The 56,758-nt window shown below is 73.5% G+C and carries 50 protein-coding genes, 1 rRNA gene and 2 pseudogenes (1 of these 53 cut by a window edge); 30 read left to right on the top strand and 23 right to left on the bottom strand.

The features are described 5' to 3' along the window. Positions 1-979 carry the 3' portion of an acyclic terpene utilization AtuA family protein gene (locus BM339_RS18590; protein ID WP_033331182.1) on the top strand. 389 nt of this gene lie to the left of the window's left edge, so the window shows 979 of its 1,368 coding nt (coding positions 390-1,368); its start codon lies off the left edge, out of view; the stop codon is at positions 977-979. After that, a complete protein-coding gene (locus BM339_RS18585; RefSeq protein WP_021598347.1) occupies positions 942-1,307 on the top strand; it encodes an AtuA-related protein in 366 nt (121 codons plus the stop codon). Before BM339_RS18590 ends, BM339_RS18585 begins: the two co-directional genes overlap by 38 nt. Here BM339_RS18585 and BM339_RS18580 read toward each other — a convergent pair. From BM339_RS18580 to BM339_RS18570, 3 genes are read right to left on the bottom strand one after another with little or no spacing between them, the layout of a single operon-like run. Then, positions 1,282-2,109, bottom strand: a complete 828-nt coding sequence (locus BM339_RS18580) for a carbohydrate ABC transporter permease (RefSeq protein WP_021598346.1) — start codon at positions 2,107-2,109, stop codon at positions 1,282-1,284. The genes BM339_RS18585 and BM339_RS18580 overlap by 26 nt on opposite strands. Next, a complete protein-coding gene (locus tag BM339_RS18575) occupies positions 2,106-3,098 on the bottom strand; it encodes a carbohydrate ABC transporter permease (RefSeq protein WP_021598345.1) in 993 nt (330 codons plus the stop codon). The genes BM339_RS18580 and BM339_RS18575 overlap by 4 nt, the downstream gene beginning before the upstream one ends. Continuing rightward, on the bottom strand, positions 3,095-4,387 hold the full coding sequence (locus BM339_RS18570) for an ABC transporter substrate-binding protein (RefSeq protein ID WP_021598344.1): 1,293 nt from the start codon (positions 4,385-4,387) through the stop codon (positions 3,095-3,097). Before BM339_RS18570 ends, BM339_RS18575 begins: the two co-directional genes overlap by 4 nt. A 269-nt stretch (positions 4,388-4,656) precedes the next feature. On the opposite strand from BM339_RS18570, the gene BM339_RS18565 reads away from it, so the two are divergent. Genes BM339_RS18565 through BM339_RS18555 form a run of 3 tightly spaced genes read left to right on the top strand, consistent with a single transcriptional unit; the run spans position 4,657 to position 9,571 of the window. After that, positions 4,657-5,691 carry a LacI family DNA-binding transcriptional regulator gene (locus tag BM339_RS18565; RefSeq protein WP_024934929.1) on the top strand — a complete coding sequence of 345 codons (1,035 nt, stop codon included), beginning with the start codon at positions 4,657-4,659 and terminating at the stop codon, positions 5,689-5,691. After that, positions 5,688-8,051 (top strand): glycoside hydrolase family 3 N-terminal domain-containing protein, encoded by a 2,364-nt coding sequence (locus BM339_RS18560; protein ID WP_337959920.1) that lies wholly within the window; start codon positions 5,688-5,690, stop codon positions 8,049-8,051. The genes BM339_RS18565 and BM339_RS18560 overlap by 4 nt, the downstream gene beginning before the upstream one ends. After that, entirely contained in the window at positions 8,048-9,571 is a 1,524-nt protein-coding gene (locus tag BM339_RS18555) for a glycoside hydrolase family 43 protein (protein WP_075021672.1), read from the top strand. The genes BM339_RS18560 and BM339_RS18555 overlap by 4 nt, the downstream gene beginning before the upstream one ends. Here BM339_RS18555 and BM339_RS18550 read toward each other — a convergent pair. Beyond that, complete coding sequence (locus BM339_RS18550; protein ID WP_033331136.1) at positions 9,568-10,773, bottom strand: ROK family transcriptional regulator; 1,206 nt, start codon at positions 10,771-10,773, stop codon at positions 9,568-9,570. The genes BM339_RS18555 and BM339_RS18550 overlap by 4 nt on opposite strands. A gap of 90 nt (positions 10,774-10,863) precedes the next feature. On the opposite strand from BM339_RS18550, the gene xylB reads away from it, so the two are divergent. Next, positions 10,864-12,246: a xylulokinase gene (gene xylB / locus BM339_RS18545; RefSeq protein ID WP_033331138.1), complete on the top strand. Its 1,383-nt coding sequence runs from the start codon at positions 10,864-10,866 to the stop codon at positions 12,244-12,246. A gap of 10 nt (positions 12,247-12,256) precedes the next feature. Then, a complete protein-coding gene (gene xylA / locus BM339_RS18540; protein ID WP_021597353.1) occupies positions 12,257-13,414 on the top strand; it encodes a xylose isomerase in 1,158 nt (385 codons plus the stop codon). A gap of 64 nt (positions 13,415-13,478) precedes the next feature. Here the strand turns inward: xylA and BM339_RS18535 are convergent, their stop codons facing one another. The 4 genes from BM339_RS18535 to BM339_RS18520 are packed head-to-tail and all read right to left on the bottom strand — an operon-like array spanning position 13,479 to position 16,964. Further along, a complete protein-coding gene (locus BM339_RS18535; RefSeq protein WP_021597352.1) occupies positions 13,479-14,687 on the bottom strand; it encodes an ABC transporter permease in 1,209 nt (402 codons plus the stop codon). Continuing rightward, positions 14,684-15,370, bottom strand: coding sequence for an ABC transporter ATP-binding protein (locus tag BM339_RS18530; protein ID WP_021597351.1), 687 nt, complete (start codon positions 15,368-15,370; stop codon positions 14,684-14,686). The genes BM339_RS18535 and BM339_RS18530 overlap by 4 nt, the downstream gene beginning before the upstream one ends. Beyond that, complete coding sequence (locus BM339_RS18525; RefSeq protein ID WP_021597350.1) at positions 15,367-16,407, bottom strand: peptidoglycan-binding protein; 1,041 nt, start codon at positions 16,405-16,407, stop codon at positions 15,367-15,369. The genes BM339_RS18530 and BM339_RS18525 overlap by 4 nt, the downstream gene beginning before the upstream one ends. Continuing rightward, the gene (locus BM339_RS18520; protein WP_021597349.1) at positions 16,407-16,964 is read right to left on the bottom strand and encodes a hypothetical protein; all 558 of its coding nucleotides are present in this window, start codon (positions 16,962-16,964) and stop codon (positions 16,407-16,409) included. The genes BM339_RS18525 and BM339_RS18520 overlap by 1 nt, the downstream gene beginning before the upstream one ends. 176 nt (positions 16,965-17,140) lie before the next feature. On the opposite strand from BM339_RS18520, the pseudogene BM339_RS18515 reads away from it, so the two are divergent. From BM339_RS18515 to BM339_RS18505, 3 genes and pseudogenes are all read left to right on the top strand, one after another. Next, a pseudogene (locus tag BM339_RS18515) lies at positions 17,141-17,798 on the top strand (response regulator transcription factor). Then, complete coding sequence (locus tag BM339_RS18510; RefSeq protein WP_075021671.1) at positions 17,795-19,027, top strand: sensor histidine kinase; 1,233 nt, start codon at positions 17,795-17,797, stop codon at positions 19,025-19,027. The pseudogene BM339_RS18515 and the gene BM339_RS18510 overlap by 4 nt, the downstream one beginning before the upstream one ends. Beyond that, positions 19,024-19,533, top strand: coding sequence for a mycothiol transferase (locus BM339_RS18505; RefSeq protein ID WP_021597346.1), 510 nt, complete (start codon positions 19,024-19,026; stop codon positions 19,531-19,533). The genes BM339_RS18510 and BM339_RS18505 overlap by 4 nt, the downstream gene beginning before the upstream one ends. Here BM339_RS18505 and BM339_RS18500 read toward each other — a convergent pair. The 5 genes from BM339_RS18500 to BM339_RS18480 all read right to left on the bottom strand — a co-directional run bounded on the left by BM339_RS18500 (position 19,520) and on the right by BM339_RS18480 (position 25,489). Continuing rightward, complete coding sequence (locus BM339_RS18500; RefSeq protein ID WP_021597345.1) at positions 19,520-20,824, bottom strand: glycosyltransferase family 4 protein; 1,305 nt, start codon at positions 20,822-20,824, stop codon at positions 19,520-19,522. The two genes, BM339_RS18505 and BM339_RS18500, sit on opposite strands and share 14 nt — an antisense overlap. Positions 20,825-20,885: 61 nt before the next feature. Next, positions 20,886-22,079 carry a L,D-transpeptidase gene (locus BM339_RS18495; protein ID WP_021597344.1) on the bottom strand — a complete coding sequence of 398 codons (1,194 nt, stop codon included), beginning with the start codon at positions 22,077-22,079 and terminating at the stop codon, positions 20,886-20,888. A 205-nt stretch (positions 22,080-22,284) separates the two neighbouring features. Then, complete coding sequence (locus tag BM339_RS18490; RefSeq protein WP_235206376.1) at positions 22,285-23,421, bottom strand: L,D-transpeptidase; 1,137 nt, start codon at positions 23,419-23,421, stop codon at positions 22,285-22,287. 159 nt (positions 23,422-23,580) lie between these two features. Next, positions 23,581-24,360, bottom strand: coding sequence for a VC0807 family protein (locus BM339_RS18485; protein ID WP_235206377.1), 780 nt, complete (start codon positions 24,358-24,360; stop codon positions 23,581-23,583). Positions 24,361-24,562: 202 nt separating this feature from the next. Next, positions 24,563-25,489, bottom strand: coding sequence for a LysR family transcriptional regulator (locus BM339_RS18480; protein WP_021597341.1), 927 nt, complete (start codon positions 25,487-25,489; stop codon positions 24,563-24,565). A 144-nt stretch (positions 25,490-25,633) separates the two neighbouring features. On the opposite strand from BM339_RS18480, the gene BM339_RS18475 reads away from it, so the two are divergent. From BM339_RS18475 to BM339_RS18465, 3 genes are all read left to right on the top strand, one after another. Next, on the top strand, positions 25,634-26,971 hold the full coding sequence (locus tag BM339_RS18475) for a pyridoxal phosphate-dependent aminotransferase (RefSeq protein ID WP_081842500.1): 1,338 nt from the start codon (positions 25,634-25,636) through the stop codon (positions 26,969-26,971). Between the two features lie 296 nt (positions 26,972-27,267). After that, positions 27,268-27,840, top strand: coding sequence for a hypothetical protein (locus BM339_RS18470; RefSeq protein WP_024934936.1), 573 nt, complete (start codon positions 27,268-27,270; stop codon positions 27,838-27,840). A 218-nt stretch (positions 27,841-28,058) separates the two neighbouring features. Continuing rightward, positions 28,059-28,616, top strand: coding sequence for a CGNR zinc finger domain-containing protein (locus tag BM339_RS18465; protein ID WP_021600258.1), 558 nt, complete (start codon positions 28,059-28,061; stop codon positions 28,614-28,616). A gap of 27 nt (positions 28,617-28,643) precedes the next feature. On the opposite strand, the gene folP is transcribed toward BM339_RS18465, so the two are convergent. Then, positions 28,644-29,489, bottom strand: coding sequence for a dihydropteroate synthase (gene folP, locus BM339_RS18460; RefSeq protein ID WP_033331140.1), 846 nt, complete (start codon positions 29,487-29,489; stop codon positions 28,644-28,646). A 178-nt stretch (positions 29,490-29,667) separates the two neighbouring features. On the opposite strand from folP, the gene BM339_RS18455 reads away from it, so the two are divergent. From BM339_RS18455 to BM339_RS18435, 5 genes are all read left to right on the top strand, one after another. Further along, the gene (locus BM339_RS18455) at positions 29,668-30,702 is read left to right on the top strand and encodes a GDP-mannose 4,6-dehydratase (RefSeq protein ID WP_024934938.1); all 1,035 of its coding nucleotides are present in this window, start codon (positions 29,668-29,670) and stop codon (positions 30,700-30,702) included. A gap of 32 nt (positions 30,703-30,734) precedes the next feature. Continuing rightward, entirely contained in the window at positions 30,735-30,998 is a 264-nt protein-coding gene (locus BM339_RS18450) for a ubiquitin carboxyl-terminal hydrolase 14 (RefSeq protein WP_024934939.1), read from the top strand. Continuing rightward, on the top strand, positions 30,998-32,566 hold the full coding sequence (locus BM339_RS18445) for an MFS transporter (RefSeq protein WP_075021670.1): 1,569 nt from the start codon (positions 30,998-31,000) through the stop codon (positions 32,564-32,566). Before BM339_RS18450 ends, BM339_RS18445 begins: the two co-directional genes overlap by 1 nt. Positions 32,567-32,648: 82 nt before the next feature. Further along, positions 32,649-33,527, top strand: a complete 879-nt coding sequence (locus BM339_RS18440) for a LysR family transcriptional regulator (protein WP_021599871.1) — start codon at positions 32,649-32,651, stop codon at positions 33,525-33,527. A 51-nt stretch (positions 33,528-33,578) separates the two neighbouring features. Continuing rightward, the gene (locus BM339_RS18435; protein WP_021599872.1) at positions 33,579-35,171 is read left to right on the top strand and encodes a Na+/H+ antiporter; all 1,593 of its coding nucleotides are present in this window, start codon (positions 33,579-33,581) and stop codon (positions 35,169-35,171) included. 64 nt (positions 35,172-35,235) lie between these two features. Here the strand turns inward: BM339_RS18435 and BM339_RS18430 are convergent, their stop codons facing one another. Further along, the gene (locus BM339_RS18430; RefSeq protein ID WP_021599873.1) at positions 35,236-36,150 is read right to left on the bottom strand and encodes an Lrp/AsnC family transcriptional regulator; all 915 of its coding nucleotides are present in this window, start codon (positions 36,148-36,150) and stop codon (positions 35,236-35,238) included. A 709-nt stretch (positions 36,151-36,859) separates the two neighbouring features. Between BM339_RS18430 and BM339_RS18425 the strand changes: the two genes are divergently transcribed. The 6 genes from BM339_RS18425 (at position 36,860) to BM339_RS18400 (ending at position 42,776) form a co-directional block, all read left to right on the top strand. Continuing rightward, entirely contained in the window at positions 36,860-38,296 is a 1,437-nt protein-coding gene (locus BM339_RS18425; RefSeq protein WP_021600430.1) for a GuaB1 family IMP dehydrogenase-related protein, read from the top strand. A gap of 135 nt (positions 38,297-38,431) precedes the next feature. Next, complete coding sequence (locus BM339_RS18420; RefSeq protein ID WP_024934941.1) at positions 38,432-39,043, top strand: hypothetical protein; 612 nt, start codon at positions 38,432-38,434, stop codon at positions 39,041-39,043. Between the two features lie 45 nt (positions 39,044-39,088). Next, positions 39,089-40,567 (top strand): LCP family protein, encoded by a 1,479-nt coding sequence (locus BM339_RS18415; protein ID WP_021599896.1) that lies wholly within the window; start codon positions 39,089-39,091, stop codon positions 40,565-40,567. A 74-nt stretch (positions 40,568-40,641) separates the two neighbouring features. Continuing rightward, positions 40,642-41,076 carry a hypothetical protein gene (locus BM339_RS18410; RefSeq protein WP_024934942.1) on the top strand — a complete coding sequence of 145 codons (435 nt, stop codon included), beginning with the start codon at positions 40,642-40,644 and terminating at the stop codon, positions 41,074-41,076. Between the two features lie 75 nt (positions 41,077-41,151). Further along, entirely contained in the window at positions 41,152-42,213 is a 1,062-nt protein-coding gene (locus BM339_RS51465) for an enolase C-terminal domain-like protein (RefSeq protein WP_075021669.1), read from the top strand. Continuing rightward, positions 42,210-42,776, top strand: coding sequence for a P-loop nucleotide/nucleoside kinase family protein (locus BM339_RS18400; RefSeq protein WP_075021668.1), 567 nt, complete (start codon positions 42,210-42,212; stop codon positions 42,774-42,776). The genes BM339_RS51465 and BM339_RS18400 overlap by 4 nt, the downstream gene beginning before the upstream one ends. 6 nt (positions 42,777-42,782) lie before the next feature. Here the strand turns inward: BM339_RS18400 and BM339_RS18395 are convergent, their stop codons facing one another. The 5 genes from BM339_RS18395 to BM339_RS18375 form a co-directional block, all read right to left on the bottom strand. Continuing rightward, entirely contained in the window at positions 42,783-44,195 is a 1,413-nt protein-coding gene (locus BM339_RS18395) for an RDD family protein (RefSeq protein WP_075021667.1), read from the bottom strand. Between the two features lie 88 nt (positions 44,196-44,283). Next, positions 44,284-45,438 (bottom strand): acyl-CoA dehydrogenase family protein, encoded by a 1,155-nt coding sequence (locus BM339_RS18390; protein WP_021600301.1) that lies wholly within the window; start codon positions 45,436-45,438, stop codon positions 44,284-44,286. Continuing rightward, complete coding sequence (locus tag BM339_RS18385; protein WP_075021666.1) at positions 45,435-47,396, bottom strand: ATP-binding protein; 1,962 nt, start codon at positions 47,394-47,396, stop codon at positions 45,435-45,437. The genes BM339_RS18390 and BM339_RS18385 overlap by 4 nt, the downstream gene beginning before the upstream one ends. An 8-nt stretch (positions 47,397-47,404) precedes the next feature. Next, a complete protein-coding gene (locus BM339_RS18380) occupies positions 47,405-48,997 on the bottom strand; it encodes an acyl-CoA carboxylase subunit beta (protein WP_177287727.1) in 1,593 nt (530 codons plus the stop codon). Continuing rightward, entirely contained in the window at positions 48,994-50,919 is a 1,926-nt protein-coding gene (locus BM339_RS18375; RefSeq protein ID WP_075021665.1) for an acyclic terpene utilization AtuA family protein, read from the bottom strand. The genes BM339_RS18380 and BM339_RS18375 overlap by 4 nt, the downstream gene beginning before the upstream one ends. A 100-nt stretch (positions 50,920-51,019) precedes the next feature. Between BM339_RS18375 and BM339_RS18370 the strand changes: the two genes are divergently transcribed. Next, a complete protein-coding gene (locus BM339_RS18370; RefSeq protein WP_021598136.1) occupies positions 51,020-51,628 on the top strand; it encodes a TetR/AcrR family transcriptional regulator in 609 nt (202 codons plus the stop codon). A 15-nt stretch (positions 51,629-51,643) separates the two neighbouring features. Here BM339_RS18370 and BM339_RS18365 read toward each other — a convergent pair whose 3' ends face one another. Then, positions 51,644-52,066: an SAM-dependent methyltransferase gene (locus BM339_RS18365; protein ID WP_075021664.1), complete on the bottom strand. Its 423-nt coding sequence runs from the start codon at positions 52,064-52,066 to the stop codon at positions 51,644-51,646. Positions 52,067-52,226: 160 nt separating this feature from the next. On the opposite strand from BM339_RS18365, the gene BM339_RS18360 reads away from it, so the two are divergent. From BM339_RS18360 to BM339_RS18345, 4 genes and pseudogenes are all read left to right on the top strand, one after another. Further along, a complete protein-coding gene (locus BM339_RS18360; protein WP_075021663.1) occupies positions 52,227-52,520 on the top strand; it encodes a YciI family protein in 294 nt (97 codons plus the stop codon). A gap of 388 nt (positions 52,521-52,908) precedes the next feature. Further along, a pseudogene (locus BM339_RS51460) lies at positions 52,909-53,166 on the top strand (NAD(P)-binding protein); the annotation flags it as partial. Between the two features lie 361 nt (positions 53,167-53,527). After that, positions 53,528-54,457 (top strand): phytoene desaturase family protein, encoded by a 930-nt coding sequence (locus BM339_RS50705; RefSeq protein WP_218163686.1) that lies wholly within the window; start codon positions 53,528-53,530, stop codon positions 54,455-54,457. Continuing rightward, entirely contained in the window at positions 54,454-55,233 is a 780-nt protein-coding gene (locus tag BM339_RS18345) for a fatty acid desaturase family protein (protein ID WP_021598140.1), read from the top strand. Before BM339_RS50705 ends, BM339_RS18345 begins: the two co-directional genes overlap by 4 nt. 41 nt (positions 55,234-55,274) lie before the next feature. Here the strand turns inward: BM339_RS18345 and BM339_RS52850 are convergent, their stop codons facing one another. Beyond that, positions 55,275-55,595, bottom strand: a complete 321-nt coding sequence (locus tag BM339_RS52850; protein WP_412517551.1) for a zinc ribbon domain-containing protein — start codon at positions 55,593-55,595, stop codon at positions 55,275-55,277. Between the two features lie 217 nt (positions 55,596-55,812). On the opposite strand from BM339_RS52850, the gene BM339_RS18335 reads away from it, so the two are divergent. Further along, entirely contained in the window at positions 55,813-56,427 is a 615-nt protein-coding gene (locus BM339_RS18335) for a TetR/AcrR family transcriptional regulator (protein ID WP_075021661.1), read from the top strand. A 42-nt stretch (positions 56,428-56,469) separates the two neighbouring features. Here the strand turns inward: BM339_RS18335 and rrf are convergent. Beyond that, positions 56,470-56,586, bottom strand: a 5S ribosomal RNA gene (gene rrf / locus BM339_RS18330). Between the last annotated feature and the right edge of the window lie 172 nt (positions 56,587-56,758).

Below are 56,758 nucleotides of genomic sequence, written 5' to 3'. Positions count from 1 at the left end.
CGCGCCCGCGCTGGAGGACGGCCGGCCGCTCGGCGAGCACGGCCCGGTCATCTCGGCCAACGCCTACCTCGGCGCCGACGCCCTGCTGCCCGCCCTCGACGCGGGCGCGGACCTGGTGATCACGGGCCGGGTCGCCGACCCCTCGCTGTTCCTCGCGCCGATCGCGCACCGGCTCGGCTGGGAGGCCGCGGACTGGCCGCGGATCGCCGCCGGGACGCTGGTCGGCCACCTGCTGGAGTGCGCGGGGCAGATCACCGGCGGGTACTTCGCCGACCCCGGGTACAAGGACGTCCCGGGCCTGGCCGACCTCGGCTTCCCGTTCGCCGACGTCCGCGCCGACGGGTCCGCGACGATCGGCAAGCTGCCCGGCACCGGCGGCGTCGTCTCCCGCGCGACCGTCCGGGAGCAGCTCCTGTACGAGATCACGGACCCGGCCGCCTACCGGACCCCGGACGTCCTGCTGGACGTGCGGGGCGTCACCGTCGAGGAGACCGGCCCCGACCGCGTCCTCGTGCGGGGCGCCGCGGGGCGTCCGCGCCCGGAGGCGCTGAAGGTCAGCGTCGGCTACCACGCCGGCCACCGCGCCGAGGCCGAGATCTCCTACGTGGGGCCGAACGCCCGGCGCCGGGCGGAGCTGGCCGCGCGGATCGTCGAGGAGAGGCTCGCCCGCGCGGGCGTCCGGCCGCGGCTGGACCTGATCGGGACCCTGCCCGCGGAGCCGCGGGACGGCCGGGCGGGCGAGTGCCGGCTGCGGGTCGCCGCGCTGGCCCCCGACCCGGGCCGCGCCGGCGACGTGTGCCACGAGGTCGAGGCCCTCTACACCAACGGCCCGGCGGGCGGCGGCGGCGTCCGCACGCGGGTCGACGACGTCATCGGCATCGTGTCGGCGCTGCTGCCCCGCGAGGCCGTCGCCCCCGCCACCGAGATCCTGGAGGTCCCCGTTGCGCGTCCCGGCGAACCGGCGCACCCCACTGCATGAGATCGCGCACGCCCGCGCCGGCGACAAGGGCGACACCTCGACGCTGTCGGTGTTCCCGTACCGCGACGAGCACTATCCGGACCTCGTCCGGGAGCTGACCGCCGGCGCGGTGCGGCGGCACCTCGGGGACCGCGTGCGCGGCGAGGTCGTCCGCCACGAGCTGCCGAACCTGTGCGCGCTGCTGTTCGTCTGCCGCCAGTCGCTGGACGGCGGCGTCACCACGTCGCTGGCCCTGGACGCGCACGGCAAGGGCCTCAGCTCGATCCTGCTGTCCCTGGAGATCGAGGTCGGGGAGATCGAGGTCAGCCCTTCGTCGCCCCCGCGGTGAGCCCTCCGATCAGCTGCCGCTCGGCCAGCGCGTAGAAGGCGATGGCGGGCACCATGGCGAGCACGATGTAGGCGATGACGAGCGCGTAGTCCGTCGAGTACTGCCCCTGGAACTGCTGGATGCCGACGGGGATCGTCTGCCATTTCGGGTCGGCCAGCACCAGCAGCGGCAGGAAGAAGTTGTTCCAGCTCGTCACGATGGCGAGGACGGACACGGTGCCGAGGGCGGGTCTCGCCATCGGCAGCAGGATGCGCCAGAAGAAGCCGAGCCGGGTGCAGCCGTCCATGATGGCGGCCTCCTCCAGCTCCCCGGGGATCGTCCGGAAGAAGGACCTCAGGATGATGATCGTGATGGGGAGCGCGAACGCGGCCTGCGGCAGGATGATGCCGAGCGGGTTGTCCAGCAGCCCGAACGAGCGCAGCAGGACGAACAGCGGCAGCACCGCCACCGCGGGCGGGAACATCAGCCCCGCCGCGAACAGCGTGAAGAACAGCTCGCGGCCCCGGAAGGCGTAGCGGGCGAACGCGAACGCCGCGAGCGCCGACGCCGCGACGGTGATCAGCGTGGTGGCCACGGCGACCAGGACGCTGTTGCCGATCTGCCGCCAGAAGTCGCCGGACGACAGGATGCCGGTGTAGTTCGACACCTTCCACGGATCCGGCAGCCCGAACGGGTCCGAGGTGAGGTCGCCGGTGGTCTTGAAGCCGGAGACCACCGCGTACAGCAGGGGCACGACGACGAAGGAGCCGAGCACCCACACCAGCGTGTGCCGGGACAGGCTCCGTGCGAGGCTCGCCCTCATCGGCGGCCTCCCGCGGAGGTGACCGCGCCCTGCAGGTCGCGGCGCAGCGCGTAGCGCTGGTACAGCAGGGAGAAGGCCATGCAGATGAGGAACATGGCGACGCTGATCGCGCCCGCGTAGCCCATCTGGTAGCGCTTGAAGCCGAACTGGAACATGGTGACGGCCATCGTCTCCGTGGAGTGCGTCGGCCCGCCCGTCGTGGTGACCCACACGAGGTCGAACAACTGGATGGAGCCGATGACGGACAGGAACACGCTGATGCGCAGCGTCGGGGCGAGCAGCGGAAGCGTGACGCTGCGGAACCGCCGCCACGGGCTGGCCCCGTCGATCGAGGCCGCCTCCAGCACCTCCGACGGGATGCCCTGCAGGCCCGCGAGGTAGATCATCATGTGGAAGCCGAAGTACTTCCACGTCATGACGGCGAAGAGGGTGGGCAGCGCGGTGTCGGGGTCGGCGAACCACTTGCCGGCGAGGCCGCCGAGCAGCGGCAGGTCCTCGACGATCTTGTCGGCCAGCCCGTCGCCCGGCAGGAAGATGATGCCGAACAGGACGCCTGCGATCACCTCGGACAGGATGTAGGGCGCGAAGAAGACGGCCCGGTAGATGGCCCGGCCGCGCATCCGCTGGTTGAGCAGGACGGCCGTGCCGAGCGCGATCGGCAGCTGGACGGCCACCGAGAACACGATGATCAGCAGGCCGCGCCACAGGTCGCCGCGGAAGACGGGGTCGTCGGCGAGCTTGCGGTAGTTGCCGAGCCCGACGAAGTCCTCGGGCCAGCCGAAGCCGCCCCAGCGGAAGAAGCTCGTGTAGAACGCGACGAAGATCGGGATCAGGACGAAGAAGAAGAACAGCAGCAGCGCGGGCAGCAGGAACCAGGTGGTCGAGGTCCAGGCGCGCAGCCGCTGCCCCACCGACGCCTTGGGGCCCCGCCTGCGCGGGGCCCGGGCGGCGTGCCGCGGCCGGTCGTCGGTCGTGGCGGACAGGGTCATTGGCTCTTGGCCACCTTGGTGACCGACTCCGTGACCTGCTGGGGCGTCTTCTTGCCGGCGATGAGCGCCGCGACGCTGTCGTTGACCTCCTGGCCGACGGCGGGCGGGAAGGCCTGGTCGAGGTAGAGCTGGAAGCCGGTGGAGGCGTTCAGCGCGTCGGCGACCAGCTTGCGGTTCTTGTCGAGCTCGCTCTCGGCGCCCTTCACGACCGGCATGAAGGCGCCCGAGGACACGAGCTTCTTCTCGTTCTCCTGGTTCATCAGGAAGGCCAGGAAGTCGATGGCCTCCTTGGGCGCGTCCTTGCTGAGCGCGTGCCCGTTGCCGCCGCCGAACACCTCGGTCGCCTGGCCCTGGCCGCCCTCCACGGTCGGGAACGGGAACCAGCCGAGGTCGTCGCCGAGGTCCTTGCCGGAGGCGTCCTTCTGCACCGCGGGCGCCCACTGGCCCATCAGCTCCATGGCGGCCTTGCCGGCGCCCATGGTCGCGGCCTGCCCGCCGGGGGTGTCGTAGCCGGCGTTCTGGAAGCCCTTCTGGAAGGGCTGCAGGTCGGCGAGCTCCTTGACCTTCTGGCCCGCGGTGACGAAGCCGGCGCCGCCGAAGTCGTTGGCCTTCTCGGCCTGCTGCAGCGCGGGCAGGCCGCCGATGCGCATCGCGAGGTAGGCCCAGTAGTACATCTCCGGCCACTTGTCCTTGCCCGCGATCGCGATGGGGGTGACCCCCGCGGACTTGAGCTTGCGGACGGCGTCCAGGTACTCCGACCAGGTCTTGGGGGTGCCCTCGATCCCGGCCTTCTTGAAGAGGGCCTTGTTGTACCAGAAGCCCACACCGCCCATGTCGTAGGGGATGGCGTAGGTCTTGCCGTCGAACTGGTACGGCTTCTGCGACACCGGCGTCATGGTGTTCAGGATGGCCTTGCCGTCCGAGGTGACGTCCTTCACCAGGCCGGCGTCGATCTGCTGCTTGAGGACGCCGCCGCCCCAGGTGACGAAGATGTCCGGCAGCTTCCCGGAGGCGGTGAGCGCCGTCATCTTCGACTTGAACGCCTCGTTCTCCAGGTTGGTCAGCTTGATCTTGACGTTCGGGTGCGAGGCCTCGTAGGCCTTGGCGATCTGCGGATAGAGCGTCTGGGACGGCTCGGTGGTCGCGATGTCCATCCACTCGATGGTGACCGTGCCGCCCTCCGAGTCGCCGTCGCCGCAGGCGGCGAGGAGGGGCGCGGCGGTGGCCACCACCGCGCCCGCGGAGATCGCGGTCAGGAAGGAACGGCGCGACAGGTGAGGGATGCCCATGGTGGCCTCCTGGATCGGGGGGTGGGCTTGGCCTGAGCGGCGGGACGGGGACACCGTCCCGCTTCGAAAAATTTCGAAAGTCTTCGAGAGTGCCGTTGCCGTGGAACTCTAAGAAAGGGGCACCCCAGGGTCAAGGCTTCGCCCTGCGTTGACCGAAATGAAACCTGAAGAACGCGGCACTCGGGGGCTAGGAGAGAGCGAAACATTGCGATACTGTTCGCAATCGTTTCCTCGGGGAGGAGTGAAGCGTGCCCGTGCGCACCGACGAGATGCCGGACCCGCCGTCCCGGCCGACGCTGGCCCTGATCGCGTCCGAGGCGGGGGTCTCCCCCGCCACCGTCTCCAAGGTCCTCAACGGACGGACCGACGTGGCCGCCGCGACCCGCGAGCGGGTGGAGGCGCTGCTGCGCACCCACAACTACCCGGGCCCGGGCGGTGCGCGCCGCGCCCGCAGGTCCGGCCTGATCGACCTGGTCCTGGCCGGCCTCGACAGCCCGTGGGCGGTGGAGATCCTGCGCGGCGTGGAGGCCGAGTGCGCCGAGCACGGCACCGGCGTCGTCGTGTCGCTCGTCCGCGAGGACGACGCGCGCCCGCCGAGCTGGCAGAACCTGCCCGCGCTGCACCACAGCGACGGCGTCATCCTGGTGACGTCCCGGATGACGCGCCGCCAGCGCGACCAGCTCGAACGGGCGGGGGTCGGGCTCGTCCTGGTCGACCCGGTGAACCTGCCCGACACCGAGATCGCCAGCGTCGGCGCGACGAACTGGGCGGGCGGGCTGGCCGCCACCGAGCACCTGATCGGGCTCGGCCACCGCCGCGTCGGGATGATCGGCGGCCCCGCCGACATGCTCTGCACGCAGGCCCGCGTGGACGGCTACCGCACGGCGCTGGAGCGCGCCGGGATCGAGGTCGACAAGGACCTCGTCCGGTACGGCGACTTCCACCACCGGGGCGGCTTCGCCCGCACCCGCGAGCTGCTGGCGCTGCCCGACCCGCCGACCGCGATCTTCGCGGGCAGCGACGAGCAGGCCATGGGCGCCTACCAGGCGGCCCGGCTCGCCGGCCTGCGCATCCCCGAGGATCTGAGCGTCGTCGGCTTCGACGACCTGCCGACCTGCGAGTGGCTGTCGCCACCGCTGACGACCGTGCGCCAGCCGCTGGAGGAGATGGGCCGCGTCGCGGCCCGCACGCTGCTCCAGCTTCTGGACGGGCGGCCGCCGCTGACGCCCCGGGTGGAGCTGGCCACCGACCTGCGTGTCCGCGCCTCCACCGCCCCGCCGCCCCCTTCGGAGGATGCCAAGTGAGCGAAGCGATCCGGGGGGTCGTCCCCGCGCCCGCGACACAGACCGGAGCCGACCCCGCCGCGCCCGCGGCCCGCGAGCCCTGGCGGGACCGCGGGCTGCCGGTCGCCGAGCGGGTCGCCGACCTGCTGGCCCGGATGACGCCGGAGGAGAAGGCGGGCCAGCTCGCCGGCTTCTGGGCGATGCCCGCCGAGGCGGGCGCGCCCGTGGCGCCGATGGAGGACGACTCGCACGAGCCCGCCCCGCCCCTGGAGGAGGTGCTGGACCGCGGCCTCGGCCAGCTCACCCGCGTGTTCGGCACCCTGCCCGTCGCGGCCGCGGACGGCGCCGCCCGGCTCCGCGAGCTGCAGGGCCGCGTCGCCGCCGGGAACCGGTTCGGCATCCCGGCGATCGCGCACGAGGAGTGCCTCAACGGCTTCATGACGTGGGGCGCCACCGTGTTCCCCAGCCCGCCCGCGTGGGGCGCCACCTTCGACGCGGAGCTGGTCGCCGAGATCGCCGCGGCGATCGGCGCGAGCATGCGGGCGGCCGGCGTCCACCAGGGCCTCGCCCCCGTGCTGGACGTCGTCCGCGACGCCCGCTGGGGCCGCACGGAGGAGTGCATCGGCGAGGACCCGTACCTGGTCGGGGTCCTCGGCACCGCCTACGTCGAGGCCCTGGAACGGTCGGGCATCGTCACGACCCTCAAGCACTTCGCCGGCTACTCCGCCTCCCGCGCCGGACGGAACATGGCCCCGACGCCGATCGGGCCGCGCGAGTTCGCCGACGTCGTCCTGGAGCCGTTCGTGATGGCGCTGCGCGAGGGCGGCGCCCGCTCGGTGATGCACTCCTACACCGACGTGGACGGGATGCCCGCCGCCGCCGACGAGCGGCTGCTGACCACCCTGCTGCGCGAGGAGCTGGGCTTCGAGGGCGTCGTCGTCGCCGACTACTTCGGCATCTCGTTCCTGGAGAGCCGGCACCGGGTGGCCGGGTCGCGGGGCGAGGCCGCCGCGCTCGCGCTGCGCGCCGGCATCGACATGGAGCTGCCGACCGTCCGCTGCTACGGCACGCCGCTGATCGAGAAGATCCGGGAGGGCGAGGTCCCCGCGGACCTGCTCGACCGCGCCGCCGCCCGCGTCCTCACCCTGAAGGCCGAGCTCGGCCTGCTGGACGAGGTCCCCGCGGACGGCGACGGGGCGGCCCTGGACTTCGACCCTCCCGAGCACCGCGCGCTGGCGCGGCGGGCGGCCGAGGAGTCGGTCGTCCTGCTGTCCAACGACGGCGTGCTGCCGCTGCGCTCCGGCTCCGGGGTCGTCCTGGCCGGGCCGCTCGCGGACGACCCGTTCGGGATGCTGGGCTGCTACACCTTCCCCAGCCATGTCGGCCGCGAGCATCCGGAGCTCGGGCTCGGCGTCGACATCCCGACGCTGGCGGACGCCCTGCGGGCGGAGCTGCCCGGCGTCCGCGTGGCCGCCTCCGACGACGTGTTCGTCGCCGACGACGCCGACATCGACAAGGCCGTCGCGGCGGCGCGGGACGCCGAGGTGTGCGTGCTCGCGCTCGGCGACCGGGCGGGGCTGTTCGGCCGCGGCACGTCCGGGGAGGGCTGCGACACCGAGACGCTCGCGCTCCCGGGGCGGCAGGCGGAGCTGGCAGCGGCCGTCCTGGACACCGGCACCCCCACGGTCATCGTGATGCTCACCGGGCGCCCGTACGCGATCGAGTCGATCGCCGACCGGGCCGCCGCCGTCGTGCAGGCGTTCTTCCCCGGCGAGGAGGGCGGCCGGGCCGTCGCCGGGCTCCTCGCGGGACGCGTGGAGCCGTCCGGGCGGATGCCGATCAGCGTGCCGCGCCGCGCGTCCGGCCCGCCCGTCACCTACCTGCGGTCGCTGATGGACGGCGGGCACGACTGGAGCGTGGTCGACCCCGTCCCGCTGTACCCGTTCGGCCACGGCCTGACCTGGACGTCCTTCGAGTACGAGGAGCTGAGGACGGGCGAGCGGGCGGCGACCGACGGGACGGTCTCGGTCGGCGCCGTCGTCCGCAACACCGGGGACCGCGCGGGCACGGAGGTCGTCCAGCTGTACCTGTCGGACCCGGTCGCGTCGGTGGTGCGGCCGGCGCGCTGGCTCGCCGGGTGGGCCCGGATCCGGCTGGAGCCGGGCGAGGCCGCCCGGATCGAGTTCGAGGTGCACGCCGACCGGACCTCCTTCACCGGCCCGGACCTGCGGCGCATCGTCGAGCCCGGCGTGGTCGAGGTGGCGGTCGGCCGGTCGAGCGCCGACCTGCCGCTGCGGGGCTCGTTCACGCTGGAGGGACCGATCCGGGAACTCGGCACCGACCGCGTCCTCACCGTCCCCGTGAAGGTCACACCGCTATGACCCGGTTCGCCAACCCGGTGCTGCCCGGATGCCATCCGGACCCGTCGATCTGCCGCGTCGGCGACGACTTCTACCTGGTGACGTCGACGTTCGAATGGTTCCCGGGACTGCCGGTGTTCCACAGCCGCGACCTGGTGCACTGGCGGCAGGCCGGGCACGCGCTGCACCGGCCCGACCAGCTTCCGCTCGACGGCGTGCCCGCGTCCGGCGGCCTGTACGCGCCGACGCTCCGCCACCACGACGGCACGTTCTACCTGGTCTGCACCCTGGTGGACGGGACGGAGTGGTCGGGGCACTTCGTGCTGACCGCGACCGACCCCGCCGGGCCCTGGTCGGACGCGCACCGGCTGGAGGGCGCGGGCATCGACCCGTCCCTGTTCTTCGACGACGACGGCCGCGCCTGGTGCACCGGCACGCGGCTCACCGGGCGCTACGAGGGCCACACGGAGATCTGGCTGCGCGAGTTCGACCCGTCCGCCCTGGAACTGACCGGGGAGGAGCACGTCATCTGGGACGGGGCGGTGAAGGGCGCGATCTGGTCCGAGGGCTCGCACCTTTACAAGATCGACGGGCGGTACCTGCTGCTCACCGCCGAGGGAGGCACGGCTCTCGACCACGCGGTGATGGTCGCGCGGGCCGACGCCGTCACGGGACCTTACGAGGGGAACCCGCGCAACCCGGTGCTGACCCACCGCGACCTCGCCGCCGGTCATCCGGTCGTCGGGACCGGGCACGCGGACCTCGTGGAGACTCCGGACGGCGAGTGGTGGATGGTGCTCCTCGCGATGCGCCCGCACCACGGCGACCGGTGCGCCCTCGGCCGGGAGACGTTCCTGACCCGGGTCACCTGGGAGGACGGGTGGCCGGTCACCGGCGGCCGGATCGAGCCGGCCCCCGCGGCCCCGTCGCTGCCGCCGCGTCCGTGGCCGGCCGTCCCGGCGTGCGACCACTTCGACGGGCCCGAACTGGACCCCGCGTGGAACATGCTGCGCCCTCCGCGCGAGCGGTGGTGGAGCCTGGCCGAGCGTCCCGGGCACCTGCGGCTGCGCGTCCGCCCGGAGACCCTCGCCGACACCGCCAACCCGTCGTTCGTCGGGCGGCGGCAGCGGCACCACGACTTCGCCGCCTTCACCGCCCTCGACTTCGCGCCCGCCGACGACGAGTGGGCGGGGCTCGCGCTCGTCCAGAACAACGACTTCCACGTGCTGCTGGTCTCGACGGGCCAGGGGCTCCGCCTCGTCAAGCGGGAGCAGGGCGTCGAGACGGTGCTCGCCAAGGGGCCCGCCGCCCACGGGGCCGTCCGGCTCGGGTTCGAGGCCCACGGCCGCTGGTACCGGGCGTCATACGCCGTGGAGGCGGGGGCCTGGACGCCCTTCGGCGAACCCCTGGACGGCGACATCCTGACCAGCCAGGTCGCGGGCGGTTTCACCGGCGCCTACATCGGCCTGTACGCCACCTCGCACGGCCGGGCGAGCACGAACCACGCCGACTTCGCCTGGTTCGAGTACGTCCCGCTCTAGAGGAGCAGCGCCGGGTCGGCGATCACCCGTTCCACGACGAGCCCGGCGGCGCCGAGGACGGCGGCGCCCTCGGCGAGGCCGGACACCTCGATCGGCGGCGCGCCCCGCCGCAGCGACCCGGAGCCCTCCGCGAGGACGGCCCGCAGCGGCGGCCGGACCCACGCGGCGAGCGGGGAGAAGACCCCGCCGAGCACGATGGCGTCGGGGTCGAGGAGGTTGACGACCGAGGCGAGCGCGGCGCCGAGCGCCCGGCCCGCCCCGGTCACGGCGGCCAGCGCGGCCTCGTCCCCCGCGTCGAGGCGGGCGACGAGGCGGCCCACCGAGCCCCCGGGACCCGCGGCCGGCCGCGTGACCGGCAGGCCCGCCGCGCGCAGCAGCGCCTCCTGGCCCGCGATCTGCTCCAGGCATCCGCGCCCGCCGCAGGAGCAGGCGGGGCCGGACGGGTCGGCCACGAGGTGCCCGAGCTCGCCGGCGAAGCCGTGGGCGCCGCGGAACACCCGGCCGTCCACGACGATGCCCGCGCCGATCCCGATCTCGCCGGAGACGTGCACGAAGTCGCCGAGGCGGGCGCCGCCGCCGAACCACAGCTCGCCGAGGGCCGCGAGGTTGGCCTCGTTGTCGTACTCGGCGGGAAGGGCCGTGGCCAGGCCGGGGGCGCCCGCGACGGGGACGTCCGCCCAGCCGAGGTTCGGGGCGTGCCGCACCACCCCGTTCTCGCGGTCGAGCATGCCGGGCAGGGCGACCGCCGCGCCGGCGACGGCCAGCCCCTGCCCCGCGGCGGCGGCGACCGCCTCGTCGGCGAGCGCGGACAGGGCGGCGAGGACGGCGGCGGGCTCGCGGCCGCGGTTGTCGGCGCTGACCACGTGCCGGTAGCGGACCTGCTTGGCCAGGTCGAGGACGCAGGCCGCGAGGTAGTCGACGTTGACCTCCAGGCCGAGCCCGGCGGCGCCGCCGCCGTGGACGGACACGCCCACGCCGGGGCGGCCGCGCTCCCCCTCGTGGACGGGCGCCCCGTCCCGGACCAGCCCCGCGCCCTCCAGCAGGGCGACCAGATTGGACACGGTCGTCTTGGTGAAGCCCGTGAGCTCGGCGAGGCGGGCCCGCGTGACGGGCTGGTGCCGCGCCACGTGCTCCAGGACGACGGCGAGGTTCCGCTCCCGCATCGTCGCGTGCCTGACCGGGCCTTTCGGGGACTTCGTCATGGATGAACCCTAAATGAATCGCATGTATAGGCAGGGTGGAGGCCCTCTGCTACGTTAATTAGTCCAAGCTCTTTACGAAAGGGGGGCGGGATGACCGGGAGCCTGGTCGCGGGCGTCGACTCCTCGACGCAGTCGACGAAGGTCGTCCTGTGCCGCGCCGAGGACGGCACCGTCGTGGCGGAGGCGTCCGCCCCGCACCCGGACGGCACCGAGTGCCACCCCGACCACTGGTGGGCGGCCCTGTCCCAGGTCCGGGAGCTGCTCGAACGGGCCGACGCGGTCGCGGTCGCCGCGCAGCAGCACGGCATGGTCGCGCTGGACGGCGCGGGCGACGTCGTCCGGCCGGCCCTGCTCTGGAACGACACGCGCTCGGCGCCCCAGGCCCGCGCCCTCGTCGCCGAGCTCGGCGGGCCGAAGTCGTGGGCGGAGCGGACCGGCAGCGTGCCGCTGGCGTCGTTCACCGTGACCAAGCTGCGCTGGATGGCCGAGCACGAGCCCGGCAACGCGCGCCGCACCGAGCGGGTGATGCTCCCGCACGACTGGCTGACGCTGAGGCTCGGCGCCCGCGAGCCGGTCACCGACCGGGGCGACGCGTCCGGCACCGGCTACTGGTCCCCCGCGACCGGCGCCTACCTGCCCGAGCTGCTGCGCGCGGCGCTCGGCCACGACGCGGAGCCCCCGCGCGTCGCCGCCCCGGGCGAGCGGGTCGGCGAGACGGCCTGGGGCGCCGCGCTCGGGCCGGGCACCGGCGACAACATGGGCGCCGCCCTCGGCCTCGGCCTGCGTCCCGGCGACGTCGTGGTGTCGATCGGCACGTCCGGGACGGCGTTCGCGGTCGCCGCCGATCCCGCCGCCGACCCGTCCGGCCTCGTCGCGGGCTTCGCCGACGCCACCGGCCGGTTCCTGCCCCTCGTCTGCACCCTGAACGCCGCGCGGATCCTGTCGGCCGCCGCCGCGATGACCGGGGCCTCGCTGGACGAGCTGTCCGCGCTGGCCCTCGCCGCCGGACCCGGCGCCGGCGGGGTGACGCTGCTGCCCTACCTCGACGGCGAGCGCACCCCCGACCGCCCGGACGCGACCGGCGTCCTCGCCGGGCTGACCACGGCCAACGCCACCCGGGAGAACCTGGCGCGGGCGGCGGTGGAGGCGCTGCTGTGCTCGCTCGCCGACGCCGTCGACCACCTCGCCGCGCAGGGCGTCCGGCCGCGCCGCACGCTGCTGATCGGCGGCGGCGCCCGCTCCGCGGCCGTGCGCGCCCTCGCCCCGGCGATCCTCGGGACCCCGGTGACCGTCCCCGAGCCGGCCGAGTACGTCGCGCTCGGCGCCGCCCGCCAGGCCGCCTGGGTCCTCGCCGGGACGCCCGAGCCGCCCGCCTGGCCCGCACCGCCCGCCACCGAGCACACCAGCGAGCACTCCGGGGCGGAGGTCCGCGAGCGCTACGCCGCGCTGCGCGACTCCGCGCCGCAGATCTGAGGAGGACCCGATGACCGACTACACACCCGCACCCGAGGACCGGTTCTCGTTCGGCATCTGGACGGTCGGCTGGCAGGGCGTCGACGTGTTCGGCCCCGGCACCCGCCCGCCGATGCCCGCCGACCGGGCCGTCCGCAAGCTGGCCGAGATCGGCGCCTACGGCGTGAACTTCCACGACAACGACGTCTTCGATTTCGACGCCTCCCCCGCCGAGCGGCAGGGCGCCGTCGACGCGTTCCGCAAGGCGCTGGACGAGACCGGCCTCGTCGTCACCACCGCCACCACCAACCTGTTCGGCCACCCGATCTTCAAGGACGGCGCGTTCACCGCGAACGACCGCGACGTCCGGCGTTTCGCGCTCCGCAAGGTCATGGACAACCTGGACCTCGCCGCCGAGCTGGGCGCCAGGACGTACGTGTGCTGGGGCGGGCGGGAAGGCGCCGAGTCCGGCGCCGCGAAGGACGTCCGGGCGGCGCTGGACCGCTACAAGGAGGCGTTCGACGTCCTCGGCGCCTACGTCGCCGACCAGGGCTACGACCTGCGGTTCGCGATCGAGCCGAAGCCGAACGAGCCCCGCGGCGACATCCTCCTCCCGACGATCGGGCACGCGCTCGCGTTCATCCAGACGCTGGAGCGCCCCGACGGCGTCGGCCTGAACCCCGAGGTCGGGCACGAGGAGATGGCCGGGCTCAACTACGCGCACGGCCTCGCCCAGGCCCTCTGGCAGGGCAAGCTGTTCCACATCGACCTCAACGGGCAGCACGGCCCCCGCTACGACCAGGACCTGCGCTTCGGCGCCGGCAACGCGCGCGGCGCGTTCTGGGTCGTCGACCTGATCGACCAGAGCGAGTACGACGGCCCGATCCACTTCGACTTCAAGCCGCCGCGCACCGAGGACGACGAGGGCGTGTGGGAGTCGGCGACGGCGTGCATGCGCAACTGGCTGATCCTGCGGGAGAAGGTCCGCGCCTTCCGCGCCGACCCCGAGGTCCAGGACGCCCTGCGCCAGGCCAAGCTGGACGAGCTCGCCCGCCCCACGCTGGCCGACGGGGAGGACTGGCGCTCCGTCCGCGGCGCCACCGCCGACGCCGAGGCCCTCGGCGCCCGCCGCACCGCCTTCGAGCACCTCGACCAGCTGGCGCTCGAACACCTCTACGGCGTGCGATGACCCGGTCGGGGGCCGGGGGGCCTCCGGGCGTCGGACGCCCCCGGCTGCCCGGCCCCCGACCGGGTCACGGTGCCGCCAGGGCCTCGGTCGGGGACAGCCGGGCGGCGCGCAGGGCCGGGTAGAGGCCGGCGACGCCTCCGATGAGGAGGGTCGCGAGGATCCCGCCGGCCATGGCCCAGAGCGGGACGACGGTCGGCCAGCCCTGCGTCACCGCGAAGACCGCGGTGACCACGATGCCGATGGCGACGCCTCCCGCCCCGCCGAGCGCGGCGAGGAGCTGCGACTCGGTGAGGAACTGCATCCGGATCTGGCCGCGGGTCGCGCCGAGGGAGCGGCGCAGGCCGATCTCGGCGCGGCGCTCCAGGACGGAGATCACCATCGTGTTGGCGACGCCGACGCCGCCCACCAGCAGCGCGACGCCGCCGAGGCCGAGGAGCAGCCCGGTGAACGCCCGGTCGGTGGCGTTCTCCGCGGCCAGCGCGTCCGAGGGGCGGCTGACCTCGACCTCGTTCGGCGCCTGCGGGTTGGCGGTGGCGGCGAGCAGCTCCCGCACCTGCGCCACCGCGTCCTTGCGGGCGCGGGTGTAGACGGTGGTGGGGTGGCCGTCGAAGCCGAGGTGCGCGGCGGCGGCGTCCCAGCCGACGAGCGCCGCCGAGTCCAGGTCCGGTGCGAGCTGGTTCGGTTCCAGGATGCCGACGACCGTGAACCACCGCGATCCGAGCCACACCTGCATGTTCGGCGCCGACACGCCGAGGCGGTCGGCCGACTCGGCGCCCAGCACCACGGCCGGGTACTTCGCCGTGCCCGCGTTCAGCCACGTGCCGGCGGCCATCGTGAGGCCCACGGTCTTCGGGAGGTCGAGGCGCGCCGCGAGGACGCCGATCCCGCCGCTCTCCCCCTCCGGGATGTGGTCGTTGCGGTAGACGTTGGTGTCGTCCAGCTTGGCCGTCGCCGACGCGGACTCCACGTCCGGCATCCGGCCCACCATGCCGATCGACTCCTTCGGCAGCTTGGCGTCCTCGCCGAAGAGGTCCCGGCCGGGCCCCACGGTGAGCAGGTTGGTGCCGAGCCGGTCGAGGGTGGCCTGGAGCTGGGCGCGGCTGGACGTCGAGATGCCGACGACGCCGATCATCGCGGCGATGCCGATCGCGATGCCGAGGGCCGACAGGAACACCCGCATCGGGCGGGACCGCAGGCCGGCGGCGCCGACGCGCAGCACGTCCCCCGGCCCGAGCCGCGCGGGCGCCTCCCGCGGCGGGATCTTCTCGGTCACGGCGCCTCCACCAGTGCGTCGTCGTGGACGACCCGGCCGTCGCGCATCCGCACCTGGCGGGGCAGGAGCGCGGCGATGTCCCGGTCGTGCGTGATGAGGACGACGGTCGTCCCCGCGGCGGACAGCTCGCCGAGCAGTTCCAGGACGCCCGCGCCGGACGCGGAGTCCAGCGCACCGGTCGGCTCGTCCGCGAGCAGCAGCGCGGGGTCCCCGACCACGGCGCGGGCGATCGCGACGCGCTGCCTTTCGCCGCCGGACAGCTGGTGCGGCCGGTGGCCGAGGCGGTGCCCGAGCCCGACGCGCTCCAGGGCGATGCGGGCCCGGCGGCGCCGCTCCGCCAGCGGCACGCCGCCGTACAGCAGCCCGTCCGCGACGTTGTCGAGGGCGCTCACGCCACCGGCGAGATGGAACTGCTGGAAGACGAAGCCGATCCGGCGGGCGCGCAGCGCCGACAGGCGCCGGTCCGGCAGCCGCGACACGTCGGTCCCCTCGACCAGGACGGTGCCGGCGCTCGGCCGGTCCAAGGTCCCGAGCAGATGCAGCATCGTCGACTTCCCGGACCCGGACGGCCCCACGATCGCCACCAGCTCGCGCTCCTCGACCTTGAGCGACACGGTGTCCAGGGCGGTGACCCCGCCCGGGTAGGTCTTGGTGACCTCGCGCAACTCGACGACGGTGCTCATGAGGGGACCCCGACCTTCATGCCCTCGGACAGGCCCGAGCCCGAGACCTCGACCATGCCCTCGGTGAACACGCCGGTCTCCACCGGCACCGTGCGGACCCGCCCGCCCTCCACGACCTGGACGGCGTAGCCGCCGTCGCCCTGGGCGAGCAGCGCGCCGATCGGCACGGCGAGGACGTCGGCGTGCCGGCTCGCGGTGAGGTGCACCACCACGGGCGCCTTGTCGTAGGAGCCGAGCTCCTTGCTCCCGGCGACCGCGATCTCGACCTCCACCGTCGCGGGCCTGTCGTTGCCGCCCGCCTCGGCGACCTTCCCGACCGAGCTGATCCTGCCCTTCACGGTGTCGCCGGACGGCAGCTCGACCTCCACCGCCGCGCCCTTCCTGGCGAGCCGCTGGTGCTCGACGTCCAGGTCGACGGTCACGACCCGGGTGGTCCCGGTGTAGGTGAGCACCGGCCCGCCGACCTTGTCGCCGACGGCGGCCTTGCGCGCGGCCACCCGGATCCGGCCGGGCGCGACGACGGCCTCGCCGGGCCGGACGGTGCCGGTCTCGGTCACGCCCAGGTCCTCCTGCCACCGCTTCACGGCCGCGGTGGTGGCGGAGCCGAACGTCTTGTCGACGGTGAACCCGGTGTAGCCGAGGGCGCTGAGGTTCCGTTCGAGCTGCAGGACGTCGGCGCCCTCGGTCCCTTCCGCGAGCGCCCGGTACAGCGGCAGCCTTCCGTACAGGAGCGGAACCGGAGTGTCGTCCACCCGGTACACCGACCGGCCCCTGGAGACCACCGAGCCCGGACCGGCCAGCCAGGTGACGGTCCCCCGGCCGGTGCCGGCGATGGTGCGGGTGCCGCCGTAGCCGAGCGTCCCGTCGACGTCCTGCGTCTCGACCAGCGTCGTCCGCTCGACCGGGGCCGTCGCGGGCGGCAGCGAGCTGTGCGCGGCGGTCGGCTCGCCGCCGCCGAGGCCGGCGGTGGCGAGGCCCGCGCCACCGGCCACGACCATCCCGGCCGCACCGAGCGCGATGGTGCGCGTCCTGGCCACTACTTCCGACCCGTGCTCAGCATGGGGCCCCTGCCACCGTTCGGCGAGTGCTTCGAACACGCCTTCTGGGCCTTCTGGTACTTCTGGCTCTCCGGGTTCAGCCCGGTGCCCTTCCCCGCCTCGATCCTCATGCCGCCGTCGGGCTGCGGGTCGGGGAACTCGCTGATGCCGTTGTCGCGCATGCACTTGGAGAAGGCGCGCATCTTCGCCAGCTCCTCCGGCTTGGGCTTGGGCGGCTTGCCGCCGTTCGGCATCAGGTGCCGGCACTTCTTGTGCGCCGCCTCGACCTTGCCGTCCACCTTCTTGGTCTGGCCGGGGCCGCCGCTCTGGCCGGGTGCTGCGGACGCCCGGATCTCCACCCGGCCGTCCCCCGTCGGGTCCTTCATGTCGACCCCGTTGTCGCGCATGCACTGCGCGAACTTCCGCATCTTGTCCTGGTCGCTGGCGGCCTTGGCGGTACCGCTCGCATCCGCGCTCCCGCCCAGGGTCCCGCAGCCCTGCGCGCCGAGGGCGAGGGCCGGGAGCAGCGCCAGGGCCGCGAGCGTCTGTCGTCGCATCGGTCGGTCTCCTTGTCGTGTCCGCCGGGCGGAGCGCCGGCGGTGACCGCAAGTCCAGCGGCGCGCGGGTAACCCCGGCGTAACCGGATCGCGTTATGCCCGCGTTACGCCCCCTCCCCGAAGCTGGGTCGGCAGGACGCGCCGGGCGGCGCGCCGCGGAGACGAGGACGGGACGCGTGCGGATACTGGTCGCCGAGGACGAGCGGATGCTCGCCGATTCGATCGCCGAGGGGCTGCGGGCCGAGGCCCTGGCCGTGGACGTGGTCTACGACGGGGACGCCGCGCTCGAACGGCTCGCGGTGCACGACTACGACGTGCTCGTCCTCGACCGCGACCTGCCGGTCGTGCACGGCGACGAGGTGTGCCGCTCGGTCGTGGGGTCGGGCGGGCTCGTCCGGGTGCTGATGCTCACCGCCTCGGTCACGGTCCCGGCCCGGGTCGACGGGCTGCGGATCGGCGCGGACGACTACCTGACCAAGCCGTTCGCGTTCGAGGAGCTGGTCGCGCGGATCCAGGCCCTCGGCCGGGCGGGCCCGCCCGGCTGCGCCGCCGGCGCTGGAGCGCGCCGGGATCAGGCTCGACCCGGCCCGCCGGGAGGTGTTCCGCGACGGCCGGTACGTGCACCTGGCGCGCAAGGAGTTCGGGCTGCTCGCCGAGCTGCTGCGCGCCGACGGGACGATCGTGTCCGCCGAGCGGCTGCTGGAGAAGGTGTGGGACGAGCACACCGACCCGTTCACCAACACCGTCCGGGTGACGCTGATGAAGCTGCGCCGCAAGCTCGGCGATCCCCCGGTCATCGAGACCGTCCCGGGAGTGGGGTACCGGATTCCATGACGACGTTCACCGACCGGCTGCGGCCGACCATCCGGATGCGGCTGACGCTGCTCTACACCGGCCTCTTCGTCTGTGCCGGCATCGTGCTCCTGGGCCTGACCTACCTGCTCGTCCAGAACAATCTGCAGCCGGCCGGCGACGCCAAGCCGCTGAACAGCGCTTTCAAGGCCGTGGGGCCCGCGGGCGCGGCCGCCCCGGCGCCCGACGACACCGTCATGGTCACCGCCGCGAAGGTCGAGGGGGTCCTGGTCAAGGGCCGCGAGGACTACGAGCGGGAGACGCTCAACGCCCTGCTCACCCAGGGCGGCGTCGCGCTCGGGCTGGTCGCCGCGGCGGGGCTCGGCTTCGGCTGGCTGCTCGCCGACCGGGCGCTGCGCCCCGTCCACGCGATCACCGACACGGCGCGGCGGGTGGCGCGCAGCCACGACCTCACCGAGCGGATCGCCTACGAGGGGCCGCGCGACGACGTCAAGGAGCTGGCCGACACCTTCGACACGATGCTCGGCCGGCTGGCGCGGGCGTTCGACGGGCAGCGCCGGTTCGTCGCGAACGCCTCGCACGAGCTGCGCACCCCGCTCGCGATCAACCGGACGCTGGTCGACGTGGCGGTGCGCCGCCCGGACGCGACCGACGACGTCAAGCGGCTGGGCGAGTCGCTCCTGGTCGTCAACGGGCGGCACGAGCGGCTCATCGACGGGCTGCTCACCCTCGCCGGCACCGAGAACGTCGTGATGGACACCGGGCCGCTGGACCTGGCCGACGTGGCGGGGCACGTCCTCCAGCAGGCCGCCGCGGAGGCCAGGGCCCGCGACGTGACCGTCGACCGGCGGCTCGGCCCGGCCCCCACGGCGGGCGACCCGGTGCTCGTCGAGCGGCTCGTGCAGAACCTCGTCGAGAACGCGGTCCGGCACAACCACGAGGGCGGCGAGGTCCACGTCGCCACCCGGGGACGGGACGGGTGGGCCGAGGTCGTCGTCACCAACACCGGCCCGGCCGTCCCCGCCTACGAGGTGGAGACGATCTTCGAGCCGTTCCGCCGGCTCGGCAACGACCGGGTCCGCTCCGACCGCGGCTCCGGGCTCGGCCTGTCGATCGTGCGCGCCACCGCGACCGCCCACGGCGGCACGGTGACCGCGGCGCCGCGCGAGGGCGGCGGCCTCGTGGTGACCGCCCGCCTGCCGAGCCGGGTGCGCGAGCCGGTGGCGATCAAGGTAGCGTCGGGGCAATGACCAGTGCACAACTGCTCACCGACGCGTTCGACCGGATCCAGCAGGTCGTCCACGGGGCGGCCCGGGGCCTCACCGCGGACCAGCTCGCCCACCGGCCCGCCGGCGGCGCCAACTCGATCGCGTGGCTGGTGTGGCATCTCACTCGTATCCAGGACGATCACGTCGCCGACGCCGCCGGCACCGCGCAGGTGTGGACCGGCGGCGGCTGGGCCGACCGGTTCGGCCTGCCGCTCGGCACGTCCGACACCGGATACGGGCACACTCCGGACGAGGTCGCCGCGGTCCGGGTCGAGTCGGCCGACCTGCTGACGGGCTACCACGACGCCGTCCACGACAGGACCGTCGAGTACGTGGCCGCGCTGACCGACGGCGACCTGGAGCGGATCGTCGACCGGTCGTGGGACCCGCCGGTCACGCTGGCCGTGCGGCTGATCAGCGTGATCTCCGACGACCTCCAGCACGCGGGCCAGGCGGCCTACGTCCGGGGGCTGCTCAGCGCCGGCTGACCGCGGGCCGCCGGCGGCCGCCGTCCCGGCAGGACGCGGAGATGAGCGTGGACCACCGGGGGCCGATGCGGTCCAGGTGGTGGGCGCGCGCGGACCGCAGCGCCTCCTCGCCCAGCCGGTCCCGCAGGCCGGGGTCCTCGATCAGCGTGCGGAGGGCCGCCGCGAAGGCGTCCACGTCGCCCGGCGGAACCAGCAGCCCGTCGCGGCCCGGGGTGATCAGTTCGCCGGGGCCGAACGGGCAGTCGAACGACACCACCGGCAGGCCCATCCCCATGGCCTCGATGACCACCATCGGCATGCCCTCCCGGCGGGACGACAGCGCATAGACGGAGGCCCGCTCCATCTCGCCGTGCAGGTCGCGGGTACGGGGGAGCAGCTCGACCCGGCCGGTGAGGCCGAGCTCCCCGATCAGGGCGAGCAGCTTGTCCCGCCGGGGGCCTCCGCCGAAAACGCGCAGCGTCCAGTCCGGGTGGTCGGCGGCGACCGGCGCGAAGGCGCGGATGAGCAGGTCGAAGCCCTTGGTGTGCACGAGCCGCCCGGCGGCCAGGACGACCTTGTGCTCGCGCCGGGACGGGCGGGACGGCAGGCGCGGGGCGGCGTTCGGGATCTGCACCACCCGCACGCCGGAGCCGGCGAGGGCGGCCCGGTAGCCGGCGCCGGCGGCCTCCGTGAGCGTGGTGACGACGGTGAGGCGCCGGTAGCGGCGGAGGATCTCCCGGCGCAGCCAGGGCTGGTAGGACTCCAGGCTCATGTGGTCCTGCCCGATCGTCACGGCGCCGCGCGGGCCGAGCTCGGCGACCAGCAGGTTGAGGGACGGCCGGGTCGGCATGAGGACGTCGGCGGGGCTGCCGTACACGGCGCGCAGCAGGCACAGGTCCGACCAGAGGTTCATCAGGCGGAACGACGCCTCGTCCACCGGCGTCAGGACGCTCGGGAGCCGGGAGAGCAGGCGCGCCGCCCTGCCCTTGGGGGCGAACCCGTCGTCCGCGTAGGTCACCCTCACCCCGGCGGGGATGGGGAAGAACGGCTTCCTGCTCCGCTTCAGGACGCTGACGATCTCGACGTCGTGGTCGCGGGCCAGGTGCCCGGACAGGTTCAGCACCGTGCGGATCGTCCCGCCCGTGCCGTGCGCGTTCTGCAGGAGGATCCGGACGCGGAGCCGCTCACCGCGCGGCGGGACGGGCCGCAGCCGCAGCGGGCGCAGCGCCCAGAGCGCCGAACGGCGCAGGACACGGTGTGCCCTGCGCCGGACGCGGCGCTTCAGTCGCAGCGGTCGCGCTGACTTCTCCACCGGACCCTCCGGTCGCAGACGGCCTTTGTCCGGCTCGTACCCGCGACGGGTCCGGTCATCGTCACCCGGTGGTCACGGTTCGGTCGAGCGCCCCGCCCTTGACCCAGCGGCTCCACGACATCTGGTAGTAGCTCCAGCCGTTCAGCGGGTCCAGCTTCCGCTTGCTGCCGGTGATGATCACCGGGTCGCCGCGGTAGGACCAGCTGTAGTACCAGCGGGCGTCCTTGGGCGGCGAGTTGACGCAGCCGTGGCTGACGTTCTGCCGGCCCTGCGCCCAGACGGTGGCGGCCATGGAGTGGATGTACTCGCCGCTGTTGGAGATCCGCACCGCGTGCGGGATGACCTCGCGGTAGCCGCCGTTCTTCTTGTCCTTCGGATCGACGCCCATCCACTCCGACGTCATGATCGCCGGATTCTCCTTGCCCATGGTCAGGTGGATGCCGCTGGTGGTGAGGTAGGTGTCGACGCCGTTGACGACGCGGCCGCCCTTGCCCGCGCTGATCGGCCAGCTGCGGACCTTCTTGCCGTTCTTGGTGACGACCGCCTTCTTCTTCTTGGTGCTGATGTTGACCATGTGGGCGTCGCCGATGCGGAAGCCGCGGGTGAAGTCCGACACGCCGTAGGTCCTCTTGCCCGACTTGACACCGGACAGCTTCGCCGTGAGCGTCACCTTCTGGTTGGGCGCCCACCAGGTGCCGTTCTTGGTGCGGAAGATCACCGTGGTGTCGTTCATCCAGTACCACGCGCCGGTGGCGGGCTTGGCCGACTTGACCTCCAGCGCCTTCTCGACGGCCTTCTTGTCGCCGACGGCGCGGTTGAAGGTCACCTGGATCGGCATGCCGATGCCGACCTTCTCGTTCTTGCTCGGGGTGACGTCCACGATGTCCAGCTCGTTCGCCGCCTTCAGCGTGGCGAACGAGGCGTTGACCGTGGTCGACTTGCCCTTGGGGCTCTTGGCGACGGCGGTGACCTGGTACTTGGTGCCGGGGCGCAGCGTGCGCGACTTCCAGCTGGTCTTGTCGGCGGCCATCGCGCCGTCCACCGGCTTGCCCCTCAGGGTGACGGTCACCTGCTCGAGCGTGCCGCCCGCGGCGGTGACGACGACGCCGTCCTCGGGCTTGGCCTTGGTGTTGCCGTTGCCCGGGTTGATCGTCACCTGCGGGGCATTGGCGTCGCCCTTCTCCCCGACCGTGACGCCGGAGTCCTTCTCTCCCCCACTGCAGGCCGTCGTCAAGAGCAGCACGGCCCCTGCCATGCCCGCGCCTGCGCGAACCCCTGCGGAAACCCTCCGCTGCACCACAACCTCCAGAAACCCCGCCGTCTATCACAAAGACATTAGCGACAAAAGTCGACGATCATGCCACGACCCGGGGTTTTGGCGGGCGTCCGAGATCAAAGCGTTGCATGAGCGCGGATCGCCGGCCCCCCGGGCCGTGGCCGAACGCGGTTCGGGACGCGGTTCAGCGGAGCGCGCTGCCCTCCTGCCACTTGCCGAAGGAGAGCTGCCAGAAGCCCCAGCCGTTGTCGTGCTCGACCTCGCGGTCCGTGCCGGTCAGCTTGATGACGTCGCCGCGCTGCATGATGTCGTAGTACCACTTGGCGTTGGCCGGGCTGACGTTCAGGCAGCCGTGGCTGACGTTCGCGGAGCCCTGCGAGCCGACGGACCACGGCGCCGAGTGCACGTACTCGCCGCTGTTGGAGAAGCGGACCGCGTAGTTGACGACCTGCTTGTAGTACCCGGGGTCGCCCTCCTTGCGGCCCGGCGACGTCATCGTGACCGGGTTGCCCTTCTCCATCAGCAGGTGGACGCCGCTGGTGGTGGTGTACTCCCGCGTCTGGCCGTTGCCGGCGCTGAACGGGACCGTCCGCAGCTTCTTGCCGTCCCGGGTGACGGTCATGTGGTGGCCGCCGATGTCGCCGGTGGTGATCTGGGCGGCGCCGATGGTGAGGGTCGCCTTCGCGTCCTTGGCCCCGTAGACGCCGCCGCCCGCGTTCACCCCCGCGAGGTTCGCCTGGAAGCGGACCGTCTGGTGGGGCTGCCAGTACGTCTTCGTCCGGTAGATCACCTGGTCGTTGCCGACCCACCGCCACGCGCCCTCGACCGGCTTGTCCGGCGTGACGCGCAGCGCCCGCTCCACGGCGGCCCTGTCGGTCACCGGGCGGTCGAACCGGACGATGATCGGCATGCCGACGCCGACCTTCTCCCCCGTGACGTTCGGGGTGATGTCCGAGATCGACAGCGTCTGCGACGGCTTCAGCGTCGTGAACGAGCTGGTGACCGTCCGGGACTTCCCGCCATCGGTCTGCGCGGTGACGGTGTAGGACGTGCCGGGCGTCATGGTGCGGGTGGACCGCCACGTCTTGCGGCCGTCGCCGAACTTGCCGGTGACGGTGGCGCCCTGCCCCTGGACGGTGACGGTGCGCAGCTTGGTCCCGGAGGCCTTCACCTCGATCGTCCCGTCCGGCTTGACCTGGGCGGTCCCGTTGGCCGGCGTGATCGTCACCGCCGTGTCGGACCCGCCCGAGGCGAGCTTGCCGGCGCTCCCGATCGAGCAGCCGGTCACCAGCAGCACCACCGCGCCGGTGCCACCGGTCACCACAAGCCCCAAACGACCCTTGCTTGCCACGAACTCCCCCAAACCCCGTGAATTCACCCTGTGTCCGGTGAAATCTGTCTGTGTAGGGAGACGCTCCGAACCGGCCGCGGGTTCGGAGCGAGACGGGAATCGCTGTGCGGGCGGGGCGGGCGGGACCGGTCAGGCGGCGGAGCCGGTGCCGGACGCGCGCGCGGGCTCGCGGTTCACGTGGCGGACGACGCGCTTGAAGCCCCAGACCGACACCGCGATGCCGATCGCGCCCAGCCCGGCGACGATGCCGGTGCGGATCCACAGGTACATGCTGATCGACTGGTTGAACAGCATCCAGAGGCTGATGCCCACGTTGGCGAGCAGCACCGCCGACCACAGCAGCGAGATGCGCAGGAAGAACTGGTGGACCCTGGCGTGCTTGTAGAACGCGTCAGGGATCGGCGCCATGTCCTTGGCGAGCTTCATCGCGAGCGGTTTCCCGAGCGGCACCGAGGCGAGGAAGGCCATGCTCACGGCGAGCGTGCCGAGCGTCGGCTGGAGGAAGTAGACGACCGCGCTGTGAGTCGCGGCGGCCAAGATCGCGCGGACCGTCACACCGACCGCGGCCAGCATCAGCATCCCCGACACCGGGTGCCCGCGGACGTACCGGTAGATGATCCCGCCGTACACCCAGGCGACGGCGGCCACGAGCGCGCCGTTCAGCCCGAGGAGGGTGAGCGCGGCGTAGAACACCGCGACGGGCGCGATGACCCCCTCGACGAACCGCGGGAGCGCGTGCATCAGCAGCGCGGTCACCCGCGGCAGCTCGAACACGTGGTGGCCACCCGCGTGGCCGTCCTGCGGCAGCTCCGCCCGAACCGCCCCTGGCGGTTCGGCGGTCATGGTCGCCGGTCGTTCCATCGAGCGCTGCGCTCCCCGATCGGTGTGCATGGACTCGGATGTGCTCACGATTCGCACCACCGTACGTGATGATCCGCACGTGGCCGTCCGTTTTCGAACGATCCGTAGCGCGCGGCTTGTTCCCTCCTTAGTTCGGGCCCGGCGTCCGTTTGGTTCGGAACCGGGGCCGCATCGCCGCGGATGCGGGCCGGAATCGGCCATGCCCGAGGACTCCGCCTTCAAGCCTCCGCCGACCTCGGAAAACCGCTGGTCAGTCCTCGGGCGGGGCCGGCTGGACGGCCTGGGCGGCGGCGTAGATGGCGCGCAGGGTGACCGCGACCGACGGCCTCCGCACGCTCGCGGACCGGGTCACCGCGTACACCTCGCGGGCGAGCGTGCACTCGGGGATGCGCCGCACCGCCACGTCCTGGTCGCCGGCGGCCAGCGCGAGCGCCGGCACGGCGGTGATGCCGATCCCCCGCGCCACAAGGCTCAGGATCGTGTGCAGCCCCTCGAACTCCCAGGGGACGGGACGGGCCCCGCCGACGGCGTCCAGCAGCCGCTCGACGGCCTGCCGGGACGGTTCCCCGGGCGGGGCCGCCATCCACGGCTCCTCCCGGAGCTGCTGCAGGTCGACGGCCCGGTCCGGACGCGACATGGGGTGCGTGCCCGGGACGACGAGGACGAGCGGGTCGCGCCGGAGGTGGAAGAACTCCAGCGCGGCGGGCGACTGCTCGGGGACCTTTCCCGTCCAGTCGTCGATGAGCGCGATGTCGACCTCGCCGTTCTGTACCTGGCGGATCCCGGCGCCGGGCGCGGTCTGGCGCAGCACGAACGTGAGATCGGGATGGTCGCCGAGGCTGTGCGCCAGCGCGGGCGCGAACGCGACGGCGGCGGTCGGGAACGCCGTGACCACGACCCGGCCCATGGGGGCGTCGGCCTGGGCCGACAGCTCCGCCTCGGCCGTCTCCACGAGGTTGAGGATCTCCTCGGCGCGGTCGGCGAGGCGCCGTCCGGCATCGGTCAGCTCCGCGCTGCGGGCGGTCCGGTCCAGCAGCGGGACGCGGGCCTCCCGTTCGAGCGCGGCCAGCTGCTGGGAGACCGCCGAAGCCGTGTAGCCGAGGGCGGCGGCGGTCGCCGCGATGCTCCCGCGGCGGGCGAATTCGGCGAGAAGCCGCAGGCGGCGGAGCTCTAGCATCAGCCCATCTTACGGTCACCATCGATGAGACTCGCTTGTGATGATGCTAAATGCGGGCAAGCATGAAGCGAACCCGGCCGGGTCGCAGCACACGGGGATTTCCACGGTCACCCACCGTCTATCACGCATGCCTTGGAGTAGTTCATGCCTGCCCAGAACCATCCCGCGGCCCTCCGTCCGGTGTCGTTCGCCCCTCGCCCGGTCCCGCTGTCGGCGACGCTCGCGGTCAACGAGGCCATGGCCCGCAAGCGGAGACGCGGTGAACGCGTGCTCCCCCTCGGTTTCGGGGAGGCCGGGATCCCCCTGCACCCCGCGCTGACCCGCGAGCTCGGCGCGGCCGCGGGCCGCGGCGGCTACGGGCCGGTGGCCGGCTCGCCCGCGCTGCGTGCCGCCGCGGCCGGGTACTGGGCGCGCCGCGGGCTGCCCACCGACCCGTCCACGGTGGTCGCCGGCCCGGGGAGCAAGCCGCTGCTGTTCGCCCTGCTGACCGCGCTGGGCGGTGATGTGGTGGTCGCCGCGCCGAGCTGGGTGAGCTACGCGGCGCAGACGTCCCTGGCGGGGGCGGAGCCGATCCGCGTGGCCACCCCGCCGGGCGAGGGCGGCGTGCCGAGCCCCGCGCTGCTGGCCGACGCCGTGGTGCGGGCGCGGGCCCGGGGTCGCGACGTGCGGGCCGTGGTGGTGACGCTGCCCGACAACCCGACGGGGACGCTCGCGTCCGAGGCGACCGTCCGGCGGTTGTGCGCGGTCGCGCGCGAGCAGGACCTGGTCGTGATCTCCGACGAGATCTACCGCGACCTGGTGCACTCCCCCGGGCGGACGGTGCCGTCCCCCGCCCTGTACGCGCCGGAGCGCACCGTGGTGACGACCGCGCTGAGCAAGAATCTGGCGGCCGGCGGCTGGCGGATCGGGGTGGCGCGGCTGCCGGACGGGCCGTTCGGCGCCGCGCTGCGCGGCAGCCTGCTCGGGGTGGCGAGCGAGATCTGGTCCAGCGCCCCGGCGCCGATGCAGCACGCCGCCGCGTACGCGTTCGCCGAGCCGCCCGAGCTGGTCGAGCACGTCGACCGCAGCCGGCGGCTGCACGCCGCGATCACCGGCGCGGTCGCCGACCGGTTCGCCGCCGCGGGCGCGCGGGTCACGCGTCCGGAAGCGGCCTTCTACCTCTACCCCGACTTCGGGCCGATGCGGGAGGCCCTGGAGGCCAACCACGGCGTCCGGACGGCCGCCGACCTCACGCACCTGCTGCTGGAACGCTACGGGGTCGGCGTCCTGCCGGGCAGCTCGTTCGGGGACGCCCCGTCCGCGCTGCGCATGCGGGTGGCGCCGAGCCTGCTCTACGGGGAGGACGACGAGCAGCGCCTCGCGGCCCTCGCGGCGCCCGCCCCGGCGTCCCTGCCGTGGATCTCCGACGCGCTCGACCGGCTCGGCGAGGTGCTCGCCGACCTGCCGGCCTCCGTCACCGTGGGTGAGCCCGCGCTCGCCTAGGGCGGTCCCCGCCGCGGGCCGTCCAGCGCTCCGGGACGGCCCGCGGACGCCTGCCCGCGTGAGGCTCCGCGCGCGGATGGTGACGGCGCCCGCCCCGGCCGGGAACGGCCGCCGAGAAGATCGGCGCCCGCCCCGACCGGGGCGTATAAGCGTGGTGTAAGGTCCAACGACGCACGGGGCGAACGTCGCTTATCGACCAGGGGCAGGCCAAAGGGCGTCCCGCCCGCACCGCCCGTGGTAAACCCAGGGCGAACGTGAGGCCGCGGAAGTGATGACAGAAGGCGAGGGGGCCCGCCATGAGGCATGCACGGGACGGGGCTGCCGCGGCGATGAACGCCGCCTCCAGAATCCTGGTCGCGCGGGGCAAGAACGAGCCCCAGGAGATGGAGAACCCCGACGTCGCCTGGGGGCAGCGGGCCCGTGACGGAGTGTGGGTGCCGACGCGGGACGGGCAGCGGATCCACTTCGGCATCGACGTGGCGGCCGCCGACACCGTCGCCCAGGTCCTGCGTCCCAGCCTGCGGGTGTTCGTCGGCGTGGACGTCGACACCGACATCGTCGCGCAGACGACGGCCGGCGGGGTGCGGCTCCTCACCGTCATCCACGGCCCCGACGCCCCCACCGAGTTCCGGTTCGCGGTCTCCCTCGCCGACGGGCTGACCCTGGAGTCGATGCCGTCCGGCGGCTACGACGTCGTCCACCTGCGGTACGGCGCGACGGTCGGGCGGCTCTACAACCCGTGGGCGAGCGACTCGATGTTCCGCCAGGTGAAGGCGGACTACACGCTGGAGGGCTCGGCGGTCACGATGCGGGTCCAGCACACCGACGCGTTCTACCCGGTCGTCGCCGACCCGCACTACGAGCGCTGAGGACCGGCTTCATCCAGGCCCCCACCACGCCGTTGGGCCCCGCGTCCGGAAGTGGACCGTTCCGGCCGACCAGGCTCTCTCCGCGCTCCGGCATAAATTGGCGGCGTGCCAGTAAAGGGAGGCGCTCCTCGTCATAAGGTGGGGTCCGCGGGCCGCGTGCCGGCCCCGGCGGCGCCGCCGGGAACACGACCGCCCGGCCCACGGAGACTGGAGTCGTTGTGATCTTCACTCATGACACCGAGCACGCGCTCGCCGTCGTCGTCGACCTGATCAACACCGGCGCGGCGGCGTCCGGCGCGGAGGGCCTCGGCGGGCTGCCGGGCCTGCGCGGGTTCGTGGAGCGCAACGCCTTCAGCGACGTCGGCGCGCTCACCGAGGCGGACCTGGCCCGGGTCCTCGACCTGCGCGCCCGGTTCCACGCGGTCTTCCGCGCGGAGGGCGTCCCGGCCGCGGTCCGGCTGATCAACGAGATCGTCGGCGAGGTCCGCGCCACGCCGCACCTGACCGACCACGACGGCTACGACTGGCACGTGCACTTCTTCGCGCCCGGCGCCCCGCTCGGCGAGCATCTGGCCGCGGACTGCGGGATGGCGCTGGCCTACGTGGTGGCCGCGGGCGAGCTGGACCGGCTGCGCACCTGCGAGGCGCCGGACTGCTCGCGGGTGCTGGTCGACCTGTCCCGCAACCGGTGCCGCCGCTACTGCGACAGCCGCACGTGCGGGAACCGCATGCACGTGGCCGCCTACCGGGCCCGCCGGCGCGAGGCCGCCCACTGAGCCCGCACTGAGCCCGCCCGCGTGGTGTCAGCGCGCGGCGCCGAGGCGGCCGACGGCGGCCAGGGCGGCCCGCGCGGCGGGGACGTCGTGGACGCGGAACACGCGGGCGCCGAGCACCGCGGAGACGCCGAGGACGGCCATGGTGCCGACGCCCCGCTTGTCGACGGGGCGCCCGAGGGTCTCGCCGATGAAGTCCTTGTTGGACACCGCGACCAGGACCGGCCAGCCGGTGGCGGTCAGCTCGCCGAGCCGCCGGGTGATCTCCAGCGAGTGGCGGGTGTTCTTGCCGAAGTCGTGCGCGGGGTCGATGAGGATCGCGTCCCGGCGGACGCCGAGGGCGGCGGCGCGCTCGGCCTCGGCCGTGACGTGCCCGACCACGTCCGCCACGACGTCGCCGTAGCCGATCCGGTGCGGGCGGGTGCGGGGCGCGAGGGCGCCGGCGTGCGCGCAGACGAGCCCGATCCCGTGCGCGGCGGCGACCTCGGCGAGCCGCGGGTCCGGTCCGCCCCAGGTGTCGTTCAGCAGGTCGGCGCCGGCCCGCGCCACCGCCTCGCCGACCTCCGCGCGCCAGGTGTCGACGCTGATCACCACGTCCGGGTGCCGTTCCCGGACCGCCGCGACGAGGTCGACGACCCGGCGCAGCTCCTCGGCGACGCCGACGTCCTCCCCGGGGCCGGCCTTGACCCCGCCGATGTCGACGATGTCGGCGCCGGCCGCGACGGCCCGGCCGGCGGCGGCGAGGGCCGCGTCGAAGCCGTAGGTGGCGCCGCGGTCGAAGAACGAGTCGGGCGTGCGGTTCACCACGGCCATGATCGCGTGCGGGCCGATCTCACGCCCGTTCAGCCGCAGCGGCGGCGCGTCCGGAGAGCTCATGATGGGTCTCACCGTGGCACACGCGCGGGCCGGCGAGCGAACCAGAAGGGAATTCGGTTCAAACGGCGCCCTCCCTCGTCATGGACATGTCCTGGTCGGTAACCTCATATTTCACGCTCGTTGCGGGTTCTGCCCGTGGTGGGCCCGCGTCGGACCTAATTCAGCCATGGAGGATCCGCTGTCCAGGCGAGCACTCATCACCGGCATCACCGGACAGGACGGCTCGTATCTGGCCGAGCATCTGCTCGGGCTGGGGTACGAGGTCTGGGGCCTGGTGCGGGGGCAGGCGAACCCCCATGTGTCGCGGCTGCGCAAGCACATCGGCGACGTGCAGATCACCACCGGCGACCTGCTGGACCAGGGCAGCCTGATCTCGGCGGTCGAGCGGGTCCGGCCCGACGAGGTCTACAACCTGGGCGCGATCTCCTACGTGCCGATGTCGTGGCAGCAGGCCGAGCTCACCGCCGAGGTCACCGGCATGGGCGTGCTGCGGATGCTGGAGGCGATCCGGGTGGTGTCGGGCATCAGCCCGTCCCGCACGCCCGGCAGCGAGCAGATCCGCTTCTACCAGGCGTCGTCCTCGGAGATGTTCGGGATGGTGCGGGAGACCCCGCAGAACGAGAAGACGCCGTTCCACCCGCGCAGCCCGTACGGCGTGGCGAAGAGCTACGGGCACTACATCACGCAGAACTACCGCGAGTCCTACGGGATGTTCGCGGTCAGCGGCATCCTGTTCAACCACGAGTCACCGCGCCGCGGCGCGGAGTTCGTGACGCGGAAGGTGTCGCTGGGCGCGGCGCGCATCAAGCTCGGCCTGGCCGCCGAGCTGCGGCTCGGCAACCTGGACGCGCGGCGCGACTGGGGCTACGCCGGCGACTACGCCCGCGCGATGCGGATGATGCTGGCGCAGGACTCCCCCGAGGACTACGTCATCGGAACGGGCCAGACGCAGTCGGTGCGCGAGCTGGTGGAGTTCGCGTTCCGCACGGCCGGCCTGAACTGGGAGGACCACGTCGTCCTGGACGCGAAGTACACGCGTCCGGCCGAGGTCGACCTGCTGTGCGCCGACCCGAAGAAGGCCCGCGAGCAGCTCGGCTGGGAGCCCGTGGTGTCGTTCGAGAGCCTGGTGACGATGATGGTCGAGTCGGACCTTCGGCTGCTGTCGGAGTCCGCCCGCCCGGAGGACGAGCCCTTCAGCCCCGATCATTGGTGATCCGGTTACCGGCGTCGTGGCACGATTCAGACATGGCCACTTGCGAGCACGTGCAGACCGTTCCGGTAGAGGATCCGTCCCCGAACACGCCGCAGGGCTGTGAGGAGTGCCTCGCCGAAGGGACGCGGTGGGTCCACCTGCGGCTCTGCCTGGGTTGCGGGCATGTGGGCTGCTGCGACTCCTCCCCCATGCGGCACGCCACCGCCCACTACCAGAAGGAGGGGCACCCGATCGTCCGGTCGTTCGAGCCGGGCGAGGACTGGCGCTGGTGCTTCGCCGACAACCTGATCGTCTGATGCCCGACGTCCGGCTGCGCAGCGGCCCCGGACGGTGGATCCTGCTGGCGACCGTGCTCGGGTCGAGCGTGGCGATGCTCGACGCGACGGTCGTCAACGTGGCGCTCCCGGCGCTCGGCCGGGACCTCGGCGCCGACGTCGCCGGACTCCAGTGGACGGTCAACGCCTACACGCTGACCCTCGCCGGCTTCATCCTGCTCGGCGGCTCCCTCGGCGACCGGTTCGGGCGGCGCCGCATCTTCCTGGTCGGCGTGGTCTGGTTCGCGGTCGCGTCGGTGCTGTGCGGCGTGGCGCCGAACATCGAGACGCTGATCCTGGCGCGGGCGCTGCAGGGCGTGGGCGGGGCCCTGCTCACCCCGGGCTCCCTGGCGATCATCCAGGCGTCGTTCGCGCCCGACGACCGTCCCCGCGCGGTCGGCGTCTGGTCGGGCCTCGGCGGCGTCGCGGGCGCGGTCGGCCCGTTCGCCGGCGGCTGGCTGGTCGAGGCGGCCGGCTGGCGGTGGGTGTTCCTGCTGAACGTCCCGCTCACCGCCGTCGTGGTGCTGGTCGCGGCCCGGCACGTCCCCGAGAGCTTCGACCCGCAGGCGCGCGGGCGCTTCGACATCCTCGGCGCGGTGCTGGCGGCGCTGGCGCTCGCCGGGACGACCTACGCGCTCACCGAGGCGCCGGGCGGGGGCGCGGCGGCGCCGGTCATCACCGCCGCCGCGCTCGCCGGGCTGGCGGCGGCCGTGGCGTTCGTGCTGGTCGAGCGGCTGCGGGGGCGGGGCCGGCACCTGCCGGGCGCGCGGACGGGACGCCCCGCGCCGCAGCCGATGCTGCCGCTGGACGTGTTCGCCTCGCGGCAGTTCTCCGCCGTCAACGTCGTCACGTTCATCATGTACGGCGGCATGGGCGTGCTGTTCTTCCTGTTCGTGCTCAACCTCCAGGTCGTCGGCGGGTTCTCGCCGATCGCGGCGGGGACGGCGCTGCTGCCCGTCACCGTGCTGATGCTGCTGCTGTCGGCGCGGGCGGGCGCGCTCGCGCAGAAGATCGGCCCGCGGCTCCCGATGACCGTGGGGCTGCTGGTGGCGGCGGGCGGGATGCTGCTGGTCGGCCGGATCGGGGAGGACTCCTCCTACGTCCGGGACGTCCTGCCCGCGGTGGTGGTGTTCGGGCTGGGGCTGTCCGCGGTGGTCGCGCCGCTCACCGCGACCGTGCTCGCCACCGCCGACGCCCGGCACGCGGGCGTGGCCAGCGGCGTCAACAACGCGGTGGCGCGGGCGGCCGGGCTGCTGGCGGTGGCGGCGATCCCGCCGCTGACCGGGCTGACGGGCGACGCCCTGAACGATCCCGGCGAGTTCGCGCAGGGGTTCCGGCTCGCGATGATGACGTGCGCCGCGCTCCTGGCCGCCGGGGCCGTGCTGACCTTCCTCACCGTGGGCGACGACGCGCTGCGCACGCCGTCCGGGGAGGCCGTCGAGCCGGAGTGCAGGCGCCACTGCGGCGTCGGCGCCCCGCAGCTGCAGCCCGAGCGGGAGAACGTCCCGGCGGCGCCGTCGGCGGGCCCGGCACCGGACGCCAAGGCCTGATCGGCCGTCCCGGCGCGGCCACACCCGGTCCGAATCCGGCTATGTCCAGGACCGCAGCGGTTCGTTGGCATACGGTCGGTGCATGAATCTGCGGCAGCTGCGCTATGTCGTGGCGACCGCCGACCACGGCACGATGACGTCGGCGGCCCAGGCCCTCTACGTGGCTCAGCCCGCGCTGTCGCGGGCCGTCCGCGAGCTGGAGCGCGAGCTCGGCGTCGAGCTGTTCGCGCGGTCGGGCCGCGGCGTCGCGCTGACCCCGGTCGGCGAGCAGGTCGTCCGGCAGGCCCGCGTCGCGCTGGACGCCGTCGACGCGATCGAGGGCCTCTCGGTCGCCCGCGCCGACGGGCGGGGCGCGGAGCTGCGCATCGCCGTCACCGCGTCCCTGGAGCCGGAGCTGACGGGCCGGCTCATCCCGCGCTTCGCCCGGGACCAGCCGGCCGTCCGGGTCCGGGTGATCCGCTGCGCGGACCGCGACCAGGTCGCGGCGGCGCTGCGGGTGGGCCGCGCCGAGCTGGCGCTCACGGACCTGCCCGTCCCCGGCGACATGACCGCGCACCCGTTCGAGCAGCGGGAGGTGGTGTTGATCTCGCCGCCCGCGCTGAAGGTCCGCGAACCGGTGCCGCCGGCCGCGCTGGACGGGATGCGGCTGGTGCTGCCCGCCCGCGGCAGCGCCCCGCGCGCCGAGATCGACACGATGCTGCGGCGGATCGGCGCGCGGCCGGTCCCGGCGGTGGAGTCCGACGAGCGCGGCGCGTGGCTCGGCTGGGTGCGGGCCGGGATGGGCTCGCTGCTCTGGTACCGCAACCAGATCGACGACACCGAGGGCGTGACCGTCCGGTCGTTCATGCCGCCCCTCACCCGCATGATCGGCCTCGTCCACGCGCACCGCCGGCTGCCGCCCGCGGCCCGCGACTTCCTGACGTTCGCCAAGGAGACGCCCCGCGACCACCACGCCCGCTGACCCGCCGCCTCGCCGGTGCCGGGTTCCGCCGGCCATGCCATGATTCGGCGGGTGGAGACGACGCACGCGCTGTGGCTGCTGGCCGTCCCGGTCGGCGCCCTCATGGTGGCCGCGGGGGCGCGCCGCATCGGACTGTCGGCGCCGCTGGTCCTGGTGATCGCGGGACTGGGCTTCTCGTTCGTCCCGGGCGTACCGGACTTCGAGCTCGACCCGGAGTTCGTGCTCTACGTGGTCCTGCCGCCGCTGCTGTTCTCCGCGGCGTGGAAGAGCTCGTTCACCAACCTGCGCGAGAACGCGTGGTCGATCGGGCTGCTGTCGATCGGGCTGGTGCTGTTCACGACGTTCGCCGTCGGGTACGCGGCGTCCCTCCTCGTCCCCGGGCTGCCGCTGGCGGCGGCGTGCGTGCTCGGCGCGATCGTAGCGCCGCCCGACGCGGTGGCGGCGGTGAGCGTCGCGCAGCGCCTCGGCCTGCCCCGCCGGACGGTGACGGTGCTGGTCGGCGAGAGCCTGTTCAACGACGCGACGGCGCTCACCGCGTTCCGGGTCGCGCTGATCGCGGCGACCGGCGCCGGGTTCACGCTGGTGGACGGCGTCTGGCGGTTCCTGTTCGCCGCCGTCGCCGGCGCCGCCGTGGGCCTGCTGCTCGGGCCGCCGCTGCACTGGCTGCGGACCAGGCTGGACGACCCGCTCGTGGAGAACGGCGTCGTGCTCGTCGCGCCGTTCGCGGCCTACCTCATCGCCGAGAGCGTGCACGCCTCCGGGGTGATCGCGGTGGTGGTCAGCGGGCTGTACCTCGGCAACCGGGAGACCGAGTCCGGGGCGGTGACCCGGCTGATCGGGCATTCGTTCTGGAAGGTGCTGGTCTTCGTCCTGGAGTCGGTGGTCTTCCTGCTGATCGGGCTCCAGCTGCCGCCGGTGGTCGGCGGGCTGTCGGGGTGGAGCTGGCAGGAGCTGGCCTGGTGGGCGATCGCGGTCTTCGCCGTCACGGTCGCCGCCCGGTTCGCGTGGGTGTTCCCGGCGTCCCAGCTCTCCCGGCTGCTGTCGCGGCGGGAGCGGGCCCGCGGGAACGTCGGCTGGCGCGGCATGGTGGTGGTGTCGTGGGCAGGGATGCGCGGGGTGGTGTCGCTCGCCGCGGCGTTCGCGATCCCGTTCGCCGCGGACGGCCGCCCGTTCCCGGGCCGCGACCTGATCCTCTTCCTGACGTTCACGACCGTTCTCGGGACGCTGCTGGTGCAGGGCCTGACGTTCCCGGCGCTCATCCGCGCGCTCGGCATCGGCGGCGACGGCGAGCGCTACAGCGACACGGTGGCGGAGGCCGGCGCGCAGCACGCCGCTGCGCAGGCCGCGCTCGAACGGCTGGAGGAGCTGAACGCCGCGGAGAGGCTGGACGACTCGGTGGTGGAGCGGCTGCGCCAGCTCACCGAGCAGCGGCAGCTGCGGGCCTGGGAGAGGCTCGGCGGCGGGACGGGCCCGGAGGGCGAGGAGGTGCCGACCGCGACGTACCGGCGGCTGCGCAGGGAGATGCTGGACGCCGAGCGCCGGGTGTTCGTCCGGATGCGGGACGAGCGGCGCATCGACGACGAGGTGCTCACCCGCGTCATGCACGAGCTGGACCTGGAGGAGGTCGCCCTCAACCGCGACTAGCGCGACTAGCGGGACGTGCGGTGGCCCCGGCCACGGTGCGCCGTGGCCGGGGCGGCGGTCCGGGTCAGGACGACCCGTTGAGGGGCTGGGCGGGGAGCTCGACCGTGTAGGACTCCTTGACCACGTCCAGGTGGTGCCAGGACTCCCGCACCGTGACGCCGGGCACGGACCGGATGGCGTCGAGCACGGAGACCAGCTCGCCGCGCGAGGCCGCCTCGGCCTGCCCGACGATGTCGTAGCGCCCGAAGCCGGTCGCCAGGTACCGGACGCCGTCCTGGGCCGCGACCGCGTCGGCCACGGCCCGCAGCCCGCCGGTCACCACCAGCCCGAATCCGCCGAGCTCGGCGGCGCCGAGGGCCAGCGGGTCGGCCAGGCCGGTGACCTGGATGACGCCGGTGCGCATGAGCCGGACCACCCGGGCCCGGGTGGCCGCCTGGGAGAGGCCGATGACGTGCGCGAGACGGGTGTAGGGAGCGCGCCCGTCGCGCTGCAGCTCGTGCAGGAGCCGCCAGTCGATGTCGTCGAGGGTGACCTCGCCGAGCTCGCGCACCACCGTGTGCGTGTCGCGCACGGTGGACACCGACCGGAACACCTCCGCCGCGCGGACGCCGGGGACGGACCGGATCTGGTCCACCTCGGCCGCGAGCGCGGCGTCGTCGCGGGTGCGCACCTGCGCGACGAGGTCGTACGGGCCGGCGGTCAGCGCGGCGAAGCTGACGGCGGGCCGCTCGGCGACCGCCTTGGCGACCTCCCGGGCGGAGCCGTCCACGGTGACCGACACGTGCCCGATCGCCTCCGCGCCGACGACGGCGGCGTGCACGATGCCGACGACCCGGACGACCTGCGTTTCGAGAAGGTGCTGCACCCGTGCCCGCACGGCCGTGCGGGAAAGCCCGACGCGGTCGGCGAGCGCCTGGAACGTCGCCCTGCCATCCCGCTGGAGCTCGCGGACGAGCACGGCGTCGACCGCATCCAGCACGGTTCTCCTCCTCGACGTGTGGTGAATCGTTCTGCCAGCGACTGCAAGATCATTCCATTTCAGGACGGTATGACGTCAAATATTGATCTTGCTCGTGTTCGCCATGCCCGGCGGCCGTCGATGCGTCGGCGACCGGTTCCGGCAGGCGACGTTTCCGACGTCGCCTCGACCGGCGCGGGAGCGCAACGCTGCCGGGCCGCGCCGCGCGCTCGGCGCGGCGCGGCCGTGCGGGCGGCGGGCGTGCGCGGGCGCGGTGATCACTCGGGCGACCGCCGCGCGGCCGGGACGGCCCGCGGCGCAGGCGGACGGGGCACACCGGGGCCGAGTGCGTGACCTGCATGCGCTTCTCCCGGTGTTCTGCTGTCACGCCCCCTCCGGCGGATCCACCGTCCGCATGAGGCACATGTAAGAAAAGTGCATCGAGGGCGCAGTTACGTCAAGAGGTAACTTTACAGAGAGCCAAGCCCCACGTTGCACCGTTTTCAACCAGGTCTGCCCGGTCACTTTCGTTGTGCCTGGAAGGAGGCGGACACCGCGGCGGAGATCACATCGGCGCCGCCGCGGGGACACCGTGTCATCACCCCTGGGTACGGCCCCTGCGGGCCAGCGCGCGGCGGGCCCTACCGGCGTGTCCGGAGCATCGCCGGGTATGACCGACAATGTTCGGTGGCCCAGCCACTCTGATCCGGGATTGGTGTGTAGTACAGCCGTGCACCTGCTGAACGGTGGGCGTTCCGCTCACGATCTCACCTACAACGACGTCTTCATGCTCCCCCGCCGCTCCTCGGTCGGGTCGCGGCTGGACGTCGACCTCGCCACCTCCGACGGCAGCGGCACCGCCATCCCGCTCGTGGTGGCCAACATGACGGCCGTCTCGGGCCGCCGGATGGCGGAGACGGTCGCCCGGCGCGGCGGTGTCGCGGTGCTCCCGCAGGACATCCCCGCCGACGTCGTCGCCGAGGTCATCGGCTGGGTCAAGGGCCGCGACCTGGTCGTGGACACCGCGATCCGGCTGGACCCGTCCAGCACGGCCGGGGACGCGCTCGCGCTGCTGCCGAAGCGGGCGCACAACGCCGTCATCGTCGTCGAGGACGACCGGCCGGTGGGCGTCGTCACCGAGGCCGACTGCCAGGGCGTCGACCGGTTCGCCCAGCTCCGCGACATCATGTCCCGCGACCTGGTGACGCTGCCGGCCGGCGTCGACCCGCGCGAGGCGTTCGACCGGCTGCACGAGCGCGGCCACCGGCTCGCCCCCGTCGTGGACGGCGAGGGCCGCCTCGCCGGCGTCCTCACCCGCACGGGCGCGCTGCGCGCCACCCTCTACACGCCGGCCGTGGACACCGCGGGCCGGCTGCGCATCGCGGCCGCGGTCGGCGTCAACGGCGACGTCGCGGGCAAGGCCAAGGCGCTGCTGGAGGCGGGCGCCGACCTGATCGTGGTGGACACCGCGCACGGCCACCAGGAGAAGATGTTCGGCGCGCTCGCCGCCGTCCGCGGCCTGGACCCCGCCGTCCCGGTGGTGGCGGGGAACGTGGTGACCGCCGAGGGCACCCGCGAGCTGATCGAGGCCGGCGCCGACATCGTCAAGGTCGGCGTGGGCCCCGGCGCGATGTGCACGACCCGGATGATGACGGGGGTCGGCCGCCCGCAGTTCTCCGCCGTCCTGGAGTGCGCCGCCGAGGCGCGCCGGCACGGCCGGCACGTGTGGGCGGACGGCGGCGTCCGGCATCCCCGCGACGTCGCCCTCGCGCTCGCGGCGGGCGCGGCGAACGTGATGGTCGGCTCGTGGTTCGCCGGCACCTACGAGTCCCCGGGCGACCTGCAGCGCGCCGCCGACGGGCGGCTCTACAAGGAGAGCTTCGGGATGGCGTCCGCGCGGGCGGTGCGGCTGCGGACCGCCGAGGACTCCCCCTTCGACCGGGCCCGCAAGGCCCTGTTCGAGGAGGGCATCTCCACGTCCCGGATGTACCTGGACCCGCAGCGCCCCGGCGTGGAGGACCTGATCGACTCGATCGTGGCGGGGCTGCGCAGCTCGTGCACCTACGCGGGCGCCCGCACCCTGGAGGAGTTCCACGAGCGCGCCACGATCGGGATCCAGAGCCCGTCCGGCTACGCCGAGGGCAAGCCGCTGTCCAGCAGCTGGTAAACGCCGCCTCTCGCACCGGGCGGCCGGCGCCGCAATTCGCGACACGCCGCCTCCGGCACGCCGTTATCCCCGCGCTGACCTGCACGCTCTTACTCCGGGACGGAGAGGGGTCTTCGTCGGCGAAGGGGGCGGGGCATGATCGACGGCGCGCCGGCGGGCACCGCGACGCGAGCGCGGCCGAAGGACGCGCCCTGCGCGCCGCCTCCCGCCCCCGGACGGGACGCCCGGGCCGGGGACGCCGCACTGCGCGGCCTGGCCGAGGCGCTGCTGATCGCCGGGGTCTCGCCGGCGCTGCCGGGGATCGCGCTCCTGCGCTCCGGGCGCGTCCGGTGCGGCTCGGCGCTGCTCGCCGGGCAGGCGCTCGCGCTGGCGGCCGCCGCCCTCGCCGCCGGGCACGGCCCGCCGGCCGGGCCGGTCTGGCCGGCCGCCGCCACGGCCGGCTGCGTGCTGCTCGCGGCGCTGTGGGCGGCGCTGATCGTCCATGCCTACGCCGTGCTGGTGCCGGACGGGCTGCCGCCGCTGCTGCGCCTCGCCGGCGGCACCACCGTCGCCGTCCTGTGCCTGCTGGTGATCGTCCCGCCGCTCGGCGCCGCCCGCGCGCTCGCGCCCGGCGCCGTCCGGAAGATCATCCCGGCTTCCCTGACGGGGACGGATTCAATATCCTGGATCACAGCTGTACCAGAGGCCACACCCGCTCGCATGCGGTCGACTCCCACGCAACCTTTGCCCGGTTCCGCGCGTCCATAATGTGAGCCAGGGCTTAAATCACCGTGGGTGGGAATCGGAGCGTACATGGGTCGGTCCGCGAGGCGGCATGCCCGGGGAAGGGACGAGGACGGCACCTCCGGCGGAGCCGGGGGTCTCCCTCGCGCGCTGGCGCTGACGCTGGCGTCCGCCCTGGTGTGGGGCATCGCCCACTTCGCCGCGGGCCGCCGGATCGCCGGCGGGCTGCTGCTCGCCCTGTACCTGACGGTCGCCGTCGCCATGGCGGGCGCGGCCACGGTCTACCGCTCCGACCTGGTGCACCTCGCGGTCCAGCCGGCGGCGCTGCAGCGGATGTCCGGCGGGCTCGTCGCGCTCGGGGTGGTGTGGATCCTCGTGGTGATCCGCTCCTACCTGGTGCTGCGCCCGGCCCGCCTCGCGGTCGGCGCCCGGGCGCTCGGCGCGGCCTCCGTCGCGGTGATGTGCTTCGCCGTCGCCGTGCCGGTCGCGTGGTCGGCGCACAGCACCTACGTCTACCGGAACGCGCTCACCAGCATCTTCCGCAGCGGCAGCGAGAACGGCAAGAAGGTCGACGCCGAGGACCCCTTCAACGGCGAGCCCCGCGTCAACGTCCTGCTCCTCGGCGGCGACGCGGCCTCCAACCGCACCGGCGTGCGCACCGACAGCATGACGGTGGCCAGCGTCGACACCAAGACCGGCGACACCGTGCTGCTGAGCCTGCCGCGCAACCTGGAGAGCTTCCCGATGCCGCCCGGCCCGGCCCGCGACCGGTTCCCCTACGGCTTCACCGGCGACGGCCCGCAGAACCCGGGCCTGCTCAACGAGGTGTACGAGTACGCCGAGAACCACCCCGACGTGGTGCCCGGCGTCGCCAAGAACCACCGCGGCCCCGAGCTGCTGAAGGCCACCATCGCGGGCATCCTCGGCGTGCGCGTCGACTACTACATCCTCGTCGACATGTTCGGCTTCGCCGACATCATCGACGCCATGGGCGGCGTCAAGATCAAGATCACCGAGCCGATCCCGTACGGGCTCCAGGGCGCCGTCCTGCAGCCCGGCGACCGGACGCTGTCGGGCAAGGAGGCCCTCTGGTACGGGCGGTCCCGCACCAACAGCAGCGACTACGTCCGGATGAGCCGGCAGAAGTGCCTGATGCGCGCGATCGCCGAGCAGGCCGACCCGCAGACCGTCCTGCGGAGCTTCGACAAGCTCGCCGCCGCGGCCAAGCGGACGCTGTCGACCGACATCCCGCAGGAGCTGCTGCCCGCGCTGGTGAAGCTGTCGAACAAGGTCAAGAACGGCGCGCAGATCCGCAGCCTGCAGTTCGTCCCGCCGCTGATCTACACCGGCAACCCCGACTTCGACAAGATCCGCAAGCTGACGTCCGAGGCCGTCAACAGCGACCCCCGGCAGGTCAGCGCCAAGCCGAGCGGCACCCCGGGCGGCACGCCGGGCACAACGCCGACCCAGTCGCCGGACTCCCCGGACGGCTCCGAGTCCCCCAAGCCCGACAGCAAGCCCGTCTCCCTGAAGAGCAGCTGCCCCTGAGCCGGCCCCGGCCGGCCCGGAACGCCCGCGCCCGCGGGGTTTCCCGGCGCCGGGCGGCAGGGGAAACTGGGCGCGTGAAACGGGCGCATCGGGTGCGGCAGTTGGTCAACGCGGTCAACCTGTCCACGGGGCTGGGGCTCCTGCTGGCCGCGACCACGGCGCGCGGCGCGGGGTTCCGCAGGGGCCCGGACGGGCTGATCGTGGCGGGCGGCTACCGGCTGCCGGTGCCGGTCGCGTCCGCGTTCACGGTCGGCAACGTGATCCTGCTGCGCGGCGACGCGTCCCGGCTGTCCGACACGTCGCGGCTGCTCCGTCATGAGGGGCGCCATTCGACGCAGTACGCCTGGTGCCTCGGCGTCGCCATGATCCCGCTCTACGGGGCGTGCGCGGGCGTGTCGATGCTGCTGTGCGGGGACTGGGCGTCCTACAACCCGTTCGAGCGCCTCGCCGGCCTCGCGGACGGCGGATACGAGCGGCGGCCGCTCCGCCCGTTCCTGCGGCGGTCCTGACCCGCGCCGATGTCCGCGCCGGTCCGGCGAGGGGGGATCATTGAGGGAGACGACTACCTCGAAGGGCTGGTACGGGTGCCTCTGATCCAGGGCTGCGACGCCTTCCACGTGGCGATGCCGCGCGGAAGGCGGCCGGAGAGCGTCCTCGTCCGCCTCCACGGCGGCGGCGACGCGGTCGGCTGGGGCGAGATGCCCGTCCCGGGCGGCGCGGCAGGCGCGGGCCCGGCCTGGGCCGACATCGAGGAGCGCATGGGCCCGGCCCTGATCGGGCTCGACTGGGACCGTCCCGAGGACGTGTCCGCCGCCGCGGACCTCGGCGCCAGCGAGGCCGCCGCGGCCGTCGACACGGCCTGCTGGGACCTGTGGTGCCGGACGCGCGGCCTGCCGCTCGCGCACGCGCTCGGCGGCACCCGCACGTCCATCGTGACGGGGTCGCGCATCTCCCCGGAGCCCGCGCTGGACACGGTCACCCTGCGCGTCAACAAGGCCGTCGGGGCGGGCCACACCCGGGTCACGCTGGACGTCCGCCCCGGCTGGGACATCGAGCCCGTCCGGGCGATCAGGCAGGCGTATCCGGCGCTGGCGCTGGTCGCCGACGCGGGCCACGCCTACACCGAGTCGTCCGACCACATGGCGGTGCTGGAGGCCCTGGACGCCTACGGCCTGGCCGCGATCGAGCGCCCGTTCCCGTCCGGGGACCTCGCCGCGCACGCCCGGCTCCAGCTCCGGGTCGGTACCGCCATCGCCCCCGCCGTCGGCGACCTGGACACCCTGGACGCGGCGCTGTCGCTGCAGGCCGGCCGGGCGCTGCACCTGCGGCTGGACCGGCTCGGCGGGCTGACCGCGGCCCGCAGCGCCCACGACCTGGCGTACGCGGCGGGATGGGACGTGTGGTGCAGCGGGTGCGGCTCGTTCGGCATCGGGCAGGCCGCCGCGGTCGCCCTCGCCGCGCTGCCGGGCTGCACGCTGCCGAGCGACGTGTCCGACCCCGCGGGCGGGCCGGTGTTCGTCACCCCGCCCGTCCGCTCGTCCGGCGGCGTCGTCGGGGTCCCGCTCACCCAGCCGGGCCTCGGCCACGAGATCGACGAGGCGCGCATCGAGCGGCTGGCGACCCGCCGCATGCGCCTGTCGACGTGACGCCCGCCCCGGTCTGGGTGGTGGCGGGCCCGCCCGGCTCCGGCAAGACGACCGTGTCGGACCTGATGCTGGAGCGGCTGCTCCCCGTCCCCGCGCTTCTGGACAAGGACACGATGTACGGGCCGTTCGTCAAGGCGACCCTCACGGCGTTCGCCCGGGACCCGGGCGAACGGGAGGGCCCGTGGTACGACGAGCACGTCAAGCCGCACGAGTACGCGGGGATGACCGCCACCGCGCGGGAGATCCGTTCCCGCGGCTGCCCGGTGCTGCTGAGCGGCCCGTTCACCGGGCAGATCCGGGACGCGTCGCGCTGGACGGAGTGGACGGCGTCCCTGGGCGGCCCGCCGGTGCGCCTGGTGTGGGTCAGGACGGACGCCGCGACCCTCCGCCGCCGCCTGGAGGACCGGGGCTCCCCGCGCGACACCGGCAAGCTGGCGGACTTCGACGCCTTCGCCGCCCGGATGCTGCCGGAGACGCCTCCTCCGGTGCCCCACGTGGCCGTGGACAACCGCCTGACCGCGCCGGCCCCGCTGGAGGCACAGCTCGACGCTCTCCTCGTCTGAGGCCGCTCAGACGCGCTCCTCCGGCGGCTCGTCCCGCTGCTGCGGAATGTACGGCTGGGGCTGACCGTACGGGCCGGGCGGCGGCTGCCGGCCTGGCTGCCCGTACGGTCCCGGCTGGTGCTGGCCGGGCTGCGCATACGGGTCGGGATGGGCGTACTGGCCCGGCTGGGCATAAGGGTCGGGCTGCGCGTGCTGACCCGGTGGCGCATACGGGTCGGGCTGCGCGTGCTGACCCGGTGGCGCATACTGCCCAGGCTGGGCGTACGGGCCAGGTTGAGCGTACGGGCCAGGTTGAGCGTACGGGCCAGGTTGAGCGTACGGGCCAGGTTGAGCGTACGGGCCAGGTTGAGCGTACGGGCTCGGCTGGGCGTACTGGTCGGGTCGGGTGTACGGGTCGTAGTGCGGTTCGGGTGGAAGGATCGCGGGCGTTTCGGGGGGCTGCGGGAGCGGTTCGTCCTTGCGGGCCGCGCGGCGGTCGTTGTAGGCGTTCTTGAGGCGGCCTCCGAGACGCCTGCCCATGTCGCCGGCCTGCTGGGCCCGTTCGCCGTGCATCGCGTCCTGCATCCTGGTGACGGACCGGCGGCCGAGCTCCTGTGCCTGCCGGCCGCGCTCGGAGTGCAGGGCCCGCTGCATCGACTCGGCCTGGGCGAGCCGGGCGGCGTTGTCGCGGACGGCCCGGCCCGCGACCTGGCCCGCCGCCTGCGTCCCGTCCCAGGCGACGCCGGCGCCCTGCCGGGCGGCCTCGGCGGCACGCCGGTAGCCGCCCGCGCGGACCAGGACGGTGCCCGCGAGCAGGTCGGCGAGGGTGCGCCGCCGGGCGCCGACGAGGGCGGGTGCGCTGTTGGCCAGGAACACCGCCACGGCGGCCGCCCACACCACGAGGGCGAAGAAGAACATGCCGTGCAGGAGGAGGATCCATGCGGTGCAGTACAGGCCGGTCCCTCCCGCGGTGGTCACCAGGGAGCGGCGCAGGGCGCGGGACTTGGCGGTCTTCGCGTCCGCCACGCGCAGGTCGAGCACGGCCTTGCCGATGGTCCGCCCGGTCATGGCCTGGCCCGCGAACTGGTGCAGGAACTCGACGAGGATGAGCAGCAGCAGCGCCTGCTCGATGGCGCCGGCGATCTCGTGCCAGATGTCCAGCCCGAAGTCCTTGGCCGCGTTCTGGACGTCGCCGCCCGACAGCAGGAGCCCGCCGGTCGCGGACAGCGCGTCCCACCACAGCCCGTCGCCCAGGACGCCGTTCAGCCGTCCCCACGTCATCATGCCCAGGAGGACGGCGGCGCCGATGATGAGCGCGGTGTCGATGCTCCAGGCGGCGAGGCGCCGGCCGCGCGGCGCGGCCGGGGGCGCCTCCGGCTGGTCGGGCGGAGGGACGGGCGGGGGGCCGCTGGGCAGCGGAACAGGCGGCGGACCGTACACGGGAGTCCCTCGGGTCGCGTTGTCAAGTTGGTCGAAAAGTCCCGAACGGTCAGGAGTGTAGGGCGCTCGATGCCTCCCCGCCACCGCGTCAGTAGGACTTGGGCAACCCGAGCGAGTGCTGCGCGACGAAGTTCAGGATCATCTCGCGGCTGACCGGCGCGATCCGCATGAGCCGCACGACCCCGGCGAGCATCCCGACGCCGTACTCGGTGGTGAGGCCGTTGCCGCCGTGCGTCTGGATGGCCTGGTCGACGCAGTGGATCGCGGCCTCGGCGGTGGCGTACTTGGCCATGTTCGCGGCCTCGCCGGCGCCCATGTCGTCGCCCTGGTCGTAGAGCCAGGCGGCCTTCTGCGCCATGAGCCGGGCCAGCTCCAGCTCGATCTTCGCGGCGGCGAGCGGGTGCGCGAGGCCCTGGTGCGCGCCGATCGGCGTCTTGAACACCTGCCGTTCCCTCGCGTAGGCGGTCGCCTTGCCGAGCGCGAGCCGGCCGATCCCGGCGCCCATGGCGGCGGCCATGATCCGCTCGGGGTTGAGGCCGGCGAACAGCTGCAGCAGGCCGCCGTCCTCGTCGCCGACGAGCGCGTCGTAGGGCAGCCGGACGTCGTCGAGGTGGCAGACGAACTGCTTCTCCGGCGACACGATCTCCATGTCGATAGGGGTGAAGGTGAAGCCCGGCACGCCCGTCGGGACGATGAACAGCGAGGGCCGCAGGTTCCCCTTCTGGTCCTGCGTGCGGGAGACGAACAGGACGGCGTCCGCCTCGTCCACGCCGGAGATGAACGTCTTCTGCCCGTTCAGCACCCAACCCCCGCCGTCGCGGCGCGCCGTGGTGGTGATGCGGTGCGCGTTGGAGCCGGCGTCGGGCTCGGTGATCGCGAACGCCATCTTCACCGAGCCGTCGGCGAAGCGCGGCAGCCAGTGCTTCTTCTGGCCGTCCGTGCCGGACCGGGCGATGATCGTCGCGCAGATCGCCGGGGACACGACCATGAGCAGCAGCGGGCAGCCCGCGGCGGCCAGCTCCTCGCACACGGCGGCGAGGTCGCCGATGCCGCCGCCTCCGCCACCGTACTCCTCCGGGACGTTGACGCCGAGGTAGCCGAGCCCCGCGGCCTCGGCCCACAGCTCGTCGGTCTTCAGCCCGGCCCTGGCCTTCTCCACGTAGTAGGAGGAACCGTACTTGGCACCGAGTTCCGCGACGGCCGCGCGCAGCGCCTGCCGCTCCTCGGTCTCGACGAAGCTCATCCCGGGGTCCTTTCGATGACGGCGAGGACGGCGCCGGACTCGACCTGCCGTCCCGCGGCGACGTTCAGTTCGGTGACCGTCCCGGCGGACGGCGCGGCGACGCGGTGCTCCATCTTCATCGCCTCCAGGACGACGAGGACCTGCCCCGCGGCGACCTCCGCCCCCGCCTCCGCCTCGACGCGCACGACGGTCCCGGGCATGGGGGCGAGGAGGGAGCCGGGGGCGATCTGGTCGCTCGGGTCGGCGAACCGCGGGACGACGTCCAGCGTCACCGGGCCGAGGCGGGAGTCGACGTGCACGCGGTTTCCGGCCGCGGTCACGGTGAAGGTCTCGCGGAGGCCGTCACGGTCGAGGACGACCTGCTCCGGTGCGGCGCTCACCAGCGAGACGCCGGGGAACCGCTCGGAGGTGAGCCGGCCCCGGTTCAGGTCGTAGTCGACGTCGACGCGGCCGTGCGGTCCGTGGAACGTCCTGCGCTGCGGCTGGGACCGGACGTTGCGCCAGCCGGACGGGAGGCCGCCGAGCACCGCGGCGCCGGCCCGGCTCGCGGCGGCCTGGGCGAGCGCGGCGGCCAGCGCGGAGATCCGCACGGCCGCCTCGTCCGCCAGCGGCGCGGCCAGGGCGCCGAGGCCGACGCGGTCGAGGTAGCCGGTGTCGGTGTCGCCGTCCAGGAAGGTCGGCTCCTCCAGGATCCGGACGAGCAGGTCGCGGTTCGTGGTCAGGCCGTGGATGCGGGCGCCGCGCAGCCCGGCGGCCAGCCTGCGGGCGGCGGCGGCCCGGGACGGCGCCCAGGCGATCAGCTTGGCGAGCATCGGGTCGTAGTGGACGCCGACCTCCGCGCCGCTCTCGACGCCGCTGTCGAGCCGCAGCCCGTGCGCGGCGGGGACGGCGAACGCGGCGTCGGCGCCCGGCACCTCGAAGGTGTGCAGGGTGCCGCTGGCGGGCCGCCAGTCCTGCGCGGGGTCCTCGGCGTACAGGCGGACCTCGATGGCGTGGCCGCGGGGTTCCGGCACGTCCTTCGGCAGCCGCGCGCCTTCGGCGACCTCGATCTGCAGCCGTACGAGGTCCACGCCGTACACGCACTCGGTGACCGGATGCTCGACCTGCAGCCGGGTGTTGACCTCCAGGAAGAAGAAGCGGCCGTCCGGGGCGAGCATGAACTCGACCGTGCCGGCGCCCTCGTACCCGATCGCGCGGGCCGCGTTCGCCGCCGCCTCGCACAGCCGGGCGCGCAGGTCCGGCCCGACGGCCGGGGACGGCGCCTCCTCGACGATCTTCTGGTGGCGGCGCTGGATCGAGCACTCGCGCTCGCCGAGCGCCCACACGGTGCCGTGCGCGTCGGCGAGGATCTGCACCTCGATGTGCCGGGCGTCCTCCAGCAGCGGCTCGCAGAACACGGTCGGGTCGCCGAACGCCGACTCCGCCTCGCGGCGGGCCGCCGCGAGGGCGTCCTGCAGCCCGCCCGGCTCCCGGACGATCCGCATGCCGCGCCCGCCGCCGCCCGCAGACGCCTTGACCAGCAATGGGAAGCCGTCGCCGGGCACGCCGGCGGGGTCGAGGTCGGGCAGGACCGGGACGTCCGCCGCGGCCATCAGCTTCTTCGCCTCGATCTTGGAGCCCATCGCGGCGATCGCGGCGGGCGGCGGGCCGACCCAGGTCAGCCCGGCGTCGATGACGGCCCGCGCGAAGTCCGCGTTCTCCGACAGGAACCCGTAGCCGGGGTGCACCGCGTCGGCCCCGGCCTGCTCGGCCACGGCGAGGATCCGCCCGGCCGACAGGTACGTCTCCGCGGGCGACGCGCCGGGCAGCCGTCCCGCCGCGTCCGCCTCCCGGACGTGCGGCGCGCCCGCGTCCGGGTCGGAGTGGACGGCGACCGTCGCGATGCCGAGGTCGCGGCAGGCGCGCAGGACGCGGCGGGCGATCTCGCCGCGGTTGGCGACCAGCAGACTCTTGATCATTTGTACGCTCACATCCGGAAGACGCCGAAGCCGTCGGCCCCGCGCACGGGCGCGTTGCAGACGGCGGACAGGCACAGCCCGAGGACGGTGCGGGTGTCGCGCGGGTCGATCACGCCGTCGTCGTAGAGGCGCCCCGACAGGAAGAACGGCAGCGACTCGGCCTCGATCTGCGCCTCGACCATCTCCCGCATCGCGCGGTCCTGGTCCTCGTCGTACACCTGCCCGCGCGCCTCGGCCGCCTGCCGCGCGACGATCGACAGCACGCCCGCGAGCTGCTGCGGCCCCATCACCGCCGACTTGGCGCTCGGCCACGCGAACAGGAACCGCGGGTCGTACGCGCGGCCGCACATGCCGTAGTTGCCCGCCCCGTACGAGGCGCCCATCACGATCGAGATGTGCGGGACCTTGCTGTTGGCCACCGCGTTGATCATCAGGGCGCCGTGCTTGATGATCCCGGCCTGCTCGTACCCCTTGCCGACCATGTAGCCGGTCGTGTTGTGCAGGAACAGCAGCGGGGTGTCGCTCTGGTTGGCGAGCTGGATGAACTGCGCCGCCTTCTGCGCCTCGTCCCCGAACAGGACGCCCTGCGCGTTGGCGAGGATCCCGATCGGGTGGCCGTGGACGCGCGTCCAGCCGGTGACCAGGCTCGTCCCGTACAGGGGCTTGAACTCGTCGAACCGGGACCCGTCGGCGATCCGGGCGATGACCTCGCGCGGGTCGAACGGGATCTTCAGGTCCTCGGGGACGATCCCGGCCAGTTCCTCCGCGTCGTACAGGGGTTCCTCCACCGGGCCCGGGGCGGGGCCGAGCTTGCGGTGCCCGAGGTTCTTCACGATCTGGCGGCCGAGGCGCAGCGCGTCCGTCTCGTCCGCGGCCATGTAGTCGGCGAGCCCGGACGTGCGGGCGTGCATCTCGGCGCCGCCCAGTTCCTCGTCGGCGGCCTCCTCCCCCGTCGCCATCTTCACCAGCGGCGGCCCGCCGAGGAACACCTTCGCGCGCTCCTTGACCATGACGACGTAGTCGCACATGCCCGGGATGTACGCGCCGCCGGCGGTGGAGTTCCCGAACACCAGCGCGATCGTCGGGATGCCGGCCGCCGAGAGCCGGGTCAGGTCCCGGAACATCCGCCCGCCCGGGATGAAGATCTCCTTCTGGGTCGGCAGGTCCGCGCCGCCCGACTCGACCAGGTTGATGAGGGGGAGCCGGTTCTCCAGGGCGATGTCGGACGCGCGAAAGCTCTTCTTCACGGTCCACGGGTTGCTCGCCCCGCCCCGGACCGTCGGGTCGTTCGCCACGATCACGCATTCGACGCCCTCGACGACGCCGATGCCGGTGACGATGCTCGCCCCGACGGGGAAGTCGCTCCCCCATGCCGCGAGCGGGCTCAGCTCAAGGAACGGCGAATCGGGGTCGAGCAGCAGCTCGATGCGTTCCCTGGCCAGCAGCTTCCCGCGCTTTCGGTGGCGGGCGACGTACTTCTCGCCGCCGCCCTCCAGCGCCTTCGCGTGCTCGGCGTCCAGCGCGGCCAGCTTCTCCAGCATGGCCTCGCGCCGTTCCCGGTACTCCGGGCCGTGGGTGTCCAGGGTGCTCTTGAGCGTCACAGGATCGTCTCCGGGATGTCGGCGAGGCGGGACCGCAGCCACTCCCCGAGTGCCTTGCCCTGCGGGTCGAACCGGGTCGAGGCCGACACCCCCTCCTGCAGCAGCCCTTCGACGACGAAGTTCACCGCACGCAGGTTGGGCAGCACGTGCCGCCGGACGACGTGGTCACGGGTCTCCGGGAGCAGCTCGCGGATCTTGTCGATGGTGAGGAAGGGCTCCAGCCAGCGCCACTGGGCGTCCGTCCGGGCCCACACGCCGATGTTGGCGTCCCCGCCCTTGTCCCCGCTCCGCGCCCCGACGACCCGCCCCAGGGGTTCACGGACGGTGCCCGACGGACCGGGGTTGTCCACAGATGCGGGTTCGGCCCCCAACCCGGGACCTGGGCGTTCGACACTGGGATTGGGCTGGACCCCCCGGGCGGGTGGGGACTGGGCGGAGACACTTTGGTCCCCCCCTCCCTCGGCAGCCGGGGACTGGGCGGGTGAGGACTGGGCGGGTGAGGACTGGGCGGAGAAACCTCGATCCTCCCCTCCCTCGGCAGCCGGGGCGGGGCCGCTGGCCGGAGCCGGGGTGGAGTCGTCTGTGGGGAGTGGAGTGACGGTGGGGGGCGGTGCGATCGGGATGCGGGTGCCCTCGTGGGTGACCGCCACGTGGTCGACCATGTCGTTGGGGACGAACGCCGGTTTGTAGACGCCGTAAGGGCTGCCCTTGCCGGGCGGGGACGTCATCGTGAAGCCCGGGTAGCCGGCGAGGGCGAGTTCCACGGCGGCTCCGCTGAAGGCGCGGCCCGCCTTGTCCGGGTCGGGGTCCAGGACGGCGCAGCGCAGCAGGGCCGTGGCCTCGCCCTGGGTCGCCGGGTCGGGTTCGGCGGTGCCGATGAGGGTCCACTCGACCCGGGCGGGGTGAGCGTCGCCGAAGGCCTCGTCGAGCTGCGCCTTCGCGAACTCGGCCTTCGCCTCGATGTCCAAGCCGGTCAGGACGAACGTCATCTCGTTGCGGTGGCCCCCGAGGTGGTTCAGGCACACCTTCGTGGTCGGCGGCGGCGGGACGCCCCGCACCCCGCCGATCCGCACCCGGTCGGGGCCGTCCTGCGCGAGCTCGATCGTGTCGAACCGCGTCGTCACGTCCGGGCCGGCATAGACCGGCCCGCCGATCTCGTACAGGAGCTGGGCCGTGACGGTCTCGACGGTCACCGCGCCGCCGGTGCCGTCGTGCTTGGTGATCACGCTGGAGCCGTCGGGGCGGATCTCGGCGATCGGAAAGCCCAGCGCCTTTACATTGTAGATCTCCTGGAAGAAGGCGAAGTTGCCGCCCGTCGCCTGGGCGCCGCACTCCAGGACGTGCCCGGCGGCCGTCGCGCCGGCCAGCGCGTCCCAGTCGTCGCGCGCCCAGCCGAAGTGCGCGGCGGCCGGGCCCACGACCAGCGACGCGTCGGTGACGCGGCCGGTCACCACCACGTCGGCCCCGGCCCGCAGGCACTCGGCGATCCCCCACGCGCCGAGGTAGGCGTTGGCCGTCAGCGGCGGCCCGTAGCGCTCGTCCGCCGGCCAGAGCTCGCCCGCCCGCGCCAGCAGGTCGTCGCCTTCGACATGCGCGATCCGGACGTCGAGGCCGAGGCGGGCGGCGAGCTCACGCAGCCGGTCCGCGAGCCCGCGCGGGTTGAGCCCGCCCGCGTTCGTGACGATCTTCGTGCCGCGCTCCGCCGCGAGCCCGAGGGACTCCTCCATCTGCCGCAGGAACGTCGTCGCGTACCCGGCGTCCGGGTCCTTCATCCTGCCCCGGCCGAGGATCAGCATCGTCAGCTCGGCGAGGTAGTCGCCGGTGAGGACGTCCAGCGGCCCGCCCTCCAGCATCTCCCGGACCGCGGAGAAGCGGTCGCCGTAGAAGCCCGAGGCGTTGCCCACCCGCAACGGTTGGCTCATGCCAGCACCCTGCCAGCCCGTCCCGAAAAAATCAATCGCGCATGATTGTTTCTCGCCGTGATCCTTTGGTTGACTGGAAGGCCACCGACCCGAGGACCGCATGACCGCCCAGGCACTCCCCCGCGAGCCCCAGCAGGACCGCAGCCGCGCCACCCGCCGGCGCCTCCTGGAGGCCGCCGTCGGCTGCCTGGCGTCCGTCGGCTGGGCGGGGACGACCGTCGCGGTGGTCGCCGAGCGCGCGGGCGTCTCCCGGGGCGCCGCCCAGCACCACTTCCGGACGCGCGAGGAGCTGGTGACGGCGGCCGTGGAGTACGGGTCGGACGTGCGGATGGCGCAGATGCGCGAGCGCCTGGACGCGCTCGCCGACCACCGTCCGTCCACGCTGGACGTGGTGACCCTGCTCGGCGAGATGTACACCAGCCCGCTGTTCCGGGCCGCCCTGCAGCTCTGGGTCGCCGCCAGTTCCGACGAGCAGCTCCGCGCGCGGATCGTGCCCCTGGAGGCCAAGGTCGGACGCGAGGCGCACCGGCTCACCGTCGAGGCGCTGGGCGCGGACGAGTCCGTCCCCGGCGTCCGCGAGACGGTGCAGGCGACCCTCGACCTCGTCCGCGGCCTCGGCCTCGCCGACCTGCTCACCGACGACTCGGCGCGCCGCACCCGCCTGCTGAGGCAGTGGGCGATCACCCTGGACCGGGCGCTCGGCCGCTGACCGGGCCCGCCCGGGTCAGAGAGGAATCTCCCGCAGGGGATCGCCGCCGTCGATGAAGAGGCGGCCTCCCGGCGCCAGCACGGCGGCGATGCGCTCCCTGGCCTTGCGCCCGGCCTCGGGGTGTCGGCCGTCGAGCGCCCCGACCCGCACGGCGAGGACGAGGTCGAAGGGGCCTTCGCCGGGTTCCGGGGTGAACCCCTCGATGGCCGCCCGCCGGACGCTCATCCGTCCGGACGCGATCTCCTCGGCCGAGGACGCCTCCGCCTGCGCGATCGCCTTGGCGGAGCGGTCGATCGCGAGGATGTGCCCGGTGTCCAGCCGGGCGGCGATAGCGCGGGCGGCGGCCCCGGGTCCGCACCCGATCTCCAGGACGCGCATGTCCGGCGTGAGCGGCAGCGCGTCCACGATCTCGGCGAGCCGGGCTGAGAGCGGCGGCACGCTACCTCACCTCCAGGTTCTGAATGCAGAGGTCACGCGGCAGCACGATAGCGGGATGGACGGCCTCGCGCGTCGCCGAGGCCGTCCAGTCCGCCGGGCCTCGCGCGTCCTCTGGCAGACTCGTCCGGTCGCGGTCGCGGACGGGGATCGGGGAGGTCGAATGCTGCACCTGCTGCGGCTGGAGTACACGGGTTCGGAGCAGGCGGCCGAGCCGCATGTCGCCGGTCACGTGGCGTTCCTCGAACGGCACCATGCCGCCGGCAAGTTCGTCCTCTCGGGCCAGACCGTCCCCACCTCGCAGGGCGGGCTCATCATCGCCGTGGGCGTCGACCGCCAGGGCGCGGAGGACATCGCCGCCGAGGACCCCTTCGTCAAGGCGGGAGTCGCCCGCTACCGCATCACCACCGTCACCCCAGGACGCGCCCACCCGGACCTTGCCCGGCTCTGGAGGTAGAGGTCGCGGAGCAGCGCGATCCCTGCTTCGTGGTGGACGACCTCACGGTTGATGTACAGGACGAGCGCGACGAAGGGGAAATCCTCATACCCCCCCGCGCCTGCCGCCATCGGGCTCGTCGCCTCCCCCTGTGGGCGGACGCTCCAGCCTCCCGGCGCCGGCTCCCAGAAGTACTCATCATCGGGTGAGCCCCTCCAGCCGCGGCCCCACCGGTTCCGCCAGTACCAGTCGAGCTGACCGGGCCAGCCGAGATCCATCCCAGCAGCCTAGGCACTTCCCGCGCGCAGGCCTGCGTCGCGCTTCTCGCCACATCGGCCGACGCGGCCGCCTCCGGCCATGTCGGGCACATCACGTTGACGCCGACACATGATCGGCAGACTCTGAACGTATGTTCAGAACAAGCGTTCAAAACGCACGCCCGCCGAGGGCGGCGCCGCGGTTTCCGGTGTCGTGCGAGGTCGCGGTGCTCGGCGGGGGCCTGGCGGGCATGGCGACGGCGGCCCGGTTGCAGGCGGCCGGGGTGTCCACGCTCGTCGTCGAGGCGCACGGGCACGTGGGCGGCTGCGCCGGCTACTACCGGCGGCGGGGGTTCTCGTTCGACGTCGGCGCGACGACCATGGTCGACTTCGAGCCCGGCGGCGTCGGAGCGGAACTGCTCGACGCGATCGGCATGGACCCGGTCCCCGGGGAGGCCCTGCCCGGTTACGTCGGCTGGCTGCCCGACCGCACGGTGACCCTCCACCGCGACACCCGGGCATGGCATCGAGAGCGGCTGCGGGCCCTCGGCGACGGCCCCGCGCACCGCGCCTTCTGGACGCGGCTCGATCACCTGGCCCAGGTGTTCTGGGACGCGAGCCGCGCCGGGGTACGGCTGCCGGTTCGGCGTCCCGCCGACCTGACCCAACCTGCGGGCCCTCGGGCCGCGGGGCCTCCCGCTCACCCGGCACCTGAACACGACCCTCGGCGACGTCCTCGTCCGGCACGGCCTGCGCGGCGACAAACCGCTCGTGGGGCTGCTGTCGATGCTCGTCGAGGACACGGTGCACAGCACCGTCGACCGCGCCCCCCTGATCAACGCCGCGCTGGGGGTCACCATCCGCGGTGCCGGGCTCACCCGCGCCGACGGCGGGATGCGCGGCTTCTGGCGCCGCTTCCTCGCGCACTACCGCGGTATGGGCGGCCGGCTCCGGGTCGGCTGCCACGTCGACCGGGTCACCGGACGCGACGGAGCGTTCGACGTCCACACGAAACGCGGCGTCGTCCACGCCCGGCAGGTGGTGAGCGCCCTGCCGGCGCCGACGACCGCGCGTGTCGTCCCGGACGCCGCCCGGCCGCTGCGCCCCTACCTGGAGCGGGACGAGAAGGACATGGGCGGCGCGATCGTGGTGTTCCTCGGCGTGCCGGAGGACGAGGTCGCCGGCCAGGAGTTCACCCATCACCAGCTGCTCCAGGACTACGACCGGCCGCTCGGCGACGGCAACAACATGTTCGTGTCGGTGTCCGCGCCGGGCGACACCGACAGCGCACCACCGGGCGACCGCGCCGTGATGATCTCCACGCACACCGCGCTGGCGGACTGGGAGGGCCTGCCGGACGCCGACTACGAGGTCCGCAAACGGGCCGCAGGGGAGCATCTCGTCGGCCTGGCCCGCCGCGTCCATCCGAACCTCGGCGAGCGTGCCCGGGTGTGGGACGTCGGCACGCCCCGGTCGTACGAGCGCTTCGCGTTCCGGCCCGGCGGCGCGGTCGGCGGTGCGCACCAGACGCCGCGCAACGCCAACCAGAACGCGATCCCGCACTCGCTCGGCGTGCCGGGCCTGTGGCTCGTCGGCGACTCGACCTGGCCGGGGCTGGGCACCGTCGCGTGCGCGCTGGGCAGCAGGATAGTCGCGGACGAGGTGCTCAGGACCGCGCGCCGGACGGGGGTGTCCCGATGATCCCCAGGCTTTCCGAACTCGGCCCCGACCTGCTCGTCACCACGCGGCGGCGACGCGTCCTCACCCTGTCGCTGCCGTACGCCGGGATCGTGCTGTTCGCGGCCGTGTGGGCGGCCGGATGGTGGTGGTTCACCCCACTGGTCGCCTTCGGCATCTTCGTGGCGGTGGTGACCGCGACGCACGACGTCGTCCACCGGTCACTAGGGCTCGGGAGACGGTCGACCGAGTGGTTCCTGTTCCTCCTCGGCGCCGTGCTGCTGGAGAGCGGCCACGCCTACCGCGCCACCCACCTGCAACACCACCGCACCTTCCCCAGCGACGAGGACCCGGAAGGCCATCCAGCGGACCTGTCGGCGGTCGGCGCGGTCCTGTACGGACCGGTGTTCCTCGCCCGCCTGTGGGGGTGGGCGTTCCGCCGTGCCTCCGTGAGCCAGCGGGCGTGGCTGCTGGCCGAAGCGGCCCTGCCGTTCGCGGCCGTCGGCGCCGGGCTGCTCTTCTCCCGGGGCCTGCTCGTGTACGCGGTGATGGTGCTCGTGGGAAGCTGGGTGTATCCGCTGCTGACCGTCCACCTGCCGCACCGGCATTACGGGGACACGCCGCTCACGCAGACCCACACCCTGCGCGGCCGCGTCGTTCCCGCCCTGTTCCTGGAGTTGACGTACCACTTGGAGCACCATCTGTACCCGCAGGTGCCGAGCCACCATCTGTCCCGGCTCGCCCGCCGCCTCGACCCCGTCCTCGCGGAGGCCGGAGTACGGCCGCGGAAGGTGATCTGACGGCCGTGACTCCTCCGCTCCCTGAAGGGAGCGGCTTCTCGCTAGGCCGCTTCCGCGGCGTCGCGAAGGGCAAGCCCTGCCCTCAAGATGTTGATCGCCGCGCTCACGTCGGCGTGCGCGGTGTGCCCGCACGCCGTACACGCGAACGCGGCTTGGGTGACGCGGTTCTCCGCAGCGCAGTGCCCGCAGCGGGCACACGTGCGGGAGGTGTTGCGGTGCGCCCTGACGAACAGATGCACGTGGTCGGGCATCACCTCAAGCGCCACGATCTGCCACCCGTGCCCGTCGGCCTTGGCGCGGATCAACTCCTCCAGGCGGTCCTTGACCCGGCCGCCGAGGACGGGCAGCGGTACTTGGCGCACCACACCACGTGGTACCCGAGGTCATACGCCGCACCGGGAGAAGTGCGCACCCGACGAGTCACACGCTCATTACACGAGCGTTGCCTATCTAACGAGGTCGGAAGGATGAACCAGTGCGCACTTCGTGCTTAATCCTGTCCCGCTGGCGCGGGCCAGCCCCTACCGGGACCCCGATACACCCGTCGCCTGAAAGCCACGGTCCACTCGGGAGGTTTTGATGGCGCCCCGCGCGGAAGCGAGGAGACGTCTGCTCGAGGCGGCCATCAGGACGCTGGCCGTCGAAGGCTACGGCGGGACGACCGCCCGCTCGATCGCCAGGACGGGCGGTTTCGCGCCGGGCGTCATCTACTACCACTTCGAGGACCTGGAAGACCTGTTCGTCGCCGCCCTCGGCCATACGAGCCGGGCGCGCAGGGAACGCTACGAAGAGGTCCTCGACTCCTGCTCGGACGCCACCGAACTGCTCGCCCGTCTCCGCGAGCTGTACGCCGAGGACATGCAAGACCAGGGGCACATCGACGCCGTCCAGGAATTGTTCAGAGCGTCGTCGGCGTCGCCTCGGCTGCGTGACGAGCTGCTCGCCCATGTCGAGTCGTGGTCGGAGTTCGCCGCGGCCACGGTGCGCCGGCTCGTCGCCGGGACTGCCTTCGAGAGCCTGGTCCCGTCCCGCGACCTCGGCATGATCGCCGTCGCGATGTTCCTCGGCGTGCAGACTCTCACTCATCTGGACGGCGACCGGTCCCGCATCGAATCGCTCTTCACCACGGCCGAACCGGCCGCCATCCTCTGGGACACCTTCGCCGGACGCGGCGGCCCCGCACCGGAGAAATGAGAAAGGCCCCGCCGAAATCGGCGGGGCCTTCCTGCAATATAGGTCCGGCGGTGTCCTACTCTCCCACACAGTCTCCCATGCAGTACCATCGGCGCTGAGAGGCTTAACTTCCGGGTTCGGAATGGGACCGGGTGTTTCCCCCTCGCCAAAACCACCGAACGCCTCAACGCACCACCCCCCAGCGGGGGTGTGCAAGTCTCAACGTCCGAGCCAGGCTCGGTATTCACTTGATTAATGCGGGTTCCCGGTTGTTTTCCAGGAACCACACAGGGACGCGAACAACTCACAACAGCGATTCGGTTTGAACGTCATGTGTGTTCAAGCCACTCGG

This window comes from Actinomadura madurae (assembly GCF_900115095.1).
GTDB lineage: Bacteria > Actinomycetota > Actinomycetes > Streptosporangiales > Streptosporangiaceae > Spirillospora > Spirillospora madurae.
Note: the sequence above shows the minus strand (reverse complement) of the source record. Positions and strands in the feature narration are given on the sequence as shown.

What these genes read in the sequence shown, in the direction of transcription:
- BM339_RS18580 (WP_021598346.1), bottom strand. Translation starts at nt 2,109, where the DNA reads ATGAGGGCGAGCCTCGCACGGAGCCTGTCCCGGCACACGCTGGTGTGG.
- BM339_RS18575 (WP_021598345.1), bottom strand. Translation starts at nt 3,098, where the DNA reads ATGACCCTGTCCGCCACGACCGACGACCGGCCGCGGCACGCCGCCCGG.
- BM339_RS18570 (WP_021598344.1), bottom strand. Translation starts at nt 4,387, where the DNA reads ATGGGCATCCCTCACCTGTCGCGCCGTTCCTTCCTGACCGCGATCTCC.
- BM339_RS18565 (WP_024934929.1), top strand. Translation starts at nt 4,657, where the DNA reads ATGCCGGACCCGCCGTCCCGGCCGACGCTGGCCCTGATCGCGTCCGAG.
- BM339_RS18555 (WP_075021672.1), top strand. Translation starts at nt 8,048, where the DNA reads ATGACCCGGTTCGCCAACCCGGTGCTGCCCGGATGCCATCCGGACCCG.
- BM339_RS18550 (WP_033331136.1), bottom strand. Translation starts at nt 10,773, where the DNA reads ATGACGAAGTCCCCGAAAGGCCCGGTCAGGCACGCGACGATGCGGGAG.
- xylB (WP_033331138.1), top strand. Translation starts at nt 10,864, where the DNA reads ATGACCGGGAGCCTGGTCGCGGGCGTCGACTCCTCGACGCAGTCGACG.
- xylA (WP_021597353.1), top strand. Translation starts at nt 12,257, where the DNA reads ATGACCGACTACACACCCGCACCCGAGGACCGGTTCTCGTTCGGCATC.
- BM339_RS18530 (WP_021597351.1), bottom strand. Translation starts at nt 15,370, where the DNA reads ATGAGCACCGTCGTCGAGTTGCGCGAGGTCACCAAGACCTACCCGGGC.
- BM339_RS18520 (WP_021597349.1), bottom strand. Translation starts at nt 16,964, where the DNA reads ATGCGACGACAGACGCTCGCGGCCCTGGCGCTGCTCCCGGCCCTCGCC.
- BM339_RS18510 (WP_075021671.1), top strand. Translation starts at nt 17,795, where the DNA reads ATGACGACGTTCACCGACCGGCTGCGGCCGACCATCCGGATGCGGCTG.
- BM339_RS18505 (WP_021597346.1), top strand. Translation starts at nt 19,024, where the DNA reads ATGACCAGTGCACAACTGCTCACCGACGCGTTCGACCGGATCCAGCAG.
- BM339_RS18495 (WP_021597344.1), bottom strand. Translation starts at nt 22,079, where the DNA reads ATGGCAGGGGCCGTGCTGCTCTTGACGACGGCCTGCAGTGGGGGAGAG.
- BM339_RS18480 (WP_021597341.1), bottom strand. Translation starts at nt 25,489, where the DNA reads ATGCTAGAGCTCCGCCGCCTGCGGCTTCTCGCCGAATTCGCCCGCCGC.
- BM339_RS18475 (WP_081842500.1), top strand. Translation starts at nt 25,634, where the DNA reads ATGCCTGCCCAGAACCATCCCGCGGCCCTCCGTCCGGTGTCGTTCGCC.
- BM339_RS18470 (WP_024934936.1), top strand. Translation starts at nt 27,268, where the DNA reads ATGAGGCATGCACGGGACGGGGCTGCCGCGGCGATGAACGCCGCCTCC.
- folP (WP_033331140.1), bottom strand. Translation starts at nt 29,489, where the DNA reads ATGAGCTCTCCGGACGCGCCGCCGCTGCGGCTGAACGGGCGTGAGATC.
- BM339_RS18450 (WP_024934939.1), top strand. Translation starts at nt 30,735, where the DNA reads ATGGCCACTTGCGAGCACGTGCAGACCGTTCCGGTAGAGGATCCGTCC.
- BM339_RS18445 (WP_075021670.1), top strand. Translation starts at nt 30,998, where the DNA reads ATGCCCGACGTCCGGCTGCGCAGCGGCCCCGGACGGTGGATCCTGCTG.
- BM339_RS18440 (WP_021599871.1), top strand. Translation starts at nt 32,649, where the DNA reads ATGAATCTGCGGCAGCTGCGCTATGTCGTGGCGACCGCCGACCACGGC.
- BM339_RS18420 (WP_024934941.1), top strand. Translation starts at nt 38,432, where the DNA reads ATGATCGACGGCGCGCCGGCGGGCACCGCGACGCGAGCGCGGCCGAAG.
- BM339_RS18415 (WP_021599896.1), top strand. Translation starts at nt 39,089, where the DNA reads ATGGGTCGGTCCGCGAGGCGGCATGCCCGGGGAAGGGACGAGGACGGC.
- BM339_RS18390 (WP_021600301.1), bottom strand. Translation starts at nt 45,438, where the DNA reads ATGAGCTTCGTCGAGACCGAGGAGCGGCAGGCGCTGCGCGCGGCCGTC.
- BM339_RS18385 (WP_075021666.1), bottom strand. Translation starts at nt 47,396, where the DNA reads ATGATCAAGAGTCTGCTGGTCGCCAACCGCGGCGAGATCGCCCGCCGC.
- BM339_RS18375 (WP_075021665.1), bottom strand. Translation starts at nt 50,919, where the DNA reads ATGAGCCAACCGTTGCGGGTGGGCAACGCCTCGGGCTTCTACGGCGAC.
- BM339_RS18370 (WP_021598136.1), top strand. Translation starts at nt 51,020, where the DNA reads ATGACCGCCCAGGCACTCCCCCGCGAGCCCCAGCAGGACCGCAGCCGC.
- BM339_RS18360 (WP_075021663.1), top strand. Translation starts at nt 52,227, where the DNA reads ATGCTGCACCTGCTGCGGCTGGAGTACACGGGTTCGGAGCAGGCGGCC.
- BM339_RS18345 (WP_021598140.1), top strand. Translation starts at nt 54,454, where the DNA reads ATGATCCCCAGGCTTTCCGAACTCGGCCCCGACCTGCTCGTCACCACG.
- BM339_RS18335 (WP_075021661.1), top strand. Translation starts at nt 55,813, where the DNA reads ATGGCGCCCCGCGCGGAAGCGAGGAGACGTCTGCTCGAGGCGGCCATC.